Origin of the sequence: Methylobacterium sp. 77 (assembly GCF_000372825.1) — a bacterium.
In the GTDB taxonomy this organism is placed as follows: domain Bacteria; phylum Pseudomonadota; class Alphaproteobacteria; order Rhizobiales; family Beijerinckiaceae; genus Methylobacterium.
Genome location: NZ_KB910516.1, coordinates 4,004,371 through 4,060,738, shown reverse-complemented (window position 1 = coordinate 4,060,738; position 56,368 = coordinate 4,004,371). Strand labels below are relative to the sequence as shown.

Genomic DNA, 56,368 nt, shown 5'->3' with positions numbered 1-56,368 from the left:
GCATCGAAGTCGGCATCATCGGGCATGAGGGAGCGACCGGCCTGGCGCTGCTGTTCGACGTCGATACCACGCCCCACGAGACGTTCATCCAGATCGAAGGTGAGGCACTGCGGATCGGCAAGAGTGCATTCTGCAGCCTGATCGAGCAAAGACCGGCGTTTCGCAAGCTGATGATGCGATACGCCCACATCTTCCAGCTGCATACGGCACAGACCGCCCTGTCGCATGGCAGTTTTACTTTGGAAGAACGGTTGGCTCGCTGGCTTCTGATGTGCCACGACCGGGTCGATGGAAATGAGTTTCCCATCACCCATGAATTTCTCTCGATCATGCTCGGCGTCCATCGGCCCGGCGTGACGACGACGATCCATATCCTCGAAGGCGCCGGCATGATCCGTGCGCGCCGATCTCGCATCGAGATCGTGAACCGCGAAAAGCTCCGGGCCATCGCGGGCTCCAGCTACGGCGTCGCGGAAGGGGAGTATCGCCGCCTGATCACGGACGGCGTTTCCACACCCTAAGACGTCGCACGGAAAACGATCCGATCGACGTCCTCGCCACCGTAGTGGGAGCCTTATGGCCCCACATCCGTCAAGCACCGTGAAGCTTGCGACGCTGGGCAGCTGCGGTGTGAAGGTAACATATCATACCAAACCCGGCAAAAGTCTTACATGGCCGGTCCGTTTTGCATAATGCTATCCGCCCAATGATAGCTCGCCCTCGAAGCGGTCACTTTATGGCTTGCGGAGGTTCATATGCAGACGGGAGCGCACAACCTCTTCGTATCACTGGCCGAGCCCGAACTTCACCTATCGAATGCCTCACTGCTTTCGCGGCTCGACGTGATCGTTCCGCTCGGCGATGCGGTCGATGACCTCTCCGATTGCCCCGAGAATGATCGGTGCAGTCGCGGAGGGGAATTATTGCATTTGCGCACGCTGCCACGTATGCCCATGGAAACAGAAGTCCCGGTCGCTCCGTTGGCCGTCATGCGAAGGGTTTTCCGAGCAGACGGCCAAGCCTCTTTGAGCAAACTGAAATTTAAACACGATCCCTCTCCCGATCCGATACTGCGTCGCGGCGCAATCGCGGCGGCCGAAAGCCGTGAACCGGCAACGCGTATTCCGATCATCTACGGCTGAGGCCGATCGTTGTTGCATCAGAGATAGACGGCAGTGTCGCGGAATCGAATTTCCAATACCGGTAGCGGGACTTTCAACCCGCTGGTCCACAAGTTCGAAGGCTTCGTGGCCTTGAACGAGGCGGACAAGGACGTGCTTCATCGGATCGCCGCCCTCGCCCGCGACGTTCCGGCCCGCACCAACCTCGCGCGCGAGGGTGACGTGCACAACGACATCCTCCTGATCACTGAAGGGGTCGGTTGTCGGTTCAAGCAGCGTGCCAACGGCGCCCGCCAGATCACCGCCTACCTCGTGCCGGGCGATGCCTGCGATCTCGACATCGCCCTGATGGGCCGGCTGGATCACACGATCGCGACCCTCTCCGCCTGCAAGGTCGCCCGCATCTCCACGTCTGTCCTGCAGGAGATCACCGAGAACCATCCGGCGATCGCGCGCGCGATGCGCATTTCGGCCCTCATCGACGAGGCGACGCTGCGGGAATGGCTTGTGAATGTCGGCTGCCGTTCGGCGCTCGAGCGGATCGCGCATCTCTTCTGTGAGTTGCTTCTCCGCCTCCGCGCTGTCGGCTTGGCGACGGAAGACAGTTGCGATCTTCCGATGACCCAGCACGAACTCGCCGATACGACGGGCATGACGACGGTGCACGTGAACCGGTCGCTGCAGGAATTGCGGCGGCGGGGATTGATCGAACTGAAGGGCAAGAATCTCAGAATTCTGGACTGGCCCAGGTTGAAATCCCTCGCCGAGTTCAAAGCCGGCTATCTTCGCCTTGGAGAGCAATCCGCCACCTGAACCAGGATGAGGCCTGGGACATGTCAGGACACGTCGACGATCATGGGGCGTGCGCGACTCCATAAAGTCTACGGAGGCAGTGCCGATCAGGGCCGACCTCAGGTTCTACCGAGGCGGCATCCTCATCGAGCGTATGTGTTGGTCAGGTCGTTACGGAGGGAGATCGGCATGCCACGGTACTTTCTGAACTTGCGCGATCGCAGTGGGCTCCATCCCGACCCGGATGGAGACGAGTTCAGCTCCATGGACGAAATGAGGAACGACGTCATGATCGGCGTCAAGCAGATCGTCGCCAACGCCCTCGTCAGTGGCTCGACCTTGAGCGAGGCCCTCGACCGCTCGTTCGAGATCGTCGACGAGGCTGGCGCGATCGTTCTCACGATCTCGTTCTCCGAAGGTGTGGCATCGCATGCCAAGGCCTGACGAGAGGCGAAGACATCGGTGATCGGAGTCGCGGCAATCGGCTCGCGCAGCGACGATTCCGGTAAAACTTTCCCCTGTCATCGCTCCCGACGCCTTCCTCGTGGTTGACCGGCATGGATCAGCCGTTGTGTTGTCCCGACAGACAACGAGGGGCTTTCGTCGATGACACCGAGGCACGTGCCGACTTCGCCAATCTCCGACCAGAAGCCGGGCACGTCGGGCCTTCGCAAGAAGGTCACCGTCTTTCAACAGCCCCGCTACGTCGAGAATTTCGTCCAATCCATCTTCGACACGATCCAGGATCGCGAAGGATCGACCCTGGTCGTGGGGGGCGACGGTCGCTTCCTCAATCGGGACGTGGTGCAGACGACCCTGAAACTCGCCGCCGCCAACGGCTTCGGCCGCGTCCTCGTCGGCCAGGGCGGGCTCCTCTCGACGCCGGCGGCCTCCTGCGTCATCCGCAAGCACGGCGCGATCGGCGGCATCGTCCTGTCGGCGAGCCATAATCCAGGCGGCCCGGACGGGGATTTCGGAATCAAGTTCAACACCGCCAATGGCGGCCCAGCGCCCGAATCCATCACCGCCGCGATCCATGAGCGCACCAAGACGCTCACCGAGTATCGCATCGCGGATGTGCCCGATCTCGACCTCGACACGGTCGGCGAGGTACGGATCGGCGACATGATCGTCTCGATCATCGATCCCGTCGCGGATTATGCGGCGCTGATGCGCGAGCTCATCGATTTCGACGCGATCGCGCGCCTCTTCGCCTCGGGCTTCCGGATGCGGTTCGACGCCATGAGCGCGATCACCGGCCCCTATGCGGTCGCGATCCTGGAACAGGCTCTCGGCGCCCCCGCCGGCACGGTGGTGAACGGCACGCCGAAGGAGGATTTCGGCGGTCACCACCCCGATCCCAACCCGGTCCACGCCCACGACCTCTACGCGCTGATGCTCAGCGCGGACGCGCCCGATTTCGGCGCGGCCTCCGATGGAGACGGCGACCGCAACATGATCGTTGCGCCGGGCCTCTTCGTCACCCCGAGCGACAGTCTCGCCATCCTCGCCGCCCATGCCCATCGCGCACCGGGCTATGCGGCGGGTCTCGCGGGGATCGCCCGCTCGATGCCGACGAGCCGCGCCGCCGACCGGGTCGCCGCCTCCCTCGGCATCCCCGCCTACGAAACGCCCACGGGCTGGAAATTCTTCGGCACCCTGCTCGATGCCGGCCTCATCACCCTCTGCGGCGAGGAAAGTGCCGGTACCGGCTCGAACCATGTCCGCGAGAAGGACGGGCTCTGGGCGGTGTTGCTGTGGTTGAATATCCTGGCGGCGACGGGCCAGTCCGCCGATGCCATCGTGCATGAGCACTGGGCCGCGTTCGGGCGCGACTACTACACCCGCCACGATTACGAGGAGATCGATTCCGAGAGCGCGAACCGTTTGATGGACGGGCTTCGCGCCCAGCTCGATAGCCTTCCCGGTCGCCGGGTCGGCGACCTCACCGTCTCAGCGGCCGACGATTTCCGCTACGTCGACCCGGTCGACGGCTCCGTGACAGCGCAACAGGGCATCCGCGTCACCTTCGCCGAGGATGCGCGGGTGGTCTATCGCCTGTCCGGCACCGGCACGGCGGGAGCGACCCTGCGGGTCTATATCGAGCGCTACGAGAACGATGCCGGTCGCTTGGAACTGGCGCCGGAATTCGTCCTCGCGCCGGTCATCCAGGCGGCGCGGGACATGGCCGACATCGCGGGCATGACCGGGCGCAAGGAGCCCAGCGTGATCACCTGAAGCGGCCTCGAGGCGGCCGCTTCCACCGATGCCGCACCCCGGGAACCGCGTTTTCCGGAGCCCATTGTCCTGAGAATATGGGTGCTCGCCAGCCGCGAAACGGCCGCGTACCCACTCTCGCATCAATGGGGCAGGCATGAAGCTGCAGGGTAAGCGCGCGCTCATCACGGGGGCGGATTCAGGAATAGGCCGGGCGGCGGCGGAGTTGTTCGCGCGCGAAGGCGCGGACGTTGCGATCACCTACAATACCGATGCGGAGGGCGCGAAGGAGACAGCGCGCCTCGTCGAGGCGGCGGGCCGCAGATGCCTCGTGATCCAGAACGACGTCGGCGACCCGGCCTCGGTCGAGGCGACTTTCGCCCAGGTGGCCGAGGAATTTGGCGTCCTCGACATCCTGGTCAACAATGCGGGACAGGCCATGAGTGGCATGCCGGTGGCCGAGATGGATGACGGCAAGCTCGAGCAGATCCTGCGCGTCAACCTGATGGCACCCGTCTTCTGCGCCCGCGCCTTCATCAAGGTCCGCCGGGCCGCGGGCGGGCGCGGCAAGATCGTCATCGTGTCGTCGGTGGCCCAGCACCTGCCGACGCCGGAAAGCGCACCCTACGGCATGTCCAAGGCCGGAGTCGGCTCGCTCTGCCGCAGCCTGTCGCGCGAACTCGCCGAGGACAGGATCAACGTCAACAACGTCGCCCCCGGCCTCATCGAGACCCCGATGACCAGCGACCGGTTCGAGAACCCGGAGAAGCTCGCAGCCTCGCTGGAGCGTATCCCCTGGCACCGCGCCGGCCAGCCCGACGAGATCGCCAAGGCCATCCTCTATCTCGCTTCCGACGATGCCGATTACGTCACGGGCCATACCCTGGTGGTGGATGGCGGCCTGACGATGCAATGGGGCGGCGCATAGATCACCGCAACCCGCGATCATCGAGAAGGGCCGGATCGACATCGATCCGGCCCTTCGCACGTCCGGCGGCGCGGTGGTGTCGCCGGGAAACGCGGCCTCCGCTCTATGAGGCGGGCGGGGCCGTCGCCTCAATGGCGGTGAGTTCTTCGAGGATCTTGTAGGTGTGTTCGGCACCCGCCGGGACGAGCCAGGAATCGCCGGGCTCCAGCGTCACCGTCTCGCCGTCGAGGACCAGTTCGGCACGGCCGGAAATCACGTAGCCCACCGTCTCGTAGGGTCGGCTGGCGCTCGGCTTGTCGTCCGTCGGCGGCTCATGGCGCCACATCCGCATGGCGACCTTCTCGCCCTTGGCGAGACTGACCTCGCCATCCGCGCCCTCGCGGGCCGTCTTCGTCGAAATCTTGATGGTCATGGCGTGGGATATCCGTTTCCAGTTGTCGGAATCCAACCGGGGATTCCCGACGTCGTTCCACCGGGCGAAGAGCGCATCCCTCAGGAAGAATGCCCGAGAAACGCCTCGGCCGAGCGCAGGGCCAGCGCCATGATCGTCAGGGCCGGGTTCGCGGCGAGCGAACTCGGGAAGGTCGATCCATCGCTGATCCAGAGGTTCGGGATCTCGAAGCTGCGGCCGTAGGGATCGACCACGGCACTGTCGCCGCTCCTGCCCATCCGGCAGGTCCCGATCGTGTGGGCGACGCGCTCGAGCACCCAGATATCCGTCGCGCCCGCCGCCTCCCAGATCGCTCTCATGGTCCGGGTCGCATGCGCGTTCAGCCTGTCCTCGTTGGAGGAATAGCCGAAATCGATCCGTGCCTTGGGCATCCCGAACGCATCGGTCTCGTCCGCGAGCCTCAGGACGTTGGCGTCGCAGGGCAGCGTCTCGCCGTTGATCCCGATCCCCGCCATGTGGTTGTAGCGATCGAGATGGTCGGTCAGCGCCTGTCCCCACAGGCCGCGCCCGCGCGCCACGGAATTGCCCCAGGTGACCGGCGCCACGCCGAGGCTCTGCATCAGGTAGCCGCCGGCGAAATCGGCATCGCCCGGGCGGATCATGTCCTCGCTGATGAGCGACGAGGGGTAGCCTCGGTTCATCCGCATCTCGGGTTCGAACGTCCCCCAGACCTGGGTCGCCACATGGCCCATGTAGTTGCGGCCGACCTGACCGCTGCCGTTGGCGAGCCCGAGATGCAGCAGGAGCCGCGGCGTCTCGACCGCGCCGGCACTGAGGAAGACGGCCGAGCAACGCTGGCGATGGTCGATTCCCTGATGCCGGTAGATCACCGAGACGATCCGGCCCTCGCGATCGCGTTCGAGCCCATGCACCCGGCAATCTGGCCGGATTTCCGCGCCGTTGGCGACGGCATGCGGCAGGTAGGTGACGTCCATGCTGGTCTTGGCGCCATTGCGGCAGCCCTGATGGCAATAGCCGCAATTGATGCAGGCATGGCGCAGGGCGCCGCCCTCTTGCGCAAAGTCGCGCGAGACCACGGCCGCCGGCGAGTCGGTGTTGCGGATTCCGAGCCGGTCGCAGGCCTTCGCCATGATCTGCGCCGGTGCATTGCGCGGGACCGGCGCCAGCGGATAGCGCCGGCTCGGATCCCACGGATACTCGGCAGGGCCGGAGACGCCGATGAAGGCCTCGACGCGCTCATAGAACGGCAGCAGCGCGTCGTGATCGATCGGCCAGTCGACGCCCCTCCCGGTCTCCGAATGCAAGCGCATGTCGCGTGCATCGGCGCGAGGGGTGAAGGCGCCCCAATGCAGGGTGGAGCCGCCGACCCCGGTGCCGCTGTTGTTGGCGCCGAAGGCCTCGGGCGTGGAACCACCACTGAGCCGCTCCTCGGTCCAGTAGATCTCGTCGGCGAGCGTTTCGTCGAAGGCGAAGCGCGCGGGGTCGAAGTTGGGGCCGGCCTCCAGGGCGACGAGCTTCAGCCCCGCCGCCGCGAGGCGGGCCAGGACAGGCGCGCCGCCGGCCCCCGTCCCGATGACGACGACATCGACGATATCGGTGGTTGCGTGGCGACGCATCGCGTCGAGCTTCATCGTCCCGCCGCCCCGAAGGCGACAGGCTCCCAGGGTTCCGGGTCGTCGATCCCGACCCGCACGAAGCCGGGCAGGCGATCCGCGTCGTCGCCGCCCGCACCGATTCCGCCATAGTCGAGCCGGGCGAGGCTGGCGGGGTGTGCAAGATAGACCCGTACCACGTCGCTGCGCAGGTCCTCGAACCACAGGCTCATGCGCTCGGCATCGAGCCCGTCTTCCGGCATCTCCGGACAGAGTGGCTCACCGGCGGCGGCCGCTTTCAGGAGCCCATCCTGATCGGTGCCGTCGAGGCCAAGGAAGCGCATCCCATGGACGGATTGCGCAGCGGCATCGAGCGTCCGTAGAGCGGCACGATAGGCCTCGCCGTCAGCCGGCAGCTTGGCAAAGCGCCAGCCGTCTCCGGTTCCGGTCGCGAGCCGGGCTTCGATCCGGGCCGCGATGTCGATCCGGCCGGTATCGGCTTGCGGAAGCACCCTGTCGACGACGGCGCGAAGCAGAGCGAGTTCGACCGTATCGAGACATCCGGGCTGGTAGGCCGGATCGTCCGGCTGGGAACGAGCGAGGAGCGCCACGCGAAGGCGCGTGTTCACCCGGTCGGATTCGATCAGCGCGCGATAAGGCTCCGGCACCTGCGCCGGCACGGAGATCGGAAGCGGCTGCTCCGAGACGAGGCCCGTGATGAGCCCGGCCACGGCTTCTGGCCGTTCCAGCGGCAGAAGGTGTCCGGCGCCGTCCAGGGCAACCAGCCGGCCATGGGAGAGATGAGGAAGGGTCAGCGCCTTCTGCGCGGCAGCGCCGAGATCGGCATCGTCCGTCCCGCCGACGACCACGGCCGGAAGCGCCAAGATTCCGATCCGGCTGCACCAATCCTCGCGGGAGCCTTCGTTGAGCCACGCCGTCCAGGCGGCGGGTGCCGCACGCAGCACATCCTCGATCGCGCGGGTGCGAAGCCTATCGCCGAGGCGGGCGCCTGTATTCTGGTCGATGAACTCCCCGGCCTTCCGGGCACGGGTCTCGGCGTCGGCGGATATCCAGTCGACCATCTCCCGGCGCTTGTCGTCGGACATCGGCTCGGGGCTCGGCGGAGAGCCGCCGAGCAGCACCAGCCCGGCGAGGCCAGCCAGATCAGGCGCCCCGTCCTCGGCACGGCGGGCAAGAGCCAAGGCGACCTTTGCACCCATGCTGTGGCCGGCGAGATACCAGCGGCCACCCGGCTCGGCGGCGGCAATCAGACCGGCGACGTGGTCGGCCATGGCCTCGACCGAGTAGCCGGACACGCCGGCCGCGTCGCCAAATCCGGGCAAGTCGAGTCCGACGACACGAACGGTCCCGTCCAGACGGGCAGCGACGGATTCCCATTCCCTGGCGCTTCCGCCGAGGAAATGCAGGCAGAAAATCGTTATCGGAGCGTCGGTGGCTCCGTTCCGGATAACCGGGTTCTCGACAGTCAGGGCCGGGTCAGGAGAATGTGGCATCCGTTCGAATTCGGGCGCATCGCGTGCCGATCAAGCCCGCAATCCCTGCGCCGGCTTGCGGCATGGCGTCCAACGTGCCGGCCCCGCTTTAGCGGACCGGGCGTTACGGGCTCGATCCGTCCGACAACCCCGCCCGCAATTCGATCAAGGGGTCCGCCGAGATCGAATCGTAGCCATAATACGGCCAGTCGATGGCGACGATCATCGTCATCGCCAAGGCGATGGAAAACGACAGGAGGCAACTCATCAGCAGATGCGCGGCGAAGTTCTCGACGCCGAACAGCACGGCGAAGGCGATCATCGAGATCGAGCCGAGGAGCACGACGACCCACACGATCCGGTCGACGCCGTTGACGGCGAGATCGCTTCGTCCGCGACGGATGTCGTACAAGTCATCGATATGCGCACGGAAATCCTTGACCGTGAGCATGTCCGCCAAGTCCTTGACCGGCAGCGCCGCAGCATCGAGCCACAGGTCGTGCAGGGCCTTGCTTCCGGCGGTTGGACGCTGCGCGGCACGCATCTGCGGCCATTCGTGATCGACCACGGCCTCCAGATATCCTGAAAGGTGAGCGCGGATGGCCCCGCGGTTCGCCTCGGGCAGCGTCATCACCTCCCGCGCCAGGCCCGCCACCTTCTCGACCTCCTCGAAGACCAGGTTCTCGGCCCGGTCCTTCCGCGCCATGACCGTGATCGCGAGCGAAGAGATCAGGATCGCGTAGATCACGCCGACGACGGCGATGAAGAAACCGGCGATATCGTTGTGCGACCGCCGCCGATCCTTCTTCCAGATGCGGTCGACGATCAGAAGGGCGATGACCGTGCCGCCGACCGAGATGAGGCCGATGATGCACGCCATCTGCCAGATCGGCGCATTGTAGAGAAAGTTCACGAAATCCATCACGCTATGGACCTTCGGTTCCGCATTTCGCGGCGTCGCCATCGTGATACGGGATCCCGCGGAATCCGTATCCCGCGAGAGCGTCCTCACCCACCGTGAGCGTCCTCGCAACCCGCGCTTGCACCGTCGCGCGGAACAAACCCCGTCAACTTCGGCTTTCGCATGTCGATCCTCGCGCCTGTCGATCCTCGCGCGTGTCGAGGATCGCTCGATCCTGCCCGGCCCATTAATCCATCGCGGCGCATCATCGGGTGTGCCCGCTCATCCTCGCAGAAAGCCCGCCTCGTGCCGATCCGGCCGCCACTTCAGTCCTCCACCGAAGCATCGACGTCCCTGCCGACCCTCCGCCGAGGGTCGCAGCTCCATGAGACGGAGCGCCGCCTGAACGCCGTGCTCAACAATGCTTCGGTCGCGATCTTCCTGATGGATGACCGGCAGCACTGCGTCTACATGAACCGCGCCGCCGAGCTGCTCACCGGCTTCAGCGTCGAGGAAGTGCTGGCGCGCGACTGCCCGCTGCACGACATCATCCACCACACCTATCCCGACGGGCGCCCGTTCCCGCTGGAAGAATGCGCCATCGACCGCGCCTTTCCGGAGAACAACCAGGAGCGCGGCGAGGAGGTGTTCGTCCACAAGGACGGGCATTTCTTCCCCGTCGGATTCACGGCGAGCCCGATCCGCGACGACACGGCCAAGATCATCGGCACGATCATCGAGGTTCGGGACATCACCGAGGAGAAGGCGGCGGCCGAGCGGCAGAAGCTGCTGACCAACGAGTTGAATCACCGGGTGAAGAATACGCTGGCCACCGTCCAGTCCATCGCGGCACAGACCTTCCGCACCATCGCCGATCAGCAGGCCCGCGCCGTGTTCGATGCTCGCGTGACGGCGCTCTCGAACGCACACAACGTGCTGACCGAATCCAATTGGGAAAGCGCCAGCCTCATCGGCGTCGTCGAGCGGGCGATCGCTCCCCACGCGGTCGCGGAGGTCGACGCGACGCGGTTCCAGATCACAGGACCGGATACGCGTCTCCACCCGAAAGTGGCGGTGACGCTGGCGATGGCATTGCACGAACTCATGACCAACGCCGCCAAGTATGGCGCCCTCTCGGTTGCCGAAGGCCGGGTCGCGGTGACGTGGATGCTGGCCAAGGCGGAGGGACGCGAACGCCTGTCTCTCACCTGGATGGAGACGGGGGGCCCGGACGTGGTCTCGCCCACCCGGAGAGGCTTCGGCTCCCGCCTGATCGAGCGTCAGCTGCCGCTGGAATTCGATGGCGCAGCCGCGATCGATTTCGTGCGGACAGGCATCGTCTGCCGGCTCGATATCCCGCTGACCGCATTGGGTTGGCACGGACAGGAGATCGTGACGGGACGCCCCGGCGCATGAGCATCATGGAAGGGCGCCGCGTTCTGCTGGTGGAAGACGAGAGTTTGGTGGCGATGCTCGCCGAGGACATGCTGCTCGATCTCGGCTTCGAGGTCGTGGTCGCCATGCGCCTCGAACAGGCGCTGAGACACTTGCAGGCGGGCGAGTTCGATCTGGCCATCCTCGACGTGAATCTCGGTGAGTCGCGCAGCTATCCCGTGGCCGACGTGCTGTTCGAGCGCTGCATCCCGTTCCTGTTCGCGACGGGTTATGGCACCGCCGGCGTGGAACAGGCCTACCGGACCGTACCGGTGATGCAGAAGCCGTATCGGAAGGAGGAGATGGAGGCCCAGCTGCAGCATATCCTCACCTGTGAGGGGATCGCGCAGAAATCCGATACCGGCGCCCGACTGTTCGCGTGCGGCTGCACGCCTCTTTCGAAGGCGTCCGGCCCAACGCAGATCAGGGCGGATTGACGACAGGGTCCAGTCTTTCGTTATGCGTCGGCCGTCCTCCGAAAAGCGGCCGGCCGCGATCGGCGCGGCGCCCTAATGGAAGTCGGGCGGCGTATCCACGGCCTGCAATCCCATCAGAGAGGCTTCGATCGTGCAAACCACGCCGGACGTACGATAATCGAGGGAAACCTCTCCGCCGAAATTCCCCGCCAGGCCGCGCCCGATCAGTCGCGTGCCGAAGCCGGTTCGGGTCGGCGGCTCGACGGGTGGTCCCCCAGCCTCGACCCAGCGCAGCAGAACCTGATCGGTGCCTTCGCTTCGGCTCTCGCGAATATCCCAGACGATGGCGACGCCGCCGGTGTCAGTGGAGAGCGCGCCATATTTCGCGGCGTTGGTCGCGAGTTCGTGGAGGATGAGGGCCAGCGACATCGCGGCCTTGGCGCCCACATTCAGGGCCGGCCCGCGAATGGAGAACCGGTCGGGCTTGTCCTTGTGGGCTTCCAGGGCACTCTCGATCAGTGTCTTCAGGGGCGTATCGCCGAGAGACCCGCCGAGGAGCAGGTCGTGGGACTTGCCCAGCGCGATCAGGCGACCCGCCAGCACGTCCTTGGCCGTGGCGACATCGGTGGCATTGCGCATGGTCTGCGTGGCGATCGACTGCACCATCGCCAGCATGTTCTTCATGCGATGACTGAGCTCGAGGTTGAGCACACGCTGCTGCGCCTCCGCCTCGATCCGCGCGATCGCGGCGCGTGTCCGGTCGGCGACGTTGCGGACGAAACTGACCTCTTCCGCCGTCCAGGCATGCGAGGCGTCCTTCGCCGCGTAGAACAAGGCCACGAACCGTTCGCGCTCCATCACCGGCAGGTTCAGGAGCGCCCGGATGCTGATGGAGGTGAGCGAGTCCGCATCCTGACTCGTGCGCAGGTCCGAGGCGGCATCCTCGATCAGCACGGCCATTCCGGTCTTCAACTCGTCGATATAAGAGCCGTATTCGCGGAACTGATGAAGTCCGTCGATGCGGGCGAGACCGGGGGCCGACCAGCCCCGACCGACGAGAATGGTCTCCCGTTCCTGGTCCACGGCACCGTAGCCGGCATGGGACAGGCCGAGGGTCCGGCCCATGATCTCGGCCGCGGCGAAGGAAATCGCGACCGGATCGCTCAGGTGACGCAGGCGGTCACCGAGCTCCGCGATGGCGAGGCGGCGGGTCTCGCTCTGCTTGCGTTCGGTGACGTCGAGGAAGAGGCAGCTGAACCGCTCGTCGCTCTCATGGCCGGCGCGAACCTCGAAGGTTCTGCCGAGGCCCGGCACCGTGATCTCGAACAGGTTCGGCTCGCCGGTCTCGACGACGCTCGCATAGCGATCGATGAGCTCTTGCTCGATGTCGGGAACGAAGTCGCGGATGGTCCGGCCGACGCTCTCCTCCGGCAGGCCGGATTGCCGGGCGAAGGCCGGATTGATCTCCAGGAACCGGTAATCGAAGGCCCGTCCCGCCGCATCGCGGACGAGTTCGCCGAGAAAGAACCCTTCCTGCATGCTGGTGAACAAGCCCCGCCAGCGCATCTCGCTGGCGCTGATCAACTGCTCGGCGGATTTCTGGATGGTGATGTCGCGGGAGACCGAGAGCAGCCGCTCCGGACGCCCTTCCGTATCGAGGATCGGTGTGACCTGGACGTCCCACCAGCGGGCATTCCCCGCCATGGTGTTGGCTTGGCCCCGGAAATGGCCGGTGCCCCCGGCCTTGGCAGCGGCGATGGCGGCCAGGGCGTCGACATTGCCCTGATCGCACCAGAAATCCGGCCAGGGACAGCCCTTGATCGCGTTGAAGTCGCTGACTTCCATCACGCGCATCCCGCCTTCGCTCATGAAGGTCACGCGCGTGTCGAGATCGAGAACCTTGATGCAGTCGGCGGACGAGGCGAGGACGCTGCGCATGAACTCGGCGTCGTTGTGCTGCTTCTGGCTGGCGAGGCGCTGTTCCGTGCGATCCCGCAAGATCTTGATGAATCCCTCCGGGCGATCGTCCTCGTTGATGAGCGGCATCATCTCGCCGAGGCCCCAGAACAGGGAGCCGTCCTTGCGCCTGTGCCAGCGTTCGTCGCTGGCGCGGCCGTGCATCAACGCAGTGCCCATCTCCTGCTCGGGAAGGCCGTTTTCGACATCCTCCTCCGTGAAGAAGACATGGGCATACTCGCCGCGCATCTCTTCCTCGGTCCAGCCGAGGACGCGTTCCGCGCCGGTATTCCAGCTCGTCACCTGACCGGACAGGTCCATGGAGATGATCCCGTAATCGACCGCGCTCTCCAGGATCGCCTTGTTGAGCCGGTCGCTTTCGCGCCGATCCTGAAGGGCGCGGCGCAGGTCGAGCAGGGTCATCACCTGCTTGGCCAACGTCCGCAGGATGAGCGACTGCGCCGGCGTCAGGCTGTTCGGCTTGGTATCCAGGACGCAGAGTGTCCCGAGAGGGACGCCCTCCGCCGTCAGCAGCGGCACGCCAGCGTAGAAGCGCACGTGCGAATCGCCGGTAACCAGGGGATTCGATGAGGTTCGCTCGTCACGTGTCGTATCGGGGATCACGAAGACGGGGTCCTGCTCGCGGACCGCATGCATGCAGATCGAGGAGGAGATCGGCGTCTCCCGCTGGCCGAACCCCGTCTCGGCCTTGAACCACTGCCGGTTTCCATCGAGCAGGGAGATCAGCGAGATTGGGACATTGCAGGCTGCCGACGCCGCCTTCACGATGTCGTCGAAATCGGCCTCGGTCTCGGTGTCGAGGATGCCGTAGCGCGCGAGGGCCGTACGCCGGTCTGCCTCGATGCCCGCGCTGCTATCGTCGTGGTCCACAGAGCGCTTCCTGTCGGCATTCGTCTTCTTCGGACCGACGAGCCGAGTCCCGCCGGTTCATGCGCCGAAAACCCGGAACCGGCAACCGGGTGCGATATGTTGCTCCGCAGGCTACTCTGCAACCGCGATCGTGGTCGAAGCCGGGCGGAGACGCCCTGTCGCCTGCCATCAGGACGCGAAGGAGTGCTCGACTGTCACGGCTTGGCACCGCCGGGTCACGACCGAGTCCTTCGAATGCGCGTGTCCGATGTGAAGCGGAGCGATAACACCGCGGGGCTCAATGACACCGCGGGGCTCATGGAGACGAGCAGAGGCGCCGATCTGCTGCGCAAAGCGATCGACACTCTCGCGTTTGGGCGGCGCCGGCTGGGCGAGCGCAACGTTCGGCCCCGTGGGAGGGGTTCGAGCAGTCCGGGTTTCAGCAATCGAGCGTGGTATCCCGCTCCCATTGGGTGAGATGGCGCGAATAGGCGTTCCACTCCTCGAGCTTCAACTTGAGGTAGCTCGGGACGAAGCTGCCGAGGGATTGGGCGAGAACGTCCGATCGCTCCAGCGCCCGCATGGCATCGAGCATGTTGAGCGGCAGGCGCTTGACGCCCTCGACGGTGTGGCCTTCGGTGTACATGTTGATGTCGAGGCGCTGGCCCGGATCTCGCCGGTTACGCAATCCGTCGAGGCCGGCCGCGAGCAGGCCCGCCTGGAGCAGGTAGGGGTTCGCGGCGCCATCGGCGAGACGGAACTCGAAGCGTCCGTCATCGGGGATGCGGATCATGTGCGTGCGGTTGTTGCCCGTATAGGTCACCGTGTTGGGGGCCCAGGTCGCGCCGGAGGTGGTGCGCGGGGCATTGATGCGCTTGTAGGAATTCACGCACGGATTGGTGATGGCGGCCAGGGCATCGGCCGAATGGATCAGGCCGCCGATGAAGTGGTAGCCCTCCTGCGACATCCCGATCTCGTCCGACGGGTCGGCGAAGACGTTGCGGTCGCCCTTCCACAGCGAGACGTGGGCGTGGCAGCCGGAGCCGGTCAGGTCCATGAACGGCTTGGGCATGAAGGTCGCCCGCAGCCCGTGCTTCTCAGCGATCGAGCGGGTCATGTACTTGAAGAAGGCGTGCCGGTCGGCGGTGACGAGGGCGTCGTCATAGTCCCAGTTCATCTCGAACTGGCCGTTCGCGTCCTCATGGTCGTTCTGGTACGGCTTCCAGCCGAGAGCGAGCATCGCGTCGCAGATCTCGGTGATGACGTCGTAGCGGCGCATCAGGGCGGATTGGTCGTAACACGGCTTCATCTGCCGGTCGGCCATGTCCGCGGGTTCGGACCCGTCCGGCGTGATCAGAAAGAATTCGCACTCGACACCGGTCTTCATCTGAAGGCCGTCCCGCGCCGCGTCCGCGATGAGACGCTTGAGGATGTTGCGCGGCCCCTGCTCCACGGGCTTTCCGCCCATGACGAGATCGGCGGGCAGCCAGCCGACTTCCGGCTTCCAGGGCAGCTGGATCAGGCCCTCCGGGTCGGGCACGGCCAGAAGGTCGGCATCCGCCGGGCTCATGTCGAGCCATGTGGCGAAGCCGGCGAAGCCCGCGCCGTTCCGGCAGGTGCTGGCGATGGCGGCGGCCGGGACGAGCTTGGCGCGCTGCGTGCCGAAGAGATCCGTATAGGACACGAGGAAATACTTGATCCCGCGCTCTCTCGCGACGGTTTCGAGATCCTGGTTCATGGCGTCACCCTGCGTTGCGTCGTGCTGTCGAGCAGAAGACCGCTCCATGGGACGGCCTTCGTGACGGTCAAAAACCGGTCTTGCCCGGAATCCAGCCGGTCCCGGCCATCGGCACCTGCGCCATGGCGGCGGCCTCGATGGTGAGCGCCACGAGGTCCTCGGGTTCGAGATTGTGCAGGTGGCTCTTGCCGCAGGCGCGCGCGATGGTCTGCGCTTCCAGCGTCATCACGGCGAGGTAATTGGCGAGGCGCCGTCCGGCCAGGATCGGGTCGAGGCGCTTGGCCAGTTCGGGATCCTGCGTCGTGATGCCCGCGGGGTCTTTGCCCTCGTGCCAATCGTCGTAGGCGCCGGCGGTGGTGCCGAGGGCCTGATACTCTTCCTCCCAGCGCGGATCGTTGTCGCCCAGCGCGATCAGGGCCGCCGTGCCGATGGCGACGGCATCGGCGCCGAGCGCCAGGGCCTTGGCCACATCGGCCCCCGAGCGGATGCCGCCCGAGACCACGAGCTGCACCTTCCGGTGCAGACCGAGATCCTGCAGCGCCTGCACCGCGGGGCGGATCGCCGCCAGGATCGGAATGCCGACATGCTCGATGAACACGTCCTGCGTCGCGGCCGTGCCGCCCTGCATGCCGTCGAGCACCACCACGTCGGCGCCGGATTTGGCGGCGAGCGCGGTATCGTAATAGGGGCGCGACGCACCGACCTTCACGTAGATCGGCTTCTCGCCATCGGTGATCTCACGCAACTCCTCGATCTTGATCTCGAGATCGTCCGGCCCGGTCCAGTCCGGGTGACGGCAGGCCGAGCGCTGGTCGATGCCGGGGGGCAGGCAGCGCATGCCGGCGACGCGTTCGGTGATCTTCTGGCCGAGCAGCATGCCGCCGCCACCGGGCTTGGCGCCCTGGCCGATGACGATCTCGATGGCGTCGGCCTTGCGCAGGTCGTCCGGGTTCATGCCGTAGCGCGAGGGCAGGTATTGATAGACCAGCGTCTGCGAATGCCCGCGCTCCTCCTGAGTCATGCCGCCATCGCCGGTGGTGGTCGAGGTTCCGGCCAGCGTCGCTCCGCGCCCGAGCGCCTCCTTGGCCTGGGCCGAGAGCGAACCGAAGCTCATGCCCGCGATGGTGATCGGCGTCTTGAGATGGATCGGCTTCGAGGCGAAGCGCGCGCCCAGCACCACTTCCGTGCCGCAGCGCTCGCGATAGCCCTCCAGAGGATAGCGGCTGATCGAGGCACCGAGGAAGAGCAGGTCGTCGAAATGCGGCAGCTTGCGCTTCGCCCCCGCCCCCCGGATGTCGTAGATGCCGGTGGCGGCGGCCCGGCGGATCTCCGACATCACGTCGGGGGTGAAGGTCGCCGAGAAGCGCGGACTGGTGCGCGGCAGGGGACGCGCATCCTTGGGAGTCTCGGCCATCAGTAGGCTCCGGCGTTGTCGACGTTGAAATGGTAGAGGCGGCGAGCCGAGCCGTAGCGCCGGAACTCCGACGGGCTGACTTCGCCGGCGAGACCGGCGGCCTGGAGCTTGGCGTAGAGCTGCTCACGGTGCTCGTCGCGCATCTCCTTCTCGATGCAGTCGGCGCCCAGGCTCCTGACCGAGCCCCGCACGTAGAGCCGCGCCTCATAGAGGGAATCTCCGAGCGCCTCGCCGGCATCGCCGAGCGCGGTCAGAGTGCCGGCCTGGGCCATGAAGGCCGACATGTGGCCGACCGAGCCCTTCACGACGATGTCGATGCCCTTCATCGAGATGCCGCAGCGCGCCCCCGCATTGCCGTCGACCACGAGGAGACCGCCATGCGCCGTGGCTCCGGCCGACTGGCTGGCATCGCCGCGAACATGGACGAAGCCCGACATCATGTTCTCTGCGACGCCCACGCCCGCATTGCCGTTGATCACGACACTGGCGAGCTTGTTCATGCCGGCGCAGTAATAGCCGACATTGCCCTCGACCTCGACGGAGAGGGGCGCATCCAGTCCCACCGCGATGGCGTGGCGACCATCCGGGCCGGTGATGGTCCAGTGGGTCTCGTTGGTGTCCGGGCGCAGCGCGTGCAGCGCCCGGTTGAGCCCGCGCAACGGCGCCTGGTTGAGATCGTAGGCCGGCATCAGTGACGCTCCCAGGCGTAGACCGTGGCGGGCTCGGGCTCGAACACGCGGGCGGAGGCGATCCCTGGTAGAGCCACGAGGGCCCGGTACTCGGAACCGAACGCCACGTAATCATCGGTCTCGGCCATCACGGCGGGCTTGCAGGCTATGGGATCGCGCACGACGGCGAAGCCGGTCTCCGTGCCGACCACGAAGGTGAAGAAGCCGTCGAGATCCGACAGACTCGATTCCAGGGCCTGCTTCAGCGATGCGCCCTCGCGCATCCGCCAGCTCAAGTAGCCGGCGGCGACTTCTGTGTCGTTCTTGGTGGCGAAGGTCAGCCCCTCGCGCTCGAGGCGGCGGCGCATGTCGTTGTGGTTCGAGAGCGAGCCGTTATGGACCAGGCACTCGTCTGTGCCGGTGGAGAACGGGTGGGCGCCATTGGTGGTCACGGCGCTCTCTGTGGCCATGCGGGTATGGCCGATACCGTGGGTGCCGGTCATGCCGGCGAGATCGAAACGCGCGGCCACGGCGGCCGGCAACCCGACCTCCTTGTAGATCTCCATGCGCCGGCCCGCGCTGACCACATCGATGCCCGGCGCCTCGGCAGCGAGAAAGTCGCGGATCGCAGCCTCGGATTCCGCCGGAGCGTCGATCACCGTGTGGGTATCGCGCGCCACCGCCTCGAAGCTGCGCCCCAGGCGACCCTCCAGCCGGGACACCGCATCGGAGAGAGATGCCCTGTCGGGACCGCGCAGGGTCAGTTTCACGCCCGAAGCGTCCGCGCCGTAGATGGCGAAGCCCGCACTGTCGGGGCCTCTACCAGTCATCGTCTCAAGCATCGTCGACAAAAGAGCCCCTAATCGCGGCTCCAGATCAGGGTTTTTCAGAAACAACCCGACAATACCGCACATACTCGGTCCCCATGACGACCCGGCCCTTGGAAGGAGAGGTCGCACAATCACCCAGCATGGTCAATCTCAGGAAAAATTATTTCTTGAAAAGAAAATCCCTCGGGTCGGCGGGAGCCGGTCGATGGTATGTCGCACTTGAAACGAACCGTGCGCAGAGGCGTGGAGGCCTGCCTTTCCACGTAGTCAGCCATGGCTCGAAGTCCTAGACTTCGCCTTCGCGGACCGTCTTCGTCGGCGAAGAGAGCAGACCATCCCGAAGGCGGCCCGCAATCCTTTCACGTCCGACCTCGGCCAGGATCGGGCGCACCAGAGATCAACGTATACGCGTGTCGAATTCGGCTCAGGTCGGAGTATCGGACGCGCTTTTGAACGACCGCCGTCGCGAGGAGATGGTTTGGATACGACGCTGAATACCGCCTCCAATGCCCCAGCGGATCAGGAGCGGAGCCTCGAGCGGGCATTGGGCCACCAGATCCGGCACCTGCGCCGCGAGCGAGATCTTTCGGTGGTCGATCTCGGAACCGCGGCCGGGATTTCGCCTGGCATGATCTCCAAGATGGAGAACGGGCAGATTTCGCCGTCGCTGTCGTCGATCAACGCCGTCGCGAAAGCGTTGAACGTTCCGATCACCGTGCTGTTCTCGGCTTTCGAGGAAAGCCGCGATTGCTCTTTCGTCAAGCGTGGGCAGGGCGTCCTCATCGAGCGGCGCGGCACGAAAGTCGGCCATCTCTACGAACTTCTCGGGGCGGGCCTGCGAGGCGAGATCGTCGTCGAACCGTATCTCATCACACTCGAGAACGATGCCGAATCCTATACGGGGTTTCGTCATGCCGGGACCGAGTTCATTTATATGCTGACCGGCGAAGTCGTCTATCGCCATGACAAGCAGGACTACACGCTTCAGCCCGGAGACTCGCTCCTGTTCGATTCGGCAGCGTCCCACGGGCCGGCCAAATTGATCAAGACGCCGATGACCTACCTCTCCGTCATCATTTACCCGCGCGGCTGAGCGATCCGGGTCTCGGATGCGCCCCGCATTTCCGACGGAACGAGACCGGTCGTCCACTCTTAGAGCGCCGAGCCGCGAACCTCCTAGCCGAACTCATCGGCGGCATGGCTCAGCCACGACCAGACGCTGCCGGCAGAGCTGCGTGCCACCGCCAGATCGTAGGTAGGAGTTGCGTCACGCTGCCAGAGCTGAGCGCCCATATGGGCAAGACTGGTGACAGCGACCTGCCCCGGCTGAAACGCACGGGGATGAAGGTCGATCGCGAGGCCCTTCGCGAGGAACGCTCGGGCATCGCGCCCGGACACGCGGATGATCGCGCGCGCATCGCTCTGGTCGGTGACGGCGGCGAGGCCCCGCACGGCCTGCGCGAGGCCGGCCATCGCTCGGCGGGTTCCGAACAGGGCGAGCCATTGATCCGGGCCGGACCAGACCAATCCTTGCTCGTCCGTCAGGCTGGCTGCGCCGAAGTCGGGCAATGACCAGCCGTAAAGGTCTTCGAGCACCTGCCGAAGGGCGTCGGTCCGGCCCTTGGCCGCGATCAGGGTGGCGAGCCCGAATTCCTCGCGCAGGGTCAGGGTGAGTCCGGGCTCGCTGCCCGGACGTCCATGCCGCACGATCGATGCGATCCCGGCCCAGGCGCTCCTCGGGCGCCATGTCGTCTCGATGCCGTCAGACACGCAGCTTCTCCTCGTTCGGGTCGACGAAGACCGGCGAGCAGATCTCGACCTCGATATCCCCGTCGCGCACCGGATCGTAGGCGCGCACGCGTTCCCCATGCCGCTCGGGGCCGCGCCGGATCAGCCCGAGCCCGATCCAGTGGCCGAGGCTCGGCGAATAGGCCACCGAGGTCATGGTGCCCTCGTCGGCCGCGAGGCTCGGCGCGGCACCGATGGCGAGGAAGCGCGCGCCCGCGCGCAGGCGCTGGCTCGCATCGACCGGGCGGAAGCCGACGAGAACCGGCCGCTCGGGATCGACGAGGGCCGGGCGCTCCTTCATCAATCGGCCGATATAATCTTTCTTCTTGGCGAGCATGCCGCCGAGGCCGATGTCGCGCGCCGTGGTCTGGCCGTTGATCTCGGCGCCGGCGGCATGGCCCTTCTCGATGCGCATCACCGAAAGCGCCTCAGAGCCGTAGGCGGTGATGCCGTGGGCGGACCCTGCCGTCATGACCGCCCGCCAGGCGGCGTCGCCATAGGCCGCCGGGACGGCGAGTTCGTAGGCGAGTTCGCCCGAGAACGAGATGCGAAACAGCCGCGCGGGGATGCCCCCGCCGACGGTGATCTCGGCGCAGGCCAGGAACGGAAATGCCTCGTTCGACAGGTCGAAACCGGGATCGACGATGCCCCGCAACGTGTCGCGGGCACGCGGGCCGGCGACCGAGTATTGCGCCCATTGCTCGCTGACCGAGACCATCTGCACGTCGAGTTCCGGCCACAGCCATTGATGGCAGAATTCGAGATGTTGCATGACCTTGGCGGCATTCGCCGTGGAGGCCGTCATCACGAAATGGGTCTCGCCCATCCGTGCGACGGTGCCGTCATCCATGACGAAGCCGTCTTCGCGCAGGAGGATGGCGTAGCGGGCCTTGCCGACGGGCAGCGTGCCGAACGGATTGGCGCAGACCCGCTCGATGAGGGCGAGGGCGTCCCGGCCCTGGATGTCGATCTTGCCCAGAGTGGTCACGTCGCAGAGGCCGACATGGGCACGCACGGTGTTCACCTCGCGGCTGACCGTCTCCAGCCAGTCGGTCTCGCCGGTCTTCGGGAAATAGGCCGGGCGGAGCCACAGGCCGGTCTCGACGAAGACAGCACCCTGCTCCTGGCACCAGGCATGGGAGGGGACGTGCCGGGTCGGACGGAAATCCTTGCCGCGGTGATGCCCGGCGAAGGCGCCTATGGCGACGGGGGTGAAGGGCGGCCGGAACATCGTGGTGCCGACGCTCGCGATCGGCTGGCCGGTGAGCTCGGCCATGATGCCGAGGCCGGCGAGGTTCGAGGTCTTGCCCTGGTCGGTCGCCATGCCGAGGGTGGTGTAGCGCTTCAGCAGCTCCACCGCGCGGAACCCCTCGCGATGGGCGAGTTCCACATCGGAGACCGCAACGTCGTTCTGGAAATCGACGAAGGCCTTGCCCTTCGATTTCGGCACCCGCCAGAGCGGCGTGTGGGCGACGCTCTCGGGATCGGTCTTCGGGAGGTCGGGACTCGTCGCCGCGAAGCCGCATGCATTCGCCGCCTCCATGCCGGCACGGCTGCCGGTCTCCAGGCAGGAATCCAGCGTGAACGCCCCGGCCGCCGCCCCGACGGCCACCATGCCGGAGGGCAGCGTGCCGGGGACGAAGGCGTGGATCTCCTCGTTCCAGACCGGGCGCCGCGAGAGGTGGGAATCGAGATGGACGATCGGGTTCCAGCCATTGGCCATGGCGAGGCAATCGCAGGCTATGGTCTGGCGGCTGCCATAGCTGTCCACCACCTCGATCGCCTTGAGGCCGAGATGCCCCTTCGTACCGGTGACGTATCCGTCGCAGATCACTCGCGCGCCGGAGGCCTCGGCGGCCCGGCGCAGGTCGGCCGGCACCGATGAACGAGAATCGATCACCGCCGCCACCTGCCCGCCGGCCGCGACGATGTCGGCCACGGTGCGCCAGCCGTCGTCGCCCGAGGTGAAGATCGCCACGTTCCGCCCCGGCAGAACACCGTAGCGGTTGAGATAGGTGCGCACGGCGCCGGCCAGCATCACGCCGGGCCGGTCGTTGCCGCCGAAGACGTGGGGGCGCTCGATGGCGCCGGCCGCCAGGATGGCGTGTTTCGCCGTGATCCGCCACGAGCGCTGGCGCGGCGCATGGGCGGCGGGGACAGCGAGATGATCGCTGACGCGCTCGACGGCGCCATAGGCGCCATGGTCGTAGACCCCGAACAGGGTGGTCCGATTGAGGAGCCGCACCTCGGGCATGCCGGCCAGTTCGGCGACCGCCCGGGCAACCCATTCGGAACCGGTCAGCCCGTCGATCTCGCGCCGCTCGGCCAGCAGCCGGCCGCCCAGGCAAGAGTCTTCGTCGACGAGGATGACGCGGGCACCCGAGCGGCCCGCCGCCAGCGCCGCCGAGAGGCCGGCGGGGCCGGCGCCGATGACGAGGACGTCGCAGAAGGCGAAGGCCTTGTCGTAGGTGTCGGGATCCGGGGCGTCGGCGGCGCGCCCGAGACCGGCGGCGCGGCGGATCAGCGGCTCGTAGAGCTTTTCCCACAGAGCGGCCGGCCACATGAAGGTCTTGTAGTAGAACCCCGCCGCGAAGACGGGCGAGAGCAGCGCGTTGACCGAGAGCGCATCGACCGCAAGCGAGGGCCAGCGATTCTGGCTCGTCGCCTCCAACCCCTCGTAGAGCTCGGCCACGGTTGCGCGGGTGTTGGGCTCGCGCCGCGCGCCGGAGCGCAGCTCGACCAGCGCGTTCGGCTCCTCGGAGCCCGCCGAGAGGATGCCGCGGGGCCGGTGGTATTTGAACGAGCGCCCGACCAGCCGCACGCCGTTGGCGAGGAGCGCCGAGGCGAGGGTGTCGCCGTGGAGCCCCGAGAGGCGCCGCCCGTCGAAGGTGAAGTCGCAGGCGCGGCGGCGATCGATTAGGCCGCCGGAGGCGGTGCGGAAGGGCTGGGACCCCACAAGCTCTCCCCCCTCTGCGTGGGAGGGAGGGACGTTCGGTGTGCGATCAAGCATCGGACGCGCTCCCGGCAGGCGTGGCGGCGCGGGCTTTGGCGACGTCGCGGGCGGGCACCACCTCGGTGATCGCGTGGGTCCGCGTGTCCCGGCTCACCACGAGCCAGGCGCGGCAGCCGGCGCCGTGATACCAGAGCTCGCGATGCGCCCCGGCCGGGTTGTCGCGCAGGTAGACGTAGTCGTGCATGGCGGACGGCTCCGCCTCCATGCCGTCGGGCCGGACCGGCGCGGCGTCGCCGAGATAGCTGAATTCGCCGTTGTCGCGGGGGCCGCAATGGGGGCATCGGATGCGCATGGTCGTGTCGCCCTCAATGCAGGTTCGGCTGGGCGCCCATGCCCTTCTCGTCGATGAGATGGCCGGTGGCGAAACGGTCGAGGCGATAGGCGGCGGCGTCCGGGTGGGACACGTCGCGGGCGATGAGATGGGCGAAGCAGAAGCCCGCCGCCGGGGTCGCCTTGAAGCCGCCGTAGCACCAGCCCGCATTGAGGTAGAGGCCGTCCACGGGGGTGCGGTCGATGATCGGGCTGCCGTCCATGGACATGTCCATGATCCCGCCCCAGTGGCGCAGCAGGCGCAGGCGCCCGAGGCCCGGCCACAGGGCCATGCCGCCCTCCATCACGTCCTCGATCGTGGCGAGGTTGCCGCGCTGGGCGTAGGAATTGTAGCCGTCGATGTCGCCGCCGAAGACGAGGCCGCCCTTGTCGGACTGGCTGACGTAGAAATGCCCGGCCCCGAAGGTCATCACCGTGTCGATGAGCGGTTTCACCCCCTCGCTGACGAAGGCCTGGAGCACGTGGCTCTCGATCGGCAGGCGCAGGTCGGCCATGGCGGCCAGCAGCGACGTCGAGCCCGCCACCGAGAGCGCCACCTTTCTCGCCTTGATGAAACCACGGCTCGTCTCGACCCCGACGACCCGCCCGTTCTCGCGGCGGATGCCGGTGACGGCGCAGTTCTGGACGATGTCGACGCCGCGCTCGCTCGCCGCCCTGGCATAGCCCCAGGCGACCGCGTCGTGGCGCACGGTGCCGCCCCGGCGCTGGAGCAGGCCGCCCTTCACCGGGAAGCGCGCATTGTCGAAATCGATGAACGGCACGATCGCCCGGACACCCTCGCGGTCGAGGAGTTCGGCATCGATGCCGGCCATCCGCATGGCGTTGCCGCGCCTTGCATAGGCATCGCGCTGCGCATCGGAATGGTGGAGGTTCAGCACGCCGCGCTGGCTCACCATGGCGTTGTAGTTGATGTCCTGCTCCAGGCCCTCCCAGAGCTTCATCGAGCGCTCGTAGAACGGGATGTTGCCGGCAAGACCGTAATTCGAGCGGACGATGGTGGTGTTGCGCCCGACATTGCCGGAGCCGACATGGCTCCTCTCCAGCACGGCGACGTTGGTGATGCCGTGCTCCTTGGCGAGATAATAGGCCGTGGCGAGGCCATGGCCGCCACCGCCGACGATGATGGCGTCATACTCCGCCTTGGGCGCGGCATCGCGCCATTGCGGCGACCAATCGCGCTGGCCGCGCAGGGCCTGAGCCATGACGCTGAAGAGGGAATAGCGCATGGAGGGGCTGGCTCCGGGGCTGGCTGCGGCGTGCGAGAATCGGGATAGCGTATCCGAGGCGGGCACCCCTTGCATTTTGCGACGCCATTCGGACAATTCGCGCAGAAATGAGCAGTCGCCCGCCAGCGCCCCCGTCTCCGAATTCAGGTCGGGACACCGCCATGCCCGACACGCCGGCGATGCGGACCGTAGGCTTCATCCTGCTGCCCGGCTTTCCGCTGATGTCCTACGCCGCCGCGGTCGAGCCCATGCGCGCGGCCAACACCCTGCTGGGCTGCGAACTCTATCGCTGGTGGCATGCGGCGCCGGGCGGGGGCGCGGTCCAGGCGTCGAACGGCATCGCGATCCTGCCCGATGTCGACGTCGGCGACACCGCGCTCGACGCCGACCGCGTCTTCGTCTGCGCCGGCGGAAATCCCGCCGGCTTCGACGACCCGGCCTTGACCGCCTGGCTTCGCCATCTCGCCAGACGCGGAATCACCCTCGGCGGCATTTCCGGAGGGCCCTACCTCCTTGCCCGCGCAGGTCTGCTCACGGGGCGCCGCTGCACGCTCCACTGGGAGCATGTCCCAGCCTTCGAGGAGCGCTATCCGGAGATCGAGGTGGTGCGATCCCTGTTCGAGATCCAGGACGATCGGATCACCTGCTCCGGCGGGATCGCGGCCCTCGACCTGATGCTCAACCTGATCGAGCGCGACCATGGGCCGGGCCTCGCCGCCGGGGTCGGCGACTGGTTCCTGCACGACCAGATCCGCGAGGGGCTGAGCCCGCAGCGGATGGATCTGCGCCTGCGGATCGGCGTACGCGACCCGCGCCTGCTCCGGGTTCTCGCCGCGATGGAGGCCCATCTGGAGGCACCGCTCTCGCGCCAGACCCTGGCGGATCTCGCCCGCGTGTCGATCCGGCAGCTCGACCTGCTCTTCCGCAACCGGATCGGCGTCAGCCTTCACCAGCACTATCTCGCCCTGCGGCTCGACCGGGCTCATCGGCTCCGCCGGGAAAGCGATTTGAGCACCAGCGCCATCGCCACGGCGACGGGCTTTGCCAGCGCGGCGGAACTCTCCCGTGCCGAGCGTCGGCGTCGGCTGAAGGCGAAGGCCCCGTCGAACGCCACCGGCACCTGAAGCCGGGCGGCCGTGGCGTCGTTCGATCAGGCGCCCATCGCCCAACTGCCTGAGACGCAGCCATTGTTACGCTGCCTGCGCAAACCCGATGATCGCGCGCGACACGGGCCGCGTCGGCACGCCTTGCGTTCGACAGGCTTCCATCCCGGCCCACCGGGATGGAAGCCTGTCCCCGAACCGTGGGCGAAAGTCAGCGCGGCCCTGCCGCGCGACGGAGCGCGACGGGCGCTTCGGAGCGGGTGAGGTCGAGACGGGGCAAGGCGGCGTGCTGGCGCGGGGCGCGGCGGGACGAGAAGCGGTCCCGCACCGCCTTCGCGGCCTGTTCGACGCTGCGGAAGACGGTTCCGTCGAGTGGGTCGAAATCGCGCACGGACGAGAAGAACCGCACGCCGCCGCGCTCGGGCACGGCGATGCCCGCCGTCACGTCACCGATCTCGATCACCCGTGGCGGCGGCGGGGCAGCATGAAGCCGGTTGCGGGCGCGGGCTTCGAGATGATCGGCCCGGACGTCAGGCGTGTGCAATCGGTTCAACGCCCGGTGAGCGTCGGTCTGGTGGAGATGGGGCATGGCGGCGTGAACTCCTGGCGCGGCTCGGTGGCTCTTGGCTGGCGGCGATCTGACCTGAGGGACGGATCAGCATCGACAGCGGGAGCAGGCACGAAGGAGGGATTGGAACGGCGATACATTCATCACGGCAAGTCATCCTTTCGATGAAGGACCACGAGGCGCGAGCGCTCCGTAGTGCTTTAGCGTTTGATGACGCGGAGCAAGCTACACACTTCAAATCACCGCGGCGGAACGGCCGATGCAACTCCGATCCACATCTCTAGAATGAGAGCGGCGCCTCGTTTCGTCAACGGATGCATCTTTCGAATGCATGCGCTCGCGTGGCATGAATTGCGCGCGAGCGACGCGATGCGCAGGCGGTTCTTTCGGAGAGGTCCGAAACCCGAGAAAGAACCGGAATTCCGCGCAGGTGCCGGAGGTCAGGCGGCGGCGCGGCGCGCGATCAGGGCGGCAAGCTCGCGATGATGGGCATAGACCCGCTCGGCTCCGGCCGCGATCAGGTCCGACCCCGTCGGATCGTGCCGCCAATGGCCGCCGCCGACGAAGCCGAGGACGCGCATCCCGGCGGCGCGGGCGGCGGTGACGCCGGGCACGCTGTCCTCCACCACGAGGCAGCGGCCGGGGGCAAAGCCCATCTCGGCGGCGGCGAAGAGGAAGAGGTCGGGCGCCGGCTTGCCGCGGGAGACCATGGTCGCCGAGAAGATGCGGCCCTCGAACAAGGGCAGCAACCCGGTGAGGCCGAGCGAGTGGGCAAGCCGCGTCGGATCGCTGCTGGAGGCGACGCAGCTCGGGAGCGCCAGGGCCTCCACCGCCGGAATGATCCCTTCCATGGCATGCAGGTCGCGGTCGAAGGCGCGAAGGGTTTCGGCCTTCACGGCCTCGACGAAGCCCTCGGGGGCGACGATTCCGTAATCGCGCGCGATATGGCCCATGATCGACGTCATGGACGTGCCGGCGAAACGCTCCCTCACCGTATCCACGTCGATGGCGACGCCGATGCGGTTGAGCCCGGCCGTCAGGGTTCCGAGGCTCAGCGGCTCGCTGTCGACCAGCACGCCGTCGCAATCGAAGATTACCAGCGCGGTGGCGGTTTCGGGGTCGATCGGCAAGGGCATGGTCCGTGGGAGAGGGCTGGGGCGGGCTCTGCCACGGAGCCGACGCACCACGCAATGGCGGGCTCCAGCGGCTGTGCCGCACTTTTACCTCAGCGCGCCGCACTTACCTCAGCGTGCCGCACTTGCACCTCGGGGTGAGGCCCCCTAATCCGACAGGGCCGGCACGGGAGCCGGCCCTGTGTGCAAGCCGCGATGCTCCGCTTTTTCAGCCGCCTCTTCGGATACGTCGTCCTCGCGGCGGGCTTCGTCGGCCTCGTCTATGACGGCGCGCGCTCCATCGCCAATAACGGCGCCCGCGTCACCAGCCTGAGCGATCTCCTCCTGACGCTGTTCAAGGAGCGGGCGAGCGCGCTCCAAGGGACGGTGGAGGGCGTCGCGCCATGGCTGTGGCAGGTCCTCGTCCTGCCGCTGACCCTCGCCCCCGCCTGCCTCATCGGTCTCGTCCTCGGGGCTTTCCTGCTCTGGCTCGGCCAGCCCCGGCGCGAGCCGATCGGCTTTCTCAACCGTCCCTGACGCGGTCGTCGCGAGGGCACGCCGTTCCCCGAACCCGGCCATTCAGGAACCGGGTCCGGCACCCCATATAGAAGACATCCCGCCCTCTCACGGAGGCCCCGATGCTTCAGTTCTTCCGCAAGCGTCCCGAGATGCCCGGCGCCGCCGATGCGCTGCCCGGCCGGTCGACGCCGATCCCCACCACGGACACCCATTTCGTCACCGGCGCCCCGCTGAAGGGCCCCTATCCGGAGGAGAGCGAGCAGATCGTCCTCGGGCTCGGCTGCTTCTGGGGCACCGAGCGCAAGTTCTGGCAATTGCCGGACGGCATCGTCGTGACGGCTGTGGGCTATGCCGGCGGCTTCACGCCCAACCCGACCTACGAAGAGGTCTGTTCCGGCCTGACCGGACATAACGAGGTGGTCCTCATCGTCTACGATCCGGCCGTGCGCCCGCTCGAGGCGGTGCTCAAGACCTTCTTCGAGAATCACGATCCGACCCAGGGCATGCGCCAGGGCAACGATGTCGGCACGCAGTACCGTTCGGGCATCTACACCGCGAATGCGGCGCAGGCCGAGACGGCGGAGCGGGTGCGCGCCGCCTACGGCGAGGCTCTGAAAGCGCGGGGCTTCGGCGCGATCACCACGGAGATCAAGCCGCTCGACAGGTTCTATTTCGCCGAGGGCTATCATCAGCAATACCTCGCCAAGAACCCGGCCGGCTATTGCGGCGTCGCCGGCACCGGCGTGAGCTGCCCGATCGGAACCGGCGTCGCCGCCTGACCGGCCCGGCCGGGCTCGAACCTTGTCGAGCTTGGCCGCGCGTGCCAAACCCCCGCCCGTTCGGGCGGAGGAGTCGAAACGGATGATCGAGCAGGTTTTCGAACGCGCGCTCTTCGCGTGCCGCTGGCTTCTGGCGCCGTTCTACGCGGCCCTCGGCATCGGCATCGTGGTGCTGCTGATCAAGCTGCTGCAGGAACTGGCCCATTTCGTCCTGCACATGTGGAGCGCGACCGAGTCGCAGGTCATCCTCGGCGTGCTGACGCTGGTGGACCTGTCCTTCACCGCCTCGCTGCTCATCATCGTGATGTTCTCGGGCTACGAGAACTTCGTCTCGAAGATCGACCATACGGACCACAAGGACTGGCCCGAATGGATGGGCACGATCGACTTCACCGGCCTCAAGCTGAAACTGATGTCGTCGATCGTCGCCATCTCGGCGATCTCGCTGCTGAAAGCCTTCATGGATCTCAAGGCCACGTCCGACCGTGACCTGTACTGGCTCGTCGGCCTGCACATGGTCTTCGTCGTCTCCGGCATCCTGATGGCGCTCACCGACCGGATCGCCGCCGGGCACCACGACAAGTAGGCGCCGTCCCGGAGGGCGCGGGCAGGAACCAAAGGGCGATGGACGGGAGGTGGCGATGAACCGGACCGAGGCGATCGGCGCGGCCTTGCGCATCCTCGCGCCCCGTCTGCCCGTCTTCGAGACGGAATCGGTCATCGACCGGGCACTCGCGAGTCCGGGCCTGCGCATGGCGAGCCCGGAGAATGCGGCGTGGCTCGCCCTCGTCGCCTTCGCCCGCCACGTCTTCACCGAATACGATGCCTATCTCGACGACGGCTACGACCGCGACAGCGCCCGCCATTTCGTCCTCGACGACCTCAACGAGACGCTCGGCGGCTGGGGCGTGCGCAGACGCGTCTCCGAAGAGACGGAGCCGCCGGACGAGGCGTGATCGCGGGGATTTTTGGCGTCCGGTCCCGCACCGGACGACCGCCGTGGCGTTACCGACATGAGGAATGGCGCGCCCGTCTCGGCGCCGAGATGCCCGAAGGGCAGAGGCAAGAGAAGAGGCAACGGAAGAGGGATGATAGCGATGCGCAGGACGCTCCCGATCCTCGCCGGACTGGCCCTCGCCTCCGGCGGAGCACTCTATTCGAGCACGGCTTGGGCGCAGGAGGCGTCCGATCCGGCCGCCTGCACCGGCTTCGACTGGCCGATCCAGCGGGAGCAGGCCTGGTTCGCGGCCCCGTCCCTGCCCCGGCTCGAATCCGGCGCGACCCTCTCGGCGGAGATGCCGGGCGCGGTACTCGCGCTCAAGCCGATCGCGGAGGCCGACCTGCCCTTCACGCCGTCGCGCGAGCCCAAGCCCGGCACCTTCGGCGGCACGTTGCGGATCCCGCCCATGGTCACGCCCGGCCTGTATCAGGTGACCCTGTCGGACAGCGCCTGGATCGACGTGAGCCAGGACGGCGAGACGACGCGCAAACCCGTGGCGAGCACGATGCGGCCGGGATGTCCGGGGGTCTCGAAGAGCGTCCGGTTCCAGTTCGGCACGACCCCCATCCTCGTGGTCGTCAGCGGGGCGAAATCGGATTCGATCCGGATCGCGGTCTCTCCCGCGGAGTGACCGAGGGCTCTCGACGGCCCGTAGGCGGATGCTGCAGCATCATCTTTTTTGGAAAACCGGTTCCCACTTTTGGGGACGATGCTCTAGGCTGCCCCCATGCACCTGACCCTAAGTTCGTTCCGCCTCGCGGCGCTTGCCCTCCTCCTGTGCGGAGGGACGGCACAGGCTCAGGACAGGGGCAGCGTGAACCCCAAGCCGCTGCCGCCGCTCGCCAATCCCGACGCGCCGTCGACGCCGGCAAAAGCCCTGTTCGGGCGGGCGACGACGCCGGCCCCCGGCCCGGCCCGGCCCTACGGCTCCTACGCCAAGGGATGTTTCTCCGGCGGCGAGGCGCTGCCCCACGACGGAGCGACCTGGCAGGTGATGCGCCTCTCCCGCAACCGGATGTGGGGCACGCCGCATCTCGTGGACTTCCTGGAGCGGCTGGCGGCGAAGGCGCCCCGTGTCGGCTGGAACGGCCTCCTCGTCGGCGACATGTCCCAGCCGCGCGGCGGGCCGATGCTGACCGGCCACGCCTCCCACCAGCTCGGTCTCGACGCCGATGTCTGGCTGACGCCGATGCCGGACCACCGCATGAGCCGGTCGGAGCGTGAAGAGACCTCGGCCACTAACGTGGTGCGCGCGGACCGCCTCGACATCGACCCGCAGGTCTGGGCGCCCGAACATCTCAAGCTGATCCGCCTGACCGCGCAGCAGCCCGAGGTCGCGCGCCTCTTCGTCAATCCGGCGATCAAGAAGGCGCTGTGCCGGGAGGCGGGCGGCGACCGGTCCTGGCTCAACAAGGTGCGCCCGATGTACGGGCACAATTACCATTACCATATCCGCCTCTCCTGCCCGGCCGGCGACGACCAATGCGGGGACCAGGCACCGCCGCCCTCCGGCGACGGCTGCGGCGAGGAACTCGCCTACTGGTTCAGCGACGCGGTACTGAACCCGCCGAAATCGACCAAGCCCGGCAAGCCCAAGCCGCCCATGACCATGGCGGCGCTTCCCGCCGCCTGCCGGATGGTGCTGAAAGCCCATTAGGGGTGAGGATCTGACGGATGGTCTCAGCAGACTGGGGCCGCTCCCGAGACTTTGCAGACCCTCGGAAGGCCCGCTTGTCGGCTGCGTGGTGAACCCTGTCGCCACCGTCTCAAGGTCAGCCAGACGGCCATCGGTTCAACCGAAGCGGGTTGCGCGGCGGCGAAGGCAGGAGGCTGCGTGTGACTGGGAATGAAGGTCGACGCGCATCTATCCGTTGACGAAGAGGGCTCTGACATGTCCTACTGTCCTTAGTCCTAGGACAGAGGACAGCGCTGTATGATCGGACTTAAAAGCCAGGATGTCGTCGTCCTGCTGAAGCTCGTAAGCCTCCAAGAGCAGGAAAACAGCGAACCCGAAGGATGCGAGTCGACGATCAGGGTCCAGGCACCCTACTCGGCTCGCACTCTCGAAGCATGGCTCGGGATCAGCAAGACAGAGGTCAATGCTTCATTAAAACGCATTCTTTCCACCGGGCTGGCCGTCAAAGACCACAAGACGGGTCGGCCGAAGGCCAATCGTCGCGATCTTTACAACTTCATTGTTCATGGCTTGAAGTTCGTCTTTCCAGCAGCGCCCGGAGCCATGACTCGCGGTATCCCAACGGCATTCGCAGCGCCCATGCTGAAGGATATGCTCCTCAGCGGGGGGCATTACATCTACGTTTGGCCGTCCGCAGAAGGGCGGGACATCGGGCAATCCGTGCAGCCTCTATTCAAAAGTGTTCCCGAGGCGGCAGGGAAGGATGCACGTCTCTACGAATACCTCGCGCTGGTAGACGCTGTCAGACTCGGAAACCAACGTGAGGCGGGCTTGGCAAAGGATAGGCTTTCCGAGAAGCTGCTCGCGAAATGAATATTCGAGGCCAATTGTTCCAAATGCTGCAGACCGTCGCCGAGGCTCTCGGCGCCGATCTTCGCGGCAGAATGGTATTCGTCGGAGGTTGCACGACGGCTCTTTTCATCACCGATGACGTCACAATGGAAGAGTTGAGAGCAACGGACGACGTTGACCTGATTGTCGATCTCGCCGGCTATGCAGCATGGGCGGAATTACAAGCACAGTTGCGAAAGAGAGGTTTCACGGATGCATCCGATGAGACGGTCATATGCCGGATGACGCTCAACGGCCTTAAAGTCGATTTCATGCCCGACGATCCAGAGATTCTCGGATTTAGCAACCGCTGGTATGCGAAGGGCATTGCAACGGCAGTCACCTGCTCGCTCACTGATGATCTCGACATAAGACGACTGACGCCTGAATTATTCATTGCGACCAAGCTGGAGGCATATCTCGGTCGCGGCGGCGAAGATCTTCTCGGCAGCCGCGATCTTGAGGACATTCTCCTGATCGTAGATGGCCGCGAGGACATCATAGACGAGGTCCGACGGACAGATGCCGATATCCGGCGGTTTATTGCCGAGCATTTCAGGGGGCTGCTAGCGGATCGAGACTTCGACCATCTTCTCGAAGGCAACATCCGAGGCCCGGAGGGGCGGGTCGATCTGGTACGTGCGCGCATCTTGGCCTTAAGCGCATCTTGGCCTTGAGCGACGATGGTGCCGAGCCTCGGCTGGCGGACTGAATGCCATGCGTCTTCGGACGATGACCGCGAGTATGGCACGGTGGGGGATGAGACGGCCGACCCGACGGTTTGGCACCTCGATCAGCAGGATCGTCGCACCATTTCCGATGTTCTTTCTGAATTCTGGGCGTGCTCACGTATCTCGAGACGAGCGCAGCCGCCGCGACAAACCTGAGACGAAGCCGAGACTGTTCGACACGGTCATCGCACCAAGCGCATTTCGGCTTTCCGGCAGCACCCGAAGGACTCCCCCCTCTCGAACCTTTGGGCACGGGTCCCCGGGGCCAGATTTCGACCGCGAGGCGCTCCGGGCCGGTTCTGCATCGACGGTGCCGGTTCGAGACGGTGACAGCGCGGGCGTGAGGATGCGGCGGCGTCAGGCCGGATAGGCCAGCCGGCCCTGCTCCCGGCCGAGCGTTCCCTGGACCGGGACCGCGTCGTCGAGCGCCGTGAATTCCGCCGCCAGCCTCGGAAGGATGATGTCGGGCGCGCCCGAGGCGATCAGGCGGCCCTCGTCGAGGACGTGGACGACATCCGCGCCGGCGAGACTCGTGAGGCGGTGCGCGATCAGGATCAGGGTCCGCTTCCCCGCCAAGGTCGAGAGCGCCGCCATCACCGCCGCCTCGGTCTCGCCGTCGAGGGAGCTCGTTGCCTCGTCGAAGATGATCACGTCCGGGTCGTGGTACAGCGCACGGGCGATCCCGAGCCGCTGACGTTGGCCGCCGCTGAGGCGGGCGCCACGCTCCCCGACCCCGGATTCGTAGCCGCGCTCGAACTGCATGACGACGTCGTGGATTCCGGCGAGCCGTGCCGCCCGCTCGACCGCGGCGGCATCCACGGCGGACGGATCGATGCCCAGCGCGATGTTGGCGGTGACGCTGCCGTCGATGAGGAACACGTCCTGCGGCACGTAGCCGATCCGGTTCTGCCACGCCGGCAGCGTCTCAGGGTCGAGGACGATCCCGTCGACGCTCACGCTGCCGCTGGTCGGCTGGACGAGGCCGAGGACCAGCGCGACCAAGGTCGATTTGCCCGATCCGGTGCGGCCGACGAACCCCACCGTGGTGTTGCTCGACAGGGTGAGATCGATGCCCGCCAGTGCCGGGCGTCCGGTCGCATAGTCGAACGACACGCCCCGGAAGCGGATCGCATCGGTGAAGGGCAAGCGCCGGCTCGTGCGGGGCGGCGGCTCGCACTCTCCGACCAGGGCATCCGCCACCACCGTGACGGCGGGGAGGGAGAACCGGATGAGGGCTGCGGAATTGAAGATGTTCTGGAAGGCCGGCAGCATCCGGTAGCCGGCAAAGGCGAACAGGCCGAGAAGCGGCAGCATGCCGGCGGTGTCGAGCCCCTGGGCGAGTGCGACGAGCACGACGACGATGACGCCGCCGAAAGCGAGCGCCTCGATGGCGAAGCGCGGCACTTGCCCGGTCAGCAGGCTCGCTGCCGTGGCCCTGGCATAGGCGCGCGCGGGCGCGTCGAACCGGCCGGAGAAGGCTTCGGCGCGGCCGTAGAGCCGCAACTCCGTCAGGGCGCCGAAGGTCTCCTGGACCACGCGGAAGCGCTGCTCGTTGTCGCGGATGGCGACACCGCCGAGACGCGCCAGGCGCGCCCGCATCACCAGGTAGAGCAGAACGTAGATGCTGCCGAACCCGCCTCCGAGAATGAAGGCGAGGCGCGGGGCGTAGGCGAGCAGGAACACGATCACCGCCAGGGCGGAGAAGGCCCGCGACGCGACGACGGTCAGTGGCGTCAGAACGCCAGACACCAGACGGTCGACCTCCGAGAGCACGTTCTTGGCGAGTTCCGCGCTGTTGGCGTGCGCGAAGAACAGATGGTCTCGATGGACGTAACGGGCCAGCAAACGGCGGGACAGATTGAAGCCGAACAGGTTGGTGTAGAGCAGTTGCGCATAGGTGAGCACGGCATTGACGAGGCTCGTCGTCAGGATCGCGGCCAGGGCCGCTCCCCCCGTCACCAACAGGAATGCGCGCTCATCGACGAGGCCCAACCGGTCCCGGATGCTGGCGAGATAGGGAATATGCTCGGCGGCGGACGGATCACCCACCAGGGTCAGGAACGGGATCACCGAAGCGACGCCGAGCACCTCGATGACGGCCGCGATGGCGAGGCCGATGGTGATGAGAGCGAGATGTCTTCGATCGCGAGCCCCGAGGATGCGGAAGAGATCTTTCAGCGCTCGCATTAAAGGGTCGCCCCTTCGCTGTTGATCCGCGGGCACAGAGGGAGAGGGTGGGCCTGCAATCGGCCCCACCGCGAAGCGGCATAGAGCGTGGATACGCAGGTGTCTACGTACCAGGACGGGTGTCAGGCCGACCATACACCAATCCCCGAAGAGGCATTCCGATCCGCCGTCGCGGCCGTTGCAAGATCGATGCTGAGCAACCGTGTCGTGGGCATTCCCTCGCCGCTCCGCTCCCGGCGACGGGCTCGCCCCGGTCGTGTCACCTCGATCCGCCCCCGCGCGTGCGGTCGCCCCATCCGGGCAGCGGATACTCAACGGGACGGCCATCCGCTGGATCGTCGTGGCGATCTCGGAGCAGGGCGAGATCGCCTACGCGTTCGACGGACCCGCAGGTCGGCTTCCCCGGGCGACGCGGGCGAAGGCGCGCGGCGGTTGTCCGGTGAGGCGGCGGAAGGTCTTCGACATCTGGCTCGCGTCGCTGAACCCCGCCAGGGGGACGATCTCGCTCAGGCTCAGCGTGCCGGTGGCGATGAGGTCCTGCGCCCGGTTCACCCGCTCGCGCAGGATGAACTGATAGGGCGTGACGCCGAAGGACGTCCTGAAGGCCCTAACCAGATGGCCGACGCTGGTGCCGATGGAATCGGCCAGTTGTTGCAGGCTCAGGGGGTCGGTGAGATGGGCGAGGATCAGGTCGCGCAGAGTGGTGGCCTGCGCGGATGTCAGCGTGGGTCCGGCGCGCCGGGGAGGCGCCTCCGCATTCGAGAACAGCTGCAGCAGCGTCGCCGAGACGCTCTCCACCAGTAGAGGCCCGCTGGAACAGCCGGTCTCCAGATCGGCCGACACGGCCTGCAGCAGATGCCCCACCGCGATCTGCGACCGGGAGGGGACGAACCGGGTCCGCACCTGCGATTTCGCGAGCGAGACGTCGGTGATGCGCTCGACCGCCTCCGGGGCGAGCCTCAGGGCGAGGGTGCGGAACCGCCCGGTCCAGTGCTCGACCACGGCCGCCCCCGGCTCGAGGACGATGATGTTGTCTTCCGAGAAGTGATAGGTCTGGCCGGAACAGAGGAAGCGCTGGCTCGGCGGCGCCAGGGACAGGGCGAAGTGAATGCCCTGCTGAACGATCGACACCGTCCCGTGGCTGCCGAGCTGGACATCGGTGAACCCGATGCCGGACCAGCCGAGGCCCATGCTGGTCTGGAGCACCGCCTCGATCTCGCCGTCGAGTTCGATGGTGCAGCCGAAATCGTTGCGCTCAATCCGCATTCAGGAATCCACGCACGAACCCACCTCGCATGCGAGGCCTCTCATTGGCATCCGCTTCCATCGACAGTCCAAGTGACGTGCAGCCCGGCGACGTGGACCCTGGCGACATGGACCCTGGCGACGTGGACCCTGGCGAGGCGAAGGCGCATCCGACGGTCGATGACCACGTCATGAGCCGTGGCTCCACTGGCCGGTCCCTCCTATGCATCGGACAATCGACCCGCGAAAGCCTCCTCGTCCCCCTCGGCTCGACCCGTCGATTTGCCACCTCGGAAGAGGGGCAAAAACAGGACTGCAATTGGGGCACGCCATCTTGCATGATGTCACTCCGACTTCCCTGATATCACGCCGCCTTGCCTCTGGTCTTGGCTTTTTCGTTCGATCGCGACGGCCGCACTCGCTCAGGCCGGAAACAGTCGATCTTTATTCATCCCCCGACTTGAATTCATCATTCCGAACGGACCTCGCCGCATGCGCATGAGGGGATTGTCATCGTCTCGATCGATGTTGGGAGAAGCATATTCCATACAGTCAAGCCTGCATCAAACAGCACTATAAAGTGCGACATAATGTCAAGTCGAACAAATTTCGCCACCCATATCAGCGGCTTATGCAGAACAATACATAATTCCAGCCCACCGCCGCCGCCGATCCAGAATCGCCAAGTCGTCCGCATCCAGGCGGCAGATAGGATGCCCATCCGCACCGTCACACCGGCGATCCGAAGCCCGGTCATCAATCGACAACAAGAAAAACTCCCGGTCGCGCTTCGGGACAAGGCATGAGATCGCGGCTTGCTGGCTATGACGAGACGTGTAGTCTGAGGGGGAGGAAGCAAGTTTGGTTGCTTTCCAATATAGATCCGAGACAGAACTATCGATCTATCAACGACACATCGGAGAGAAAACATGTCCACCAACAATGACACCATGCGCCCCCTTGAGGCATCGGAGCTCGATGCGGTCGGCGGCGGCCTCTCCCTGGGTGTCGGCCTCGACCTGTCGAGCGAACTCGGCGCCGTCTCCGGCGTAGTCGGACAGGTCGGCGGGCTGGTAAGCGGCCTCGTCGGCGGCCTGCTCGGTGCGGTCGGCGGTCTCGTCGGCGGCCTGCTCGGCGGCAAATAATCCAGCTCGCAGATAGTCCGGCCTGTAAGTAGTCCGGCTGGCAAGCAAATTCCGTTCGGCGGCACGCGAACCCCGCCGTCCCGACTTTCCCGGCCCGGCGCGAGACCAACGCGCGGCCTGATCCTGGAGACGTGACATGACCAAGAACCTCGACACCATCCGCGAACTCGATGCCACCGAACTCGACGCCGTCGGCGGCGGCCTCGCCCTCGGCCTGGAACTCGATCTCTCCAGCGAACTGGGCGCCGTCTCCGGCGTGGTCGGACAGGTCGGCGGGCTGGTTAGCGGTCTCGTCGGCGGCCTCCTCGGCGCGGTCGGCGGTCTCCTCGGCGGCCACTGACCCCTGATACGACCCATCGGTCGGATTTCCGGTGACGATGCGCGGCGGGCCGGTAGGCCCGCCGCGCATCTCGTGCATAAGGACCGCCGAAACCAAGGAACGCCGCCTTTCGGCGAGGAGAACCGCCGAACCCGATGACGTCGCCGCTTTTTCGCGCAGAGGTCGCCCAGGCGCGCCAGGATTCCTGGCTCGGCGAGGCTCAGGTCGTGCAGCCGCTCTCGATCAGGTTGATGACCGCGATCACGATCCTGATCACCATCGCGGCGATCCTGTACGTCGTCTTCGGCACCTATACCCGGCGGATCCACGCCTTCGGCATGCTCACGCCGGATGTCGGTCTCATCACGGTGGCGAGCCCGGTGGCCGGGCGCGTGAGCGCGTCGGGGGTGAAGGAGGGCGACCGGGTCGTCCAGGGCCAGCTTCTCTACACCCTCGACCTCGACGCGGTCTCGGCCAACGGACCGACCCAGCAGCGCATCATCGATCAGCTCGCCCGGCAGAAGGAGACGATCGAGGCGCAGTCCCGGCTACGCTCCGCCATGGCGGCCACCGAGAAGCGCTCCCTCGCCGAGCAGATCGACAACCTGCAATCCCAGTCGCGGCAATTGGAGGAGCAGGTCCAGCTTCAGGAGAAGCTGGTGCCGCCGCTGAAGGAGCGGGTCGACGTCCTCGCCAAGGCCGTGAGCGACGGCTTTGCCCGCTCGGCCGACCTTCAGAACCAGAACTACCTCTACCTGCAGGCGAGTTCGCAGCTCGCCCAGTTCCGCAATTCGCGGCTGCAGCTCATCGGCAAGGTCGGCGAGTTGCAGGCGACGCTCGCCACTTTCGACGACAAGCTCGCCCGCGACCTCGCGGAGATGGACCGCACCGCCGCGCAGCTCGAGCAGCAGCGGGCGGAGAGCGAGGCCCGCCGCGCCATCGAGGTGCGGGCGCCCGAGAAGGGCATCCTCACCTCCATCCGGGTCCAGGCCGGACAGGGGGTCGCCGCCGGCGCGACGCTGCTGACCCTGCTGCCGAGCGAGGGCCGGCTGCAGGCGAATCTGTTCGTCGAATCCTCGGCCATCGGCTTCATCGATACGGGCGAGGCCGTGATGCTGCGCTACGCCGCCTTTCCGTTCCAGCGCTTCGGCCTCTATCGCGGCATCGTCGCCGAGGTCACCCGCGCTCCCCTTGAGGCCGCCGACCTGCCGGAGGCCGCCGGCGCCAAGGCGCGGAACGGCGACGGCATCTACCGCATCATCGTGCGGCCGGACGAGAACAGCGTGGTGGCCTATGGCGAGAGCCGCCGCCTGGAGGCGGGAATGCGGGTCGAGGCCGATATCGCGCTGGAGAAGCGCCCCCTCTACCGCTGGCTGCTCGACCCGCTCTACCGGGTCAAGCGCAGCGTCGATCTCGTGACCCGGGGCGGATGAGCGCGTGAGCCTGCTGAGTACCCTCCAGTTCGGCTTCGGCCGGCGCGTGCCCGTCCTGCTCCAGGCGGAGGCCGCCGAATGCGGCATGGCCTGCCTCGGCATGGTGCTCGGCTATCACGGCCGCCATGTCGATCTCGGCGTCCTGCGCCGCCGCCACGCCCTGTCGCTCAAGGGCATGACCCTGCGCAACCTCATCGACCTGGCCGGCTCCATGGGCCTCGCCACGCGGGCGCTGCGGGCGGAATTGAAGGATCTGCCCAAGCTCAAGGCGCCCTGCATCCTGCATTGGGGGCTCAACCACTTCGTCGTGCTCACCGCCGTGACCGGACGCGGGATCGTCATCCACGATCCCGCCCGCGGGCGCCGCAGGCTCACCTTCGCCGAGGCGTCGCGGGAATTCACCGGGGTCGCCCTGGAGGCGAGCCCGACCACCAGCTTCGTGCGCGAGAAGCGCCAGCGCGGGCTGGCGCTGGGCGACCTGTTCCGGACCATCGGCGGCATCCGCCCGGCCCTGGCGCAGATCCTGGCCCTGTCCCTCGGGATCGAACTCGTCGCGATCCTGATGCCGATCGCCTCGCAGATCGTCATCGACGAGGTCATCGTCAACGCCGATCTCGACCTGCTGCTGGTGGTGGCGGTGGGTCTCGCCCTGCTGCTCGTCGTCCAGCTCGTCCTCTCGGTGGCGCGGACCTGGGCGATCATGCTCACCGGGACCAAGCTGAACTACCAATGGTCGGGAAGCCTGTTCGACCATCTCTCCCGCCTGCCGCTGGACTATTTCGAGAAGCGCCATGTCGGCGACGTGATCTCGCGGTTCGGCTCCCTGGCGACGATCCAGAAGGGACTCACCACCGACCTCGTCCAGGCCGTACTCGACGGCATCATGTCGATCGGCATGCTCGCCATGCTCGTGGTCTATGGCGGCTGGCTCTCCCTCGTCGTCGTCGCCTCGACCGCCCTCGCCGCGGCCCTGCGCATCGCCGCCTACGCCTCCTACCGCGAGGGCACCGAGGAGGCGATCGTCGCCGAGGCGCGCCAGCAGAGCCACTTCATCGAGACCGTGCGCGGCATGGCGAGCGTGAAGCTCCTCGACCTGCGCGAGCGCCGCCGCGGCACCTGGATGAACCACTTCGTCACCGCGCTGAACGCCCGGCTGCGGCTGCAGCGCCTCGACCTCGTGTTCGGGCGGGCCAACGAATTGCTGTTCGGCCTCGACCGGCTGCTGCTCCTGGTGCTCGGGGCACGGGCCGTCATCGACCAGTCGATGACGTTGGGCATGCTCGTCGCCTTCCTCGCCTATCGCGACCAGTTCTCGCAGCGGATCGGCAACCTGATCCAGTCGGGCTTCCAGCTGCGCATGCTCAACGTCCAGACCGACCGGCTGTCGGACATCGTCATGAGCGAGCCGGAGGAAGGCTCCGGCTCCGCCCTGGACCCGGCCTCCCCTGCCCTGGCGCCGGCATCGGACCGGCCGGGGAGCATCGCGGTGAGGGACCTCGCCCTGCGCTACGGTGCCGACGAGCCCTGGATCTTCCGCGACCTCGGCCTCGACGTCGCGGCGGGGACGAGCTTTGCCATCACCGGCCCGTCGGGCTCGGGCAAGACCTCGCTGATGAAGATCATGATGGGCCTGCTGCCCGCGAGCGAGGGGCGGGTCGTCGTCGACGGACAGGAGATCCGCACCCTCGGGGCGGCCTCCTATCGCCGCCGGATCGCGGGCGTGATGCAGAATGACGGCCTCTTCGCCGGCTCCATCGCCGAGAACATCGCCAGTTTCGACGAGCGGCCCGATGCGGGCTGGATCGAGGAATGCGCCGCGCGCGCGGCGATCCTGGCCGACATCAAGCGCACCCCGATGGGGTTCGAGACCCTGGTGGGCGACATGGGCTCCACCCTGTCGGGCGGGCAGAAGCAGCGGGTCATCCTGGCCCGCGCCCTCTATCGCCGGCCCGAGATCCTGTTCCTCGACGAGGCGACGAGCCATCTCGACGAGGCGACGGAAGCGGTCATCGCCGAGGCCTTGCGCGACCTGCGCATGACCCGGATCATCGTCGCCCACCGCCCGGCTACGATCGCCGGGGCCGACCATGTCTTCACCCTGGCGCCCTCCGCCTGAGCTCCCCGCCGCCGCGACCGGGCACCTCGTCCTTTCGTGATGGGCCGGAGCGGCGTCCGGATTGGCGCGTCCCGGTCCGGCCGGGCACAATCACCCCATGGGTCTGCTTCTCATCCTCATCATCGGCCTCGTGGCGGGTGTCGTCAGCGGCATCATCGGCACCGGCTCCTCGATCATGCTGGTGCCGGTCCTCGCGTCTGTCTACGGGCCGAAGGAAGCCATCCCGATCATGGCGGTCGCCGCCGTCATGGCGAACCTCTCGCGCATCCTGGCCTGGTGGCGCGAGGTCGACGGACGGGCCGTGGCCGCCTATGCGGCGACCGGCATCCCCGCTTCGGTGCTCGGTGCCCGCACGATGCTGGTCCTGCCGCCCCGCGCCGTCGACCTGGCGATCGGCGCGTTCCTCCTGGCGATGATCCCCGCGCGCCGCTGGCTGGCGGCCCACCTCATCAGGCTGAGGCTGCCCCATCTGGCGGTCGCCGGAGCGGCGATCGGCTTTCTCACCGGCATCGTCGCCTCGACCGGGCCGGCCTCGGTGCCGGTCTTCATCGGCTACGGCCTGACCAAGGGCGCGTTCATCGGCACTGAGGCCGCCGCATCCTTGGCGATCTACCTGACCAAGACCATGACCTTTCAGGGTTCAGGCGCCCTGCCGGTCGAGGACGTCCTCAGGGGGCTCTGCGTCGGCGGCGCGCTCATGGTCGGCGCCTTCGTGGCCAAGCCCTTCGTGCTTCGCCTCGCCCCGGAATCCTTCCGCTCCATCATGGACGCGCTCCTCCTCGCATCGGGCACCTGCCTTCTCTGGAACGGCTTCGGCTGACCGATCGCCGCGATGAGCGCGGGCCATGCCGGGCCAGGTCTTGCACGAAGGTCTTGCTCGAAGGGCTTGCTCGAAGGGCTTGCTCGAAGGGCTTGCTCGAAGGGCTTGCTCGAAGGGCTTGCTCGAAGGGCTTGCCGGAACGCGAAAAGGGCAGGCCGGACCCTCCGGTCCGGCCTGCCCTTCTTTGACGCGGCCTTGTCGAGATCCCCTCGCGGCGATGGGGGATGACCCTTTCGCTGCGAGGGGGGAGGCGGGGGTTATTCCGCGGGCTGGAGGACCGGCATTTCGCTGGCCAGCGGCATCGGCTTGCCGCCGAGGGCGGCGGCGAGCCTGACCTCGTCGACCTCACCCTCCCAGCGGGCGACGACGATGCAGGCCACCGCGTTGCCGATGAAGTTGGTGAGTGCGCGGCACTCGGACATGAACCGGTCGACGCCGAGGATCAGCGCCATGCCGACGACGGGCACCGAGGGCACCACCGCGAGCGTCGCGGCGAGGGTGATGAAGCCCGAGCCGGTGACACCCGCCGCGCCCTTCGAGGACAGCATCGCCACGAGGAGGAGGAGGCCCTGCTCGCCCAGGGACAGCGGGGTGTCCGTCGCCTGCGCGATGAAGAGCGCCGCCATCGTCATGTAGATGTTGGTGCCGTCGAGGTTGAACGAGTAGCCGGTGGGGACCACGAGGCCGACAACCGGCTTCGAGCAGCCGGCGCGCTCCATCTTCTCCAGCAGCGAGGGCAGGGCCGATTCGGAGGAGGAGGTCCCGAGGACGAGCATCAGCTCCTCCTTGATGTAGCGGATCAGCGCGATGATCGAGAACCCGTTGTAGCGGGCGACGAGGCCGAGCACGCCGAGCACGAAGATCGCCGAGGTCAGGTAGAAGGCGCCGACGAGGTAGGCGAGGTTGGCGAGCGAGGCGATGCCGTACTTGCCGATGGTGAAGGCCATGGCGCCGAAGGCACCGATGGGAGCGACCTTCATGATGATGTTGACGACGCCGAAGATGGCTTCCGACAGCACCTTGATGATGTCGAGGACCGGCTTGCCGCGATCGCCGAGGAAGGCGAGGCCGAAGCCGAACAGCACCGAGAAGAACAGGACCTGAAGGATCTCGCCGCCCGAGAAGGCGCCCACCGCCGTGGTCGGGATGATGTTCATCAGGAAGTCGGTGATCGTCTGCGTCTTCGCCTTGTCGGCGTACATCGCGATCGACTTCGGATCGAGCGACTTCGGATCGATATGCATGCCCGCGCCCGGCTGGACGAGGTTCGCCACGATGAGGCCGACGATCAGGGCCAGCGTCGAGAAGGTGACGAAGTAGATCAGCGCCTTGCCGCCGACGCGGCCGACCTTCTCGAGATTGGTCATGCCGGCGATGCCGGAGACCACGGTGAGAAAGATCACCGGCGCGATGATCATCTTGACGAGCTTGATGAAGGCGTCGCCGAAGGGCTTCATCTCCGATCCGAACTGCGGATAGAAATGGCCGAGCAGAATGCCGATCGCCACGGCGACGAGCACCTGGAAGTACAGCGTGCGGTAGATGGGCTTGGGCTTTGACGGCGGATGCGGTGCGGTGAGCGGTGACGGTACGGCAACCATGACGGGCTTCTCCCTGGAAGTGGATCGGGTCGGGTCGGATCGGAGCGCCGGGTTCGTCCGGGCCTCGTCCTCTCTTGGTGTTGGCCTCCGGGGTCCGGCCCCTTCGGCGCCCAGCCCTGCGATGGGCGCAGGTCTGCGTTTCGCTCAAGGAATGGCAACCCGCGTGCCAGTTCCGGAACTCCCGGAATATTTCGTTAAGACATTGATTCGAGACATATTTTTCCGATGAATACGGACCGCTTCCAGGGCTCCGGTGCGGATGTCCGCACGCGAGCGCGAAATCCCGTCCGGGAATCCGCACCGGGGCGCGGCGCGTGAATCAGAATGTCTCACCCCATGATGGAACCGGCTCGCGAGGACCGACGCGGCGGCGGGGCCTCGTTCTGGTCGGCAGCCTCGCGCTGGTCCTGATCGCGGCCTGGCTCGCCGGACGGGCGGCCGAACGCTGGGCGCTGGCCGACCTGCGTCGCACGGCACAGGCGGCCCTGGCGCTTCAGGTCGGCGCCCTGCGGGCCGAGATGCAGAAGCAGGCCTCGCTGCCCCTGGCGCTCGCGGCCGATCCCGAGATCGCGGCGGTCGCGGGGTCGGCGCCGGGACGGGACCTGGTCGCCCGGGTCGACAGGCGCCTCGCCCAGGTGGCGGCCGCCACCGGCGCGGCGGTGATCTACGTCATCCGGCCCGACGGCATCACCGTGGCGGCGAGCAACGCGGAATCCGAGCGCAGCTTCATCGGCCGGGACTATGCCTTCCGGCCCTATTTCCGGCAGGCGATGGCCGATGGAGCCGGATCGCAATTCGCCCTGGGCACGGTCAGCGGCCGGGCCGGCCTCTACCTCTCGCGGCGGATCGACGGGGCCGGCGGCGTCGTGGTGGTGAAGATCGAGTTCCACGGCGTCGAGGCCGCGTGGCGGCAATCGGGAGACGGGGTGTTCGTGGCCGATGCGCGGGGCATCGTCCTGGTGGCGAGCGATCCGGCCTGGCACTTCGCCACCCTGCGCGAGGTCGGCGACGACGAGCGCAGGCGCATCCGCGAGGCGCTGGAATTCGGCGAGGCGCCGCTCTCGGCGCTGCCGCTCCATCCCGTCGAGGGGATGCCGGGCCTCGTCCGCATCGGCCAGGGATCGCGGCCGGCGCGGACCGCCCTGGCCCTGGACGCCGCCATCCCCGGCACCGATTGGCGGCTCCATACCCTGACGCCGGTGGGCGCGGCGGTGGACCGCGAGCGGGTGCAGGCCTGGACCATCGCCGCCCTCGGCACCGGCCTCGCCTGTCTCGGGATCGCGACCCTCGCCGGCCGGCGCCGACGGACCCGCCAGCGCCTCGCCCAGGCCTTCGCCCGGCGCGAGGAGCTGGAACGGAACGTCCGCGAGCGGACGCAGGAACTCACCGACGCCAACCGGATGCTGCGGCAGGAGATCGAGGAGCGCCGCAGGGCGGAAGAGGAGCGGCGGCAGGCGGAGGCTGAGCGCGAGCGCCTCGGCCGCGAACTGGCCCAGGCCGGCCGGCTCGCGGCCCTGGGCCAGTTCGCCGCCAGCATGGCGCACGAGATCAACCAGCCGCTGGCCGCCATCCGCGCCTATGCCGACAACGCCGCGATCCTGGTCCGGCGCGGACGGGGCGAGGAGGCGGCGGAGAACGCCTTCGCCATCGGCCGGCTCACCGACCGCATCGGCGGGCTGACCCGGCAGCTCAAGGGATTCGCCCGGCGTTCCTCGCCCCGGCGCGAGCCGGTGGCTCTGGCCGATATCCTCGCCAACAGCCTGGAACTGGTGGAGGCGCGCGCGACGGCGGCCCGGATCGCCCTGTCGGCGGAGGCGGCTTCGCCCGGCCTGCGCGTCCTCGGCGACGGGCCGCGCCTCGAACAGGTCGTGGTCAACCTGCTCCAGAACGCCCTCGACGCGGCGGCGGGAAGCGCCGATCCGCGCGTGTCCATCCAGGTGCGGGACGCGCCCGACGGCCGCGTGGCGATCGAGGTCCGCGATACCGGGCCGGGCCTGCCCGAGACGATCCGGGCCCAGGTCTTCGACGCCTTCTTCACCACCAAGTCGGACGGGCTCGGTCTCGGGCTCGCCATCTCCCGCGGAATCGTCGAGGATTGCGGCGGCAGCCTGAACGCCGTGGACGATCCGGCCGGCGGCGCGATCTTCCGGATGGAACTGGCGAAAGCCCCGGTGGAGGCGGCGACGTGAGCGGGCAAGAGACGACGGGAGAGGAGACGGCGGGAGAGGTGACGGCGGGCGGCGCGGCCGAGCGGGTGGTGTTCATCGACGACGAGGCCGATGTCTGCCGCGCCAACCGCCAGAGCCTGGAACTCGACGGGTTCACGGTCGAGACCTTCGGGGCCGCCGGGCCGGCGCTGGCTGCGATCATCGCCGATCCGCCCGGCCTCGTCGTCACCGACGTGCGCCTGCCCGATCTCGACGGCATCGCCCTTTTCGCGCGGATCAAGGCGATCGATCCGGAACTGCCCGTCATCCTGATCACCGGCCACGGCGACATCCGCATGGCGGTGGGGGCCATGCGCGACGGGGCCTACGACTTCCTGGCCAAGCCCTATCCGGCCGAATCCCTGGTCGCCTCGGCGCGCCGCGCCCTGGAGCGCCGCCGGCTCGTCCTCGAGAACCGCGTTCTGCGCGCCCGGCTGGAGGCCGCGGTGGAGGAGGATCCCGCCTTCCTCGGCATCTCCCCGGAGATGGTGCGCCTGCGCCGCCTCGTGCGCGAGGTCGCCCAGGCCGATGTCGACGTGCTCGTCTTCGGCGAGACCGGATCGGGCAAGGAGGTGGTGGCGAGCGCGCTGCACCGCTGGAGCCGGCGCGCGAGCCGGAACTTCGTGGCGATGAATTGCGGGGCGCTGCCCGACAGCGTCGTCGAGAGCGAACTCTTCGGCCACGAGGCCGGCGCCTTCACCGGGGCGCTCAAGCGCCGCGTCGGCCGGATCGAGCACGCGCACGGGGGCACGCTGTTCCTCGACGAGATCGAGAGCATGCCGCTCGGCCTGCAGGTGAAGCTCCTGCGCGTGCTGCAGGAGCGGGCGGTGGAGCCGCTGGGCAGCAACGAGATCCGCGCCATCGACATGCGCGTGGTGGCGGCGACCAAGGTCGATCTCGGCCAGGCGGCGGCGCAGGGCAGCTTCCGCGACGACCTCTACCACCGCCTCAACGTCATCACGATCGCGATCCCGCCCCTGCGCGACCGGCGCGAGGACGTGATGCTGCTGTTCCAGGAATTCCTCACCCGCGCCGCCGCGCGCTTCGGACGCGAGGCTCCGGCGATCACGCCGGCCGTGCGCGACCATCTGCGCCGGCACGACTGGCCCGGCAACGTGCGCGAACTCGGCCATTTCGCCGAGCGCCACGCCCTCGGCCTCGGCCTCGGCCAGCACGACGCGCCCGCGCCCGAGGCCGCGACCACCGGCACCCTGGCCGAGCAGGTCGACCGGTTCGAGCGCGGCCTGATCCGCGAGGAACTGATCATGGCCGGCGGCGACGTCCGCATCGCCGCCGAATCCCTCGGCACGCCGCGCAAGACCCTCTACGACAAGCTCGCCCGGCACGGCCTCACCCCGACCGATTACCGCTGAGCCGCAGCCGCCGCGCGAACCGGGTCTTCCCGGCCCTCCATGAGTTCGACCAGTCGGGTCTGCCCTCGCCGACCCCGACTCTTGATCGGCAGCGGTGAGATCCGGGATCAGTGGAGCGGGTAGCGGCTCAGGATGTCGTTCGTGCGCTGCACGGTCTTGTCGTAGCGGCAGGCATAGCCGGCGGCGTTGGCGCCGCTGCCGCCGCTCCACTCGCTGAGGACGAGATCGCCGCAATCGGCGTCGCGGAACGCGATCCAGGCGCGTTGGGCGGCGGCGAGCTGCGCCTTCCAGGCCGCCTTGGCCTTGGCATCCTCGCCGCGATCGTCCGTGTCGATCACAGAGAGCGCCTTCCGGTAGGCCGCGTTCAACGCCGTGTCGGCGCCATCGAGGGCTTTGTGCAGGCAGGCCTGGGTGCCGACATCCGACGTCTCGGTGGCGCAGAGTTTGACCGAGGGCTGATTGGTCGAGGTCTGATCCGCCAAAACCGGAGATGCCGGCCCGGCGAGCGACAGCAGCACGGCGAGCGGAAGCCCGCCCGCCCGTCGAAGGAACGCGTAAGCGCACATCGTCACGGGACGAGGCTCCTCAGAAGCGGCGTTCCTTGCGCTCGGGGTTCGGTCCGGTGGCGTGATAGCTCGCCATGCAGGCGTGATAGATCTGCGAGCCGAGATCGTAGAGGCTGAGATTGCTCGGATTCGCGGCGCTGAACACCTGCGCCCTCGCCTGCTCGCGGCAGGCGGCATCCTGCGGACCCTGGATCGGCGGTTCGCTCACCTGCTGCGCGAGGGCGGCGCCCGTGAAGGCCAGCAGGAAGGCGGCGGTCAGTGTCGTGCGCATCGTGTCGGTGCCCGTCGCTGGAGAGTTCGGCTGGAGGGTCGACCTCGGGACGGTCCGGCTCGGAAGACCGGACCGAATCTCGCGCGGTCGATGCCCGACCGTGCCGCGAGACCTCGCATGGAGCAAGCCGTCCCCGACGGACACGCGCACCCTCCCGGCACTCGAGTTCCGGCCCGATCCCACACGCGAAATTAACGGCCGACGTGATCTTGAAACGATCCGCCCGCACGGACGATTCCCGCATGAACCCGTATCTGCTCCTCGCCTTCGCCATCACCGCCGAAGTGACGGCGACCCTCGCTCTGAAGGCCGCGGACGGCCTGACCAAGCCCGTGCCGACGATCATCGTGGTTCTGGGCTACGGCACGGCGTTCTGGCTGATGTCGAACAGCATGAACATGCTGCCGATCGGGATCGTCTATGCGATCTGGGCCGGAATCGGCATGGTCGGGGCGGCGCTCGGCGGCGCGCTGCTGTTCCACGAGCCGATCACCCTGTCGATGATGATCGGCATCGCCGTGATCGCCGTCGGCGTGACGATCCTCGCCTCGGGCCAGACCGCGCCGCATTGACGAGCGCGACGGGGGCGAGGCCGGTCACGCCCGGCGCAGGGGTTCGGTGAGAGGGGATGGCGAGAATGGACCGCTCGAGACCTCGCTTCCGCCGCCCGTGGCTCGCAGGCTCGCTGATCGGCGGCTCGACCCTGGCGGGGCTGGCCTGGGCGATCGTCGCATGGCTCGGCGTACCGAACCCGATCACCCTGGCGGCCCTGGCGATCGTCGAGCCCTCCTCCGTCGGCACGTGGTTCTCGAGCCGGCTGGTGGCGGCTCCGCGCACGGCCCGCCTCCTGCCGGTCGCGCCGCGCGCGATCCTGGCGAGCGTGCCCTGGAAGGGGCGCAGCGTGCCCCTCGGCGAGATGCTGGAGGCGACCCGCACCAACGCCCTCCTCGTCACGCAGAACGGCGTCCTGATCCACGAATGGTATCGCCCCGGCTCGGGCCAGGCGACGCTGTTCCCGTCCTGGTCGGTGGCGAAATCGGTGGTCTCGCTGCTGGTCGGGCAGGCGATCGCGGCGGGCAGACTCGCCGAGACGGATTCCGTCGCGACCCTGCTGCCTTATCTCCGCGACGAACCCGCCTTCGGCCGCATCACCGTCCGCGACCTGCTCGATATGACGAGCGGGCTGGCGGTGCCGGAGAATTACGATCCCTGGAACCCGCTGGTGGGCACCGCCGGCCTGTACCTCACCCGCGACATCCGCGACTTCGTGCGCGAGCACGCCACCCTGTCGTCGAAACCCGGCAGCAAGGGCCGCTACCGCAGCATCGACACCGAGGTGCTCGGCCTGATCGTCGCGCAGGTTCAGGGCCGGCCCCTGGCCGACCTCCTCTCCGAGCAGATCTGGAAGCCCATGGGGGCGCAGGCGGACGCGACCTGGAACCTCGACCGGCCGGGCGGGACCGAGAAGGCCTTCTGCTGCCTCAACGCCGTCGCGCGGGATTTCGCCCGCCTGGGGCTGATGGTGGCCGACCATGGCCGCGTCGGCGGCGGCGCCATCGTGCCGCGCCACTGGATCGAGCGGATCGAGACGCCCGCGCGCCAGGAGGTCGACGGCTGGCCCTACTCGGCCCAATGGTGGCACGTGCCGGAGGGCGACGACGACATCTCGGCCATCGGCGTCTACGGCCAATACGTCTACATCAACCGCGACACCGGCACGGTCATCGTCAAGCTCAGCGATCACGGCGCCGAGCAGGACGAGGCGGACACGCTCGCGGTGATGCTGGCGGTCGCGCGCGACCTCGCGGCGGCGCGCCCGGCCCGTTGACCGGGACGGGCGATGACGCTGGGCGCGGCCCTCGGGCTCACGCCGCCGGAGAGCGCCGCCGGGCGAGGCCCCGCATTCGCGCGACGGTCTCGGCCCGCCAGTTGCGCAGGAGACGGCGTCTCACGCCGCCCCACCGGATGGCCGGAACCGGCGAGACCGGATCGACCAGGGCGCTGAGGGCGCGGGAGTAATCGAGCACGAGGCCCGGCGTCCACGTCATCGCGCCCGCGCCGTTGCGCAGGAGCGCGGCCGCCCAGAATTCCGGGCTCATCACCGCGCGGGCGAGCCCGCGCCAGGGCCTGCCGGCCCGGCTGAACGCCCCCTCGACCGCGGCGTCCAGGGCGGAGGCCACCGCCGTCGAGCAGTTCCGCCCGACGAGGTTGTAGGTCGCGTCGCGGCGATAGGCGGCCCAGAAGCGCTGCAGCCGCGCGCCGTCGATTCCGCGCAGGGTGACCGTGACGGTCGCCTCGCACCAATCGTCCGCCTCCTCGCGGTAGCTCGGCAGGAAGCGCCCCGGCACGTTGTTCTCGGGGCCCGCGCGCAGGGTCGCGCGCAGGTTGTCCGGCGAGCGGTCGATCTCCACCGCCGGATAATGGCTCACATAGAGCGGCGTCTCGCCCTCCCCGGCGTCCAGTTCCAGGGCCGCGTGACCGGTGGAGACGTGGCCGCGCCCGTTCACCGACACGACGTAGCGATGGACCAGCCGCTGCCGGGCCGGGATCGTCGCCGTCCCGGTCGGCGTCCAGACATGGACGGTGAGCACGTCCGAGCTTGTCCCGGTCGCCGGCATTGCCGGTTCCGCCGGAGGCCGCCGCAGGCGCAGGCCCAGGATGGCCACCTTGATGCCGGCCAGCATCAGGAAGGCACCGATGCAGAACCCGACCGTGCCGGCGTACCAGGTCGGCCAGGGCTGCAGGGTGATGATGCCGAGGGCCACGCCCAAGGCCCCATGCGCCGCCGACAGGCGCCAGCCCGGAAACCGGAGCACGTTCGAGAGCGCGAAGCGCGACAGGCCGTCGAACAGGAAGGCGGTTCCGAACAGCATGGCGAGCAGGAACGTGCTCGAGGACGAGGCCAGCATCGTCAGCACCGCCACGACGAGGAGCAACGCCGCCTTGAGAAGGCGAAGCCGGCGCGCGGCCCCCGTGGCGACGAGGCCGCGCACGAACGAGCCCACCGCCTCGAACACGAGGAGGAGGCCGAACCAGCGGTCGGGAATGTGGAGCGCCCCGTCGAGGGCGTCGATCACGAGGGCGAGGCCCAGCCCCGTCCAGACCAGCCCGGCCCCCGTCACGACGCCCCAACGCTTGTGAACCGCGTCACGCCCGACCAGCAGCAGCCAGAGCGGAAGCGCCATCTGGCTCGCGGGGGCCTCGGAGGCGGCGAGGAGGTCGTCGACCGGGTTGCCGCTTCCCTTGCGCAGGGCAAGGCCCAGCACCCCCTGCTCCTTCGGGCTCAGCCTTTCCGGAGCGGTGTCGCCGTCGGGGAGGGACGCCTCCGCCGCGGAGCCGTCTTGATGTGGTTGAGGCCGTATGGTCACGGGTGATCGTCCCTCGCAGCGCGACGTCTCCTCTTAGCGAGAGTGCCGAACGAAGCAAAAGATCGATTAAGATCACGGCATCGCCGCAGTATTTCCCGGGACGAAGGCGCGTTGTCCACTGTTCGACGGGGCCGCCGGAGCGGCGGTTGTCGCGCTCCCCCGCGCCTGCCATGGTCGCCCGATGGCACAGTCTCCCCCTCCCCGTTACTCGCCCGCCGAGCTCGTCGAACAATTGCGGGAGGCCGCCGAGGAGATCGCGCCCGAACTCCCCGGCATCCGCGCCGAGGAGACGCTGGAGGGCGAGGCGGCCCAGACGATCGAGGAAATGGCCGAGGCCCTGATGCGGATCGCCAACGGCGCGCCGCGCCCACAGGACCTCGCCCGCGCGGCTCTTGAGGCGAAGGCGCCGCTCAAGCCGATCGGTCGCCCGAAGAGCACGGTCGTGAAGATGCAGAAGCCCCGCCGGTAGGCCGGGGCTCGCCCGCGGCGGAGGTGGCGGGGGAAAGCCGGATGTCCGTCACGCGGCCGCGCTGGACGCGGTGCCGCCATGCCCGGCCTCCGCCCTCCTCGCCGCGCCGATCTCGGCCGCGATCCCGGTGGAAGCCAGGTTCTTGCCCTTCGCCTCGATCTCGAAATCGGCCCAGGCGAGGTGGCGGGCCACCAGGGCGTTGAGGGCCCGGTTGCTCATCAGATGGGAATGGGCCGCGATGTCGCGCCAATTGTGCCCGGCCTCGACGAGGGCCGCGTAATCGGGCAGCCGGTCCGGGTCGTGGCCCTCCAGCAGCGCCTCGCGCGAGAGGCTGACATGGGCGATCGGGCGCACGCCGCGCCAGGATTCGCGGATGCGGGCGATCCGCCCGTCATCGGGTTCGATATAGGTGCCGCCGCTCTGGACCCAGTGGTGGTGCAGGTCGAGCACCACCGGGACGCGATCTGCCAATTCCAGGACTGTGTCGAGCCCGAAGGCGTTCTCGTCGTTCTCCACCGTCAGGAGGTCGCGCGCCGTCTGCGAGAGCTTGGGCAGGCTCTCGCGAAAACCGTCGATCCCGGGATCGCGGGCGCCGACATGGATGTTGATATGGGCGCCATGCGGATGCCAGCCGTCGCCGTAGCCCATCATCGCCATCAAGTCGGCATGGTATTCGAGCTCCGAAATCCCGTTCTGCTCGGCCTTCGGGTTGCGCGAGGCGATGACGCAGAACGGTCCGGGATGGAAGCTGAGGCGAACGCCGCCCGCCCGCGCCCGCTCGCCGACGCGGGCGAGACCGGTCTCGACGAGGTCGACCATCTCGGGCTCGGCATAGATCGCGCGCGCCACCTCGTGGGTGTAGCCGGGCAGGACGTTGCTCGCCATGCGCAGGAGCCGCTCCAGCGGCGGCCGGGCCGCGACCCAGGCGACCTGGCGCTCGAGCGCCGCGAGATTGTGCCGGGCGAGCCCTTCGAGCTTCCCCCGCCGCGCGGCAGGCGCCAGCGTGTCGAGATGGCTCATGGTGGTGTGCGACAGGTTCATGTGAAGCGTCGCCTCGCGGGCGGCCTTCAACGTCTTGAAACTGGCGGGATCGTCCTCGAGCACGAAGGTGCAGCAGAAACCGAGGCGCGGCGTGTCCATCATCATGAGGGGATAACGGCGTCGCCCGGCTTTGGTCTCCCGGCGATGGGCGGTTTCGGAACTCAGGGCAGACTCAGAACTCCGGGGGGCTTTCAAAACTCCATGCCGAGCTTGAGCCGGACGGCGTGGCGCTCGAACTGGCCGAGGCCGAGCGCGCGGCGCGCGAAGGCCGGATCGGTGTCCCGCCCCCAGATCTGGCCGGCATAGGCGAGGGTGACCCAGACCTTCTCGGTGAAGCGGTGGTGCAGGGCCGGGCCGAGAGTCACCGCCTCGCTCTCCAGCCGGTTCAGGAAGGCGCCGTCATAGCCGCGCAGGTAGCGCAGTTCCGGCCCGAGATAGGTCTTGTCCGCGACCTCGCCGACGAGGACGTTCGACCAGACCAGGGTCGAGGAGCGATAGCCCTCGCCCGAGCCGCGCTGGCGCCCCACCGCCGGCTCGAAGCTGACGTTGCTGCCGTACCAGAGCTTGTTCGGCACGATCTGGACATCGACCTGGGCCAGGGTCTCGATGTCGAAGATATCGGCGCCGCGTCCATCCAGCGGCAGGATGCGGCTGAAGCGCGGCCGCACCTCCAGGGCGAAACCGACCGGCTGTTCGGCCGAGCCCTTCAGGAACTGGTATTTCACGTCGACCGAGACGCCGTCGAACGTGCCGAAGGCCTTGTCGTCGAGATCGGCGATGGTGCGCACCCGGTGCAGCGTCCCGAAGGCGCTCAGCTCGATGCTCAGGCGGTCGATCGGATCGAACTGATAGCCGAGGCGGGCATCGAAGGCCCGGTAATGCGACGGACCCGGCCCCGAGCGGCGTTTGCCGATGCGCGAGACGCTGTCGAAGACGACCTCCTGCTGCCCCTTCTCACCCGCATCCGTGCCTTCGGTGAAACCGAACAGATGCTCGGTGTCGACATCCTCGTCCGGCTTGGACGGGCTCGCGGCCTTCTTCGAATTCCCCGAGGCCTGCCCGCCGTCATCCTTGCCCTGCGGTCCGGCCAGGGCCGGAGCGACGGGGCTCGCGGCGAGAAGCAGCGCGAGGGCGATCCTGATGGGAAACATGGCGATCCTCGCTCCGTCCCGTAGGACCGACCATGCCCGGTCCCGGATTATTCATAATGCGGCGCCATCCGAGGCGCTGCGGCGGCCACGCCACAGCCCGGTTTTATCGATCCAGGGGCGGATGACGCCCCCATCTCGATCGTAAGATGCCGGTGATCCGGCGCGGAGGCGCGATCCTCACGGGATCCTCATGCGAAACCGGTCCCGTCCCGCTCGATCCTTTAGACGCGACGGCCCAGGTTCCGGGCGCGGTCCCACGCATCGATCGCGCAAACCCGAAGACAGGCCATGCCCCGAGCCTTCCCAATACCCGTCCTCCGAGCGGTGGCGGCACCGCCGCCCCAGCACAGTTTCATCGTCGGGCAGGATCACCAGGGGCGCTGGGTCGCCGTGGAGATCCACGGCCTCGGCGGCGGCCTGTTCCGAAGCTGCAGGGACGCGATCCACTACGCCGCCGGCGAGACGCCGTGCCGGCCCGACGCGGTGCCGCTCTCGGCGGAGCGGATCGAGTTCCGGCTCGGCTCGGGTGCCGAGAAGCCGGGCGCGGAGAAACAGGGAGGGCAGAAACAGGGAGGGCAGAAACCCGGAGGGCAGAAAGCCGGTGGTCCGGCCCGCGACGGGATCACCGGGGCGGGTCGCGTCCCGGCTCCTCCGGAGCCCGCATCCGGTATCCGACGCCCGTCTCGGTGAGGAGGATGCGCGGGCGCTCCGGGTCCGCCTCCAGTTTCTGGCGCAGGCTGCGGATGTAGACCCGCAGGTATTGCGGGTCGGACGAGGTCGAGACCGCGTTCATCAGCTGCGAATGGGTCAGGGCCTTGCCGGCATGCTGCACGAAGACCCGCAGGAAGTCGTATTCGCGCGGGGTCAGCTTCACGTCGTTGCCGTCGACGCGCACGATCCGGCGCACGAGATCGACGCTGAGCCCGTCGACCCGGAAGATCGGCCGCTCGCCCTGCTGGGCGAGCTGGTGGCGCAGGGCCGTGCGGATGCGGGCGAGGAGTTCGCCCATGCCGAAGGGTTTCGTCACGTAATCGTCGGCGCCGAGATCGAGGGCCTCGACCTTGCCCGGCTCGTCGTCGCGGCTCGACAGGACGAGGACCGGCAGGTCGCGATGACGCTCGCGGAGGCTGCGCAGGAGATCGTGCCCGCGCATGTCGGGCAGGCCGAGATCGAGGATGACGAGGTCCACCCGCTCGCGCGCGAGGAAATCGAGGGCGGTCCGCCCGTTCGGCGCTTCGAGGATGGCGTAGCCCTGGGTCGTCAGGCCCATGCGCAGCAGCTTCCGGATCGGCGGCTCGTCGTCGATGACGAGGATGGTCAGGCTCATGGCTCGCGACTCATGGTTCAAGCCTCTTGGTTCGAACCTCATGGGGCGGGCGCCCGCCCGGATCGGAGGGCGGGACCGGCAGGATCACGGTGAAGACCGCGCCGCTGCGGTCGGTGCGGTTGGACGCCGTGATCCGCCCGCCCATCGCCTCGACGAAACCGCGCGAGATGGCGAGGCCGAGCCCCGTCCCGGCCCGCACGCTGTCGCCCTTGCGGACACGGTAGAACGTGTCGAAAATCCGCTCCAGATCC

The 56,368-nt window shown here is 67.6% G+C and carries 54 protein-coding genes (2 of these 54 running past the window's edge); 29 read left to right on the top strand and 25 right to left on the bottom strand.

The window, feature by feature from the left end:
• The 6 genes from A3OK_RS0119250 to A3OK_RS0119230 form a co-directional block, all read left to right on the top strand.
• Positions 1-521 carry the 3' portion of a Crp/Fnr family transcriptional regulator gene (locus A3OK_RS0119250; protein ID WP_245259388.1) on the top strand. Its footprint begins 157 nt before the window's first position, so only the last 521 of its 678 coding nucleotides appear in the window; the start codon falls outside the window, past its left edge; its stop codon occupies positions 519-521.
• A 234-nt stretch (positions 522-755) separates the two neighbouring features.
• Positions 756-1,142 (top strand): hypothetical protein, encoded by a 387-nt coding sequence (locus tag A3OK_RS24190; protein WP_155912076.1) that lies wholly within the window; start codon positions 756-758, stop codon positions 1,140-1,142.
• Between the two features lie 33 nt (positions 1,143-1,175).
• Positions 1,176-1,934: a Crp/Fnr family transcriptional regulator gene (locus A3OK_RS0119245; RefSeq protein ID WP_019906531.1), complete on the top strand. Its 759-nt coding sequence runs from the start codon at positions 1,176-1,178 to the stop codon at positions 1,932-1,934.
• 168 nt (positions 1,935-2,102) lie between these two features.
• Complete coding sequence (locus tag A3OK_RS0119240) at positions 2,103-2,357, top strand: hypothetical protein (protein ID WP_155912075.1); 255 nt, start codon at positions 2,103-2,105, stop codon at positions 2,355-2,357.
• 162 nt (positions 2,358-2,519) lie between these two features.
• Positions 2,520-4,151, top strand: a complete 1,632-nt coding sequence (locus tag A3OK_RS0119235) for an alpha-D-glucose phosphate-specific phosphoglucomutase (protein ID WP_019906529.1) — start codon at positions 2,520-2,522, stop codon at positions 4,149-4,151.
• A gap of 136 nt (positions 4,152-4,287) precedes the next feature.
• Entirely contained in the window at positions 4,288-5,058 is a 771-nt protein-coding gene (locus tag A3OK_RS0119230) for a glucose 1-dehydrogenase (RefSeq protein WP_026597433.1), read from the top strand.
• A gap of 103 nt (positions 5,059-5,161) precedes the next feature.
• On the opposite strand, the gene A3OK_RS0119225 is transcribed toward A3OK_RS0119230, so the two are convergent.
• The 4 genes from A3OK_RS0119225 to A3OK_RS0119210 all read right to left on the bottom strand — a co-directional run bounded on the left by A3OK_RS0119225 (position 5,162) and on the right by A3OK_RS0119210 (position 9,519).
• Positions 5,162-5,470, bottom strand: a complete 309-nt coding sequence (locus A3OK_RS0119225) for a cupin domain-containing protein (RefSeq protein ID WP_019906527.1) — start codon at positions 5,468-5,470, stop codon at positions 5,162-5,164.
• Between the two features lie 80 nt (positions 5,471-5,550).
• Positions 5,551-7,086 (bottom strand): GMC family oxidoreductase, encoded by a 1,536-nt coding sequence (locus A3OK_RS0119220; RefSeq protein WP_036303180.1) that lies wholly within the window; start codon positions 7,084-7,086, stop codon positions 5,551-5,553.
• Between the two features lie 11 nt (positions 7,087-7,097).
• Positions 7,098-8,489 (bottom strand): alpha/beta hydrolase, encoded by a 1,392-nt coding sequence (locus A3OK_RS23100; RefSeq protein WP_245259452.1) that lies wholly within the window; start codon positions 8,487-8,489, stop codon positions 7,098-7,100.
• A 190-nt stretch (positions 8,490-8,679) separates the two neighbouring features.
• Positions 8,680-9,519 (bottom strand): DUF4239 domain-containing protein, encoded by an 840-nt coding sequence (locus tag A3OK_RS0119210; protein ID WP_019906524.1) that lies wholly within the window; start codon positions 9,517-9,519, stop codon positions 8,680-8,682.
• A 243-nt stretch (positions 9,520-9,762) separates the two neighbouring features.
• On the opposite strand from A3OK_RS0119210, the gene A3OK_RS0119205 reads away from it, so the two are divergent.
• Together A3OK_RS0119205 and A3OK_RS0119200 are read left to right on the top strand one after the other, a co-directional pair.
• Positions 9,763-10,872, top strand: a complete 1,110-nt coding sequence (locus A3OK_RS0119205; protein WP_019906523.1) for an HWE histidine kinase domain-containing protein — start codon at positions 9,763-9,765, stop codon at positions 10,870-10,872.
• Complete coding sequence (locus A3OK_RS0119200; RefSeq protein WP_019906522.1) at positions 10,869-11,327, top strand: response regulator; 459 nt, start codon at positions 10,869-10,871, stop codon at positions 11,325-11,327. Before A3OK_RS0119205 ends, A3OK_RS0119200 begins: the two co-directional genes overlap by 4 nt.
• 72 nt (positions 11,328-11,399) lie before the next feature.
• Here A3OK_RS0119200 and A3OK_RS0119195 read toward each other — a convergent pair whose 3' ends face one another.
• The 5 genes from A3OK_RS0119195 to A3OK_RS0119175 form a co-directional block, all read right to left on the bottom strand.
• Positions 11,400-14,153, bottom strand: coding sequence for a PAS domain-containing protein (locus A3OK_RS0119195; protein WP_019906521.1), 2,754 nt, complete (start codon positions 14,151-14,153; stop codon positions 11,400-11,402).
• Positions 14,154-14,571: 418 nt separating this feature from the next.
• A complete protein-coding gene (glnT, locus tag A3OK_RS0119190; protein WP_019906520.1) occupies positions 14,572-15,870 on the bottom strand; it encodes a type III glutamate--ammonia ligase in 1,299 nt (432 codons plus the stop codon).
• A 67-nt stretch (positions 15,871-15,937) separates the two neighbouring features.
• A complete protein-coding gene (locus tag A3OK_RS0119185; RefSeq protein ID WP_019906519.1) occupies positions 15,938-17,284 on the bottom strand; it encodes an FMN-binding glutamate synthase family protein in 1,347 nt (448 codons plus the stop codon).
• Positions 17,284-17,973 carry a protein glxC gene (locus A3OK_RS0119180; protein ID WP_019906518.1) on the bottom strand — a complete coding sequence of 230 codons (690 nt, stop codon included), beginning with the start codon at positions 17,971-17,973 and terminating at the stop codon, positions 17,284-17,286. The genes A3OK_RS0119185 and A3OK_RS0119180 overlap by 1 nt, the downstream gene beginning before the upstream one ends.
• Complete coding sequence (locus A3OK_RS0119175) at positions 17,973-18,866, bottom strand: glutamine amidotransferase family protein (RefSeq protein WP_026597432.1); 894 nt, start codon at positions 18,864-18,866, stop codon at positions 17,973-17,975. Before A3OK_RS0119175 ends, A3OK_RS0119180 begins: the two co-directional genes overlap by 1 nt.
• A gap of 394 nt (positions 18,867-19,260) precedes the next feature.
• Between A3OK_RS0119175 and A3OK_RS0119170 the strand changes: the two genes are divergently transcribed.
• Positions 19,261-19,875, top strand: a complete 615-nt coding sequence (locus A3OK_RS0119170) for an XRE family transcriptional regulator (RefSeq protein WP_019906516.1) — start codon at positions 19,261-19,263, stop codon at positions 19,873-19,875.
• A gap of 83 nt (positions 19,876-19,958) precedes the next feature.
• Here A3OK_RS0119170 and A3OK_RS0119165 read toward each other — a convergent pair whose 3' ends face one another.
• From A3OK_RS0119165 to A3OK_RS0119150, 4 genes are read right to left on the bottom strand one after another with little or no spacing between them, the layout of a single operon-like run.
• The gene (locus A3OK_RS0119165) at positions 19,959-20,552 is read right to left on the bottom strand and encodes a sarcosine oxidase subunit gamma family protein (RefSeq protein ID WP_019906515.1); all 594 of its coding nucleotides are present in this window, start codon (positions 20,550-20,552) and stop codon (positions 19,959-19,961) included.
• Positions 20,545-23,580 (bottom strand): sarcosine oxidase subunit alpha family protein, encoded by a 3,036-nt coding sequence (locus tag A3OK_RS0119160; protein WP_245259386.1) that lies wholly within the window; start codon positions 23,578-23,580, stop codon positions 20,545-20,547. Before A3OK_RS0119160 ends, A3OK_RS0119165 begins: the two co-directional genes overlap by 8 nt.
• Positions 23,573-23,875, bottom strand: coding sequence for a sarcosine oxidase subunit delta (locus tag A3OK_RS0119155; RefSeq protein ID WP_019906513.1), 303 nt, complete (start codon positions 23,873-23,875; stop codon positions 23,573-23,575). The genes A3OK_RS0119160 and A3OK_RS0119155 overlap by 8 nt, the downstream gene beginning before the upstream one ends.
• Before the next feature lie 13 nt (positions 23,876-23,888).
• The gene (locus A3OK_RS0119150) at positions 23,889-25,139 is read right to left on the bottom strand and encodes a sarcosine oxidase subunit beta family protein (RefSeq protein WP_019906512.1); all 1,251 of its coding nucleotides are present in this window, start codon (positions 25,137-25,139) and stop codon (positions 23,889-23,891) included.
• Between the two features lie 161 nt (positions 25,140-25,300).
• Here A3OK_RS0119150 and A3OK_RS0119145 point away from each other — a divergent pair, with 161 nt between their 5' ends.
• Positions 25,301-26,263, top strand: coding sequence for a GlxA family transcriptional regulator (locus tag A3OK_RS0119145; protein WP_019906511.1), 963 nt, complete (start codon positions 25,301-25,303; stop codon positions 26,261-26,263).
• A 190-nt stretch (positions 26,264-26,453) separates the two neighbouring features.
• On the opposite strand, the gene A3OK_RS23095 is transcribed toward A3OK_RS0119145, so the two are convergent.
• Positions 26,454-26,786, bottom strand: coding sequence for a hypothetical protein (locus A3OK_RS23095; RefSeq protein ID WP_245259451.1), 333 nt, complete (start codon positions 26,784-26,786; stop codon positions 26,454-26,456).
• 464 nt (positions 26,787-27,250) lie between these two features.
• Positions 27,251-27,940, bottom strand: coding sequence for an HAD family hydrolase (locus A3OK_RS0119135; RefSeq protein ID WP_019906509.1), 690 nt, complete (start codon positions 27,938-27,940; stop codon positions 27,251-27,253).
• 198 nt (positions 27,941-28,138) lie between these two features.
• Here A3OK_RS0119135 and A3OK_RS0119130 point away from each other — a divergent pair, with 198 nt between their 5' ends.
• The 8 genes from A3OK_RS0119130 (at position 28,139) to A3OK_RS0119095 (ending at position 33,424) form a co-directional block, all read left to right on the top strand.
• Positions 28,139-28,459: a hypothetical protein gene (locus A3OK_RS0119130; protein ID WP_019906508.1), complete on the top strand. Its 321-nt coding sequence runs from the start codon at positions 28,139-28,141 to the stop codon at positions 28,457-28,459.
• 101 nt (positions 28,460-28,560) lie between these two features.
• Positions 28,561-29,220 carry a peptide-methionine (S)-S-oxide reductase MsrA gene (msrA, locus tag A3OK_RS0119125; protein ID WP_019906507.1) on the top strand — a complete coding sequence of 220 codons (660 nt, stop codon included), beginning with the start codon at positions 28,561-28,563 and terminating at the stop codon, positions 29,218-29,220.
• Between the two features lie 82 nt (positions 29,221-29,302).
• Positions 29,303-29,806: a TIGR00645 family protein gene (locus A3OK_RS0119120; protein WP_019906506.1), complete on the top strand. Its 504-nt coding sequence runs from the start codon at positions 29,303-29,305 to the stop codon at positions 29,804-29,806.
• Between the two features lie 55 nt (positions 29,807-29,861).
• Positions 29,862-30,176 (top strand): DUF2293 domain-containing protein, encoded by a 315-nt coding sequence (locus A3OK_RS0119115; RefSeq protein WP_019906505.1) that lies wholly within the window; start codon positions 29,862-29,864, stop codon positions 30,174-30,176.
• A gap of 141 nt (positions 30,177-30,317) precedes the next feature.
• Entirely contained in the window at positions 30,318-30,851 is a 534-nt protein-coding gene (locus A3OK_RS0119110; RefSeq protein ID WP_019906504.1) for a hypothetical protein, read from the top strand.
• A 96-nt stretch (positions 30,852-30,947) separates the two neighbouring features.
• Positions 30,948-31,877: a penicillin-insensitive murein endopeptidase gene (gene mepA, locus A3OK_RS0119105; RefSeq protein WP_026597431.1), complete on the top strand. Its 930-nt coding sequence runs from the start codon at positions 30,948-30,950 to the stop codon at positions 31,875-31,877.
• Positions 31,878-32,153: 276 nt separating this feature from the next.
• The gene (locus A3OK_RS0119100) at positions 32,154-32,729 is read left to right on the top strand and encodes a hypothetical protein (protein ID WP_019906502.1); all 576 of its coding nucleotides are present in this window, start codon (positions 32,154-32,156) and stop codon (positions 32,727-32,729) included.
• A 23-nt stretch (positions 32,730-32,752) separates the two neighbouring features.
• Positions 32,753-33,424, top strand: coding sequence for a hypothetical protein (locus A3OK_RS0119095; protein ID WP_155912074.1), 672 nt, complete (start codon positions 32,753-32,755; stop codon positions 33,422-33,424).
• A gap of 411 nt (positions 33,425-33,835) precedes the next feature.
• Here A3OK_RS0119095 and A3OK_RS23090 read toward each other — a convergent pair whose 3' ends face one another.
• Positions 33,836-35,665, bottom strand: coding sequence for an ABC transporter ATP-binding protein (locus A3OK_RS23090; RefSeq protein ID WP_019906500.1), 1,830 nt, complete (start codon positions 35,663-35,665; stop codon positions 33,836-33,838).
• A 369-nt stretch (positions 35,666-36,034) separates the two neighbouring features.
• On the bottom strand, positions 36,035-36,931 hold the full coding sequence (locus tag A3OK_RS0119085) for an AraC family transcriptional regulator (protein WP_019906499.1): 897 nt from the start codon (positions 36,929-36,931) through the stop codon (positions 36,035-36,037).
• Positions 36,932-37,839: 908 nt separating this feature from the next.
• Between A3OK_RS0119085 and A3OK_RS0119080 the strand changes: the two genes are divergently transcribed.
• The 5 genes from A3OK_RS0119080 (at position 37,840) to A3OK_RS0119060 (ending at position 42,743) form a co-directional block, all read left to right on the top strand.
• Positions 37,840-38,055, top strand: coding sequence for a hypothetical protein (locus A3OK_RS0119080; protein ID WP_019906498.1), 216 nt, complete (start codon positions 37,840-37,842; stop codon positions 38,053-38,055).
• Between the two features lie 136 nt (positions 38,056-38,191).
• The gene (locus A3OK_RS0119075) at positions 38,192-38,395 is read left to right on the top strand and encodes a hypothetical protein (RefSeq protein WP_019906497.1); all 204 of its coding nucleotides are present in this window, start codon (positions 38,192-38,194) and stop codon (positions 38,393-38,395) included.
• 134 nt (positions 38,396-38,529) lie between these two features.
• Positions 38,530-39,807, top strand: a complete 1,278-nt coding sequence (locus A3OK_RS0119070; RefSeq protein WP_019906496.1) for an HlyD family efflux transporter periplasmic adaptor subunit — start codon at positions 38,530-38,532, stop codon at positions 39,805-39,807.
• A gap of 4 nt (positions 39,808-39,811) precedes the next feature.
• Complete coding sequence (locus tag A3OK_RS0119065; RefSeq protein WP_019906495.1) at positions 39,812-41,923, top strand: peptidase domain-containing ABC transporter; 2,112 nt, start codon at positions 39,812-39,814, stop codon at positions 41,921-41,923.
• A gap of 97 nt (positions 41,924-42,020) precedes the next feature.
• Positions 42,021-42,743, top strand: coding sequence for a sulfite exporter TauE/SafE family protein (locus A3OK_RS0119060; RefSeq protein WP_019906494.1), 723 nt, complete (start codon positions 42,021-42,023; stop codon positions 42,741-42,743).
• Positions 42,744-43,000: 257 nt separating this feature from the next.
• Here A3OK_RS0119060 and A3OK_RS0119055 read toward each other — a convergent pair whose 3' ends face one another.
• Positions 43,001-44,344 (bottom strand): dicarboxylate/amino acid:cation symporter, encoded by a 1,344-nt coding sequence (locus A3OK_RS0119055; RefSeq protein WP_019906493.1) that lies wholly within the window; start codon positions 44,342-44,344, stop codon positions 43,001-43,003.
• 314 nt (positions 44,345-44,658) lie between these two features.
• On the opposite strand from A3OK_RS0119055, the gene A3OK_RS0119050 reads away from it, so the two are divergent.
• Together A3OK_RS0119050 and A3OK_RS0119045 are read left to right on the top strand one after the other, a co-directional pair.
• A complete protein-coding gene (locus A3OK_RS0119050; RefSeq protein ID WP_019906492.1) occupies positions 44,659-46,533 on the top strand; it encodes an ATP-binding protein in 1,875 nt (624 codons plus the stop codon).
• Positions 46,534-46,571: 38 nt separating this feature from the next.
• Complete coding sequence (locus A3OK_RS0119045) at positions 46,572-47,924, top strand: sigma-54 dependent transcriptional regulator (RefSeq protein ID WP_019906491.1); 1,353 nt, start codon at positions 46,572-46,574, stop codon at positions 47,922-47,924.
• 107 nt (positions 47,925-48,031) lie between these two features.
• Here the strand turns inward: A3OK_RS0119045 and A3OK_RS0119040 are convergent, their stop codons facing one another.
• Positions 48,032-48,490: a lysozyme inhibitor LprI family protein gene (locus A3OK_RS0119040; protein WP_019906490.1), complete on the bottom strand. Its 459-nt coding sequence runs from the start codon at positions 48,488-48,490 to the stop codon at positions 48,032-48,034.
• A 19-nt stretch (positions 48,491-48,509) separates the two neighbouring features.
• On the bottom strand, positions 48,510-48,761 hold the full coding sequence (locus A3OK_RS0119035) for a hypothetical protein (protein WP_019906489.1): 252 nt from the start codon (positions 48,759-48,761) through the stop codon (positions 48,510-48,512).
• A 242-nt stretch (positions 48,762-49,003) separates the two neighbouring features.
• On the opposite strand from A3OK_RS0119035, the gene A3OK_RS0119030 reads away from it, so the two are divergent.
• Entirely contained in the window at positions 49,004-49,333 is a 330-nt protein-coding gene (locus A3OK_RS0119030) for a multidrug efflux SMR transporter (RefSeq protein WP_026597430.1), read from the top strand.
• Positions 49,334-49,398: 65 nt separating this feature from the next.
• Complete coding sequence (locus A3OK_RS0119025) at positions 49,399-50,589, top strand: serine hydrolase (RefSeq protein ID WP_019906487.1); 1,191 nt, start codon at positions 49,399-49,401, stop codon at positions 50,587-50,589.
• Between the two features lie 37 nt (positions 50,590-50,626).
• Here A3OK_RS0119025 and A3OK_RS0119020 read toward each other — a convergent pair whose 3' ends face one another.
• Positions 50,627-52,027 (bottom strand): hypothetical protein, encoded by a 1,401-nt coding sequence (locus A3OK_RS0119020; protein WP_019906486.1) that lies wholly within the window; start codon positions 52,025-52,027, stop codon positions 50,627-50,629.
• A 283-nt stretch (positions 52,028-52,310) separates the two neighbouring features.
• Here A3OK_RS0119020 and A3OK_RS0119015 point away from each other — a divergent pair, with 283 nt between their 5' ends.
• Positions 52,311-52,598: a hypothetical protein gene (locus tag A3OK_RS0119015; RefSeq protein ID WP_051092936.1), complete on the top strand. Its 288-nt coding sequence runs from the start codon at positions 52,311-52,313 to the stop codon at positions 52,596-52,598.
• A 48-nt stretch (positions 52,599-52,646) separates the two neighbouring features.
• Here A3OK_RS0119015 and A3OK_RS23085 read toward each other — a convergent pair whose 3' ends face one another.
• Positions 52,647-53,741: a UV damage endonuclease UvsE gene (locus A3OK_RS23085; protein WP_051093053.1), complete on the bottom strand. Its 1,095-nt coding sequence runs from the start codon at positions 53,739-53,741 to the stop codon at positions 52,647-52,649.
• An 89-nt stretch (positions 53,742-53,830) separates the two neighbouring features.
• Positions 53,831-54,790, bottom strand: coding sequence for a hypothetical protein (locus A3OK_RS0119005; RefSeq protein ID WP_019906483.1), 960 nt, complete (start codon positions 54,788-54,790; stop codon positions 53,831-53,833).
• Positions 54,791-55,078: 288 nt separating this feature from the next.
• Between A3OK_RS0119005 and A3OK_RS24830 the strand changes: the two genes are divergently transcribed.
• Positions 55,079-55,480, top strand: a complete 402-nt coding sequence (locus A3OK_RS24830) for a hypothetical protein (protein WP_348625428.1) — start codon at positions 55,079-55,081, stop codon at positions 55,478-55,480.
• On the opposite strand, the gene A3OK_RS0119000 is transcribed toward A3OK_RS24830, so the two are convergent.
• A complete protein-coding gene (locus tag A3OK_RS0119000) occupies positions 55,413-56,117 on the bottom strand; it encodes a response regulator transcription factor (protein WP_019906482.1) in 705 nt (234 codons plus the stop codon). The genes A3OK_RS24830 and A3OK_RS0119000 overlap by 68 nt on opposite strands.
• Positions 56,118-56,127: 10 nt before the next feature.
• On the bottom strand, positions 56,128-56,368 hold the 3' portion of the coding sequence (locus A3OK_RS0118995) for a sensor histidine kinase KdpD (protein ID WP_019906481.1). 2,504 nt of this gene lie beyond the right edge of the window; only the last 241 of its 2,745 coding nucleotides appear in the window; its start codon lies beyond the right edge, outside the window; its stop codon occupies positions 56,128-56,130.

What these genes read in the sequence shown, in the direction of transcription:
- A3OK_RS0119015 (WP_051092936.1), top strand. Translation starts at nt 52,311, where the DNA reads ATGGCACAGTCTCCCCCTCCCCGTTACTCGCCCGCCGAGCTCGTCGAA.
- glnT (WP_019906520.1), bottom strand. Translation starts at nt 15,870, where the DNA reads ATGAACCAGGATCTCGAAACCGTCGCGAGAGAGCGCGGGATCAAGTAT.
- A3OK_RS0119200 (WP_019906522.1), top strand. Translation starts at nt 10,869, where the DNA reads ATGAGCATCATGGAAGGGCGCCGCGTTCTGCTGGTGGAAGACGAGAGT.
- A3OK_RS0119040 (WP_019906490.1), bottom strand. Translation starts at nt 48,490, where the DNA reads ATGTGCGCTTACGCGTTCCTTCGACGGGCGGGCGGGCTTCCGCTCGCC.
- A3OK_RS0119220 (WP_036303180.1), bottom strand. Translation starts at nt 7,086, where the DNA reads ATGCGTCGCCACGCAACCACCGATATCGTCGATGTCGTCGTCATCGGG.
- A3OK_RS0119070 (WP_019906496.1), top strand. Translation starts at nt 38,530, where the DNA reads ATGACGTCGCCGCTTTTTCGCGCAGAGGTCGCCCAGGCGCGCCAGGAT.
- A3OK_RS0119235 (WP_019906529.1), top strand. Translation starts at nt 2,520, where the DNA reads ATGACACCGAGGCACGTGCCGACTTCGCCAATCTCCGACCAGAAGCCG.
- A3OK_RS0119230 (WP_026597433.1), top strand. Translation starts at nt 4,288, where the DNA reads ATGAAGCTGCAGGGTAAGCGCGCGCTCATCACGGGGGCGGATTCAGGA.
- A3OK_RS24830 (WP_348625428.1), top strand. Translation starts at nt 55,079, where the DNA reads ATGCCCCGAGCCTTCCCAATACCCGTCCTCCGAGCGGTGGCGGCACCG.
- A3OK_RS0119075 (WP_019906497.1), top strand. Translation starts at nt 38,192, where the DNA reads ATGACCAAGAACCTCGACACCATCCGCGAACTCGATGCCACCGAACTC.
- A3OK_RS0119080 (WP_019906498.1), top strand. Translation starts at nt 37,840, where the DNA reads ATGTCCACCAACAATGACACCATGCGCCCCCTTGAGGCATCGGAGCTC.
- A3OK_RS0119085 (WP_019906499.1), bottom strand. Translation starts at nt 36,931, where the DNA reads ATGCGGATTGAGCGCAACGATTTCGGCTGCACCATCGAACTCGACGGC.
- A3OK_RS0119160 (WP_245259386.1), bottom strand. Translation starts at nt 23,580, where the DNA reads ATGCTTGATCGCACACCGAACGTCCCTCCCTCCCACGCAGAGGGGGGA.
- A3OK_RS0119025 (WP_019906487.1), top strand. Translation starts at nt 49,399, where the DNA reads ATGGACCGCTCGAGACCTCGCTTCCGCCGCCCGTGGCTCGCAGGCTCG.
- A3OK_RS0119185 (WP_019906519.1), bottom strand. Translation starts at nt 17,284, where the DNA reads ATGGCCGAGACTCCCAAGGATGCGCGTCCCCTGCCGCGCACCAGTCCG.
- A3OK_RS24190 (WP_155912076.1), top strand. Translation starts at nt 756, where the DNA reads ATGCAGACGGGAGCGCACAACCTCTTCGTATCACTGGCCGAGCCCGAA.
- A3OK_RS0119100 (WP_019906502.1), top strand. Translation starts at nt 32,154, where the DNA reads ATGATCGGACTTAAAAGCCAGGATGTCGTCGTCCTGCTGAAGCTCGTA.
- A3OK_RS0119120 (WP_019906506.1), top strand. Translation starts at nt 29,303, where the DNA reads ATGATCGAGCAGGTTTTCGAACGCGCGCTCTTCGCGTGCCGCTGGCTT.
- msrA (WP_019906507.1), top strand. Translation starts at nt 28,561, where the DNA reads ATGCTTCAGTTCTTCCGCAAGCGTCCCGAGATGCCCGGCGCCGCCGAT.
- A3OK_RS23090 (WP_019906500.1), bottom strand. Translation starts at nt 35,665, where the DNA reads ATGCGAGCGCTGAAAGATCTCTTCCGCATCCTCGGGGCTCGCGATCGA.
- A3OK_RS0119030 (WP_026597430.1), top strand. Translation starts at nt 49,004, where the DNA reads ATGAACCCGTATCTGCTCCTCGCCTTCGCCATCACCGCCGAAGTGACG.
- A3OK_RS0119180 (WP_019906518.1), bottom strand. Translation starts at nt 17,973, where the DNA reads ATGCCGGCCTACGATCTCAACCAGGCGCCGTTGCGCGGGCTCAACCGG.
- A3OK_RS0119240 (WP_155912075.1), top strand. Translation starts at nt 2,103, where the DNA reads ATGCCACGGTACTTTCTGAACTTGCGCGATCGCAGTGGGCTCCATCCC.
- A3OK_RS0119130 (WP_019906508.1), top strand. Translation starts at nt 28,139, where the DNA reads ATGCTCCGCTTTTTCAGCCGCCTCTTCGGATACGTCGTCCTCGCGGCG.
- A3OK_RS0119145 (WP_019906511.1), top strand. Translation starts at nt 25,301, where the DNA reads ATGCCCGACACGCCGGCGATGCGGACCGTAGGCTTCATCCTGCTGCCC.
- A3OK_RS0119225 (WP_019906527.1), bottom strand. Translation starts at nt 5,470, where the DNA reads ATGACCATCAAGATTTCGACGAAGACGGCCCGCGAGGGCGCGGATGGC.
- A3OK_RS0119175 (WP_026597432.1), bottom strand. Translation starts at nt 18,866, where the DNA reads ATGTGCGGTATTGTCGGGTTGTTTCTGAAAAACCCTGATCTGGAGCCG.
- A3OK_RS0119035 (WP_019906489.1), bottom strand. Translation starts at nt 48,761, where the DNA reads ATGCGCACGACACTGACCGCCGCCTTCCTGCTGGCCTTCACGGGCGCC.
- A3OK_RS0119000 (WP_019906482.1), bottom strand. Translation starts at nt 56,117, where the DNA reads ATGAGCCTGACCATCCTCGTCATCGACGACGAGCCGCCGATCCGGAAG.
- A3OK_RS23085 (WP_051093053.1), bottom strand. Translation starts at nt 53,741, where the DNA reads ATGATGGACACGCCGCGCCTCGGTTTCTGCTGCACCTTCGTGCTCGAG.
- A3OK_RS0119110 (WP_019906504.1), top strand. Translation starts at nt 30,318, where the DNA reads ATGCGCAGGACGCTCCCGATCCTCGCCGGACTGGCCCTCGCCTCCGGC.
- A3OK_RS0119155 (WP_019906513.1), bottom strand. Translation starts at nt 23,875, where the DNA reads ATGCGCATCCGATGCCCCCATTGCGGCCCCCGCGACAACGGCGAATTC.
- A3OK_RS0119055 (WP_019906493.1), bottom strand. Translation starts at nt 44,344, where the DNA reads ATGGTTGCCGTACCGTCACCGCTCACCGCACCGCATCCGCCGTCAAAG.
- A3OK_RS0119210 (WP_019906524.1), bottom strand. Translation starts at nt 9,519, where the DNA reads ATGGCGACGCCGCGAAATGCGGAACCGAAGGTCCATAGCGTGATGGAT.
- A3OK_RS0119005 (WP_019906483.1), bottom strand. Translation starts at nt 54,790, where the DNA reads ATGTTTCCCATCAGGATCGCCCTCGCGCTGCTTCTCGCCGCGAGCCCC.
- A3OK_RS0119150 (WP_019906512.1), bottom strand. Translation starts at nt 25,139, where the DNA reads ATGCGCTATTCCCTCTTCAGCGTCATGGCTCAGGCCCTGCGCGGCCAG.
- A3OK_RS0119095 (WP_155912074.1), top strand. Translation starts at nt 32,753, where the DNA reads ATGCTGCAGACCGTCGCCGAGGCTCTCGGCGCCGATCTTCGCGGCAGA.
- A3OK_RS0119115 (WP_019906505.1), top strand. Translation starts at nt 29,862, where the DNA reads ATGAACCGGACCGAGGCGATCGGCGCGGCCTTGCGCATCCTCGCGCCC.
- A3OK_RS0119060 (WP_019906494.1), top strand. Translation starts at nt 42,021, where the DNA reads ATGGGTCTGCTTCTCATCCTCATCATCGGCCTCGTGGCGGGTGTCGTC.
- mepA (WP_026597431.1), top strand. Translation starts at nt 30,948, where the DNA reads ATGCACCTGACCCTAAGTTCGTTCCGCCTCGCGGCGCTTGCCCTCCTC.